Raw genomic sequence first — 54586 nt, 5'->3', positions numbered from 1 at the left:
ACGGCGGCCCTCTACCTGGCGGGGCGGTTCCCACTCGTGGTGTTCACGGGTGCGACCGCGCCCACGACGGTGGACCACTTCCCGCGTGGGGAGGCCGTGCACTACCGGGAGCGGGCGCTCGCGCTGGGTGTCCCCGCCGACGCCGTGCTGGTGGAGCCGCGCGCCCGCAACACCGGAGAGAACGTCACCCTCACCCGGCGACTGCTCGCCGAGCGGGATGTCCCGGTGCGCACGGCGACACTGGTGTGCAAGCCGTACCAGCAGCGCAGGGCGTACGCGACCTGCCGGAAGCTGTGGCCGGAGCTGGCCGTGCGCTGTTCGGCGTCACACACGTCGCTGGACGACTACCTGGCCGCGATCGGCGATCCCGACCGCGTGGTGCACATGCTCGTTGGCGAGACCCAGCGCGTCACCGCCTACGCCGAGCGCGGGTTCACGATCGCCCAGGACGTGCCGGGCGAGGTCGACGCCGCCTACCGCCGCCTGGTCGCCGCCGGGTACACGGCGCGGCTGCTGCGTCCGGCGTGAAGCCCGCGTACGGGCGCGCACAAGGCGCGGACACGAGTGCACAGGGTGCGGACACGGTGGTCAGGCAAGGCTGTCGTACGCACACAGCGGTCGTCCCGTCACGTCGTCGCGCCACACCCGGCCACGGACACCGAACACGCTGTGGAGCAGGTCCGCGTCGACCACCTCGGCGGCGAGCCCGTCCGCGTGCACGCGGCCGTCCTTCAGCGCCACCACGCGGTCGGCGTAGCGAGCGGCCTGAGCGAGGTCGTGCAGCACGGTCACCACGGTGAGGCCGCGTTCGACGCGCAGCCGGGCCACGAGTTCGAGGACCTCGATCTGGTGGCGGACGTCGAGGTAGGTCGTCGGTTCGTCGAGGAGCAGCAACGGTGCGTCCTGGGCCAGCGCGAGAGCGAGCCGGGCCCGCTGGCGTTCGCCACCGGAGAGCCGGTCCACGGCGGTGTCGGCGAACGCCTCGACGCCGGTGTCGGCCATCGCCTTGAGAACGTGGTCGTCGTCGCCCGCGGCGAGCATCCCGAGCGGTCCGCGCGTGGCGTACCGGCCCTGGCGCACGAGCTGGCGCACGGTGAGGGCGGGCACCGTGGCCGTCGCCTGCGGCAGCATCGCCAGGGACCGGGCGACATGCCTACGCGAGCAGGACGTCAGGGGTCTGCCGTGCAACGTCACCGTGCCGGTGTCGGGCCGCAGCAGGCCCGCGAACATCCGCAGGAGGGTCGACTTGCCGCAGCCGTTGCGGCCCACCAGTGCCAGCCATTCCCCCTGCCTGACGGTCAGGTCGACGCCCCGGAGCACGGCGCGATCGCCGAAGGAGTGCGCGAGCCCGCGCGCCCGGAGCGGTTCGACGGGTGAAGTCGACGGCATCGAGGATCACTGTCCTTTCGAGGTCGTGGGCCTGCGGGCGACGCGGATCAGCACCAGCGCGCCGAGCACAGCGGTGATCGCTCCGGCGGGGAGCCCGAACTGCTGCTCGGAGGCCGAGACCCACGCCGTGACCCGCGTCGCCACCGCATCGGCCGCCGACACGGTGACCGCCCCCAGCAGTGCGCTCGCCGGGATGGTCGCGCGGTGCGCGGTGCCGACGAGGCGCCGCGCCGCGTGGGGGGCCAGCAGCCCGACGAAGGCGAGGGCGCCGACCGTCGCGATGGCCACCGAGGCGGCGAGCACCGCCACGAGCAGCGCCCCGCCCTGCCACGTACGCACCTCCACTCCGACCACGGCAGCGTGGTCGGAGCCCACCGCGAGGACGTCGAGCACGCCCGCGATCGCGACCGCCGCCACCGACACCGCGAGCAGCCACGGCCAGAGCAGGTGCCAGTGCACCCAGCCCCGGCCGGTCAGCGACCCGATCAACCACTGGGTGAGGGCGCCCGCGAGCTGCGGTCGCGCGGTGAGCAGCACGAGCGTGGCCCCGGAGAGCACGGCCGACACCAGCACGCCGACGACCACCAACCGGTGTTCGTCCCGCGCGGCACGGGCGGCGACGAGCCACAACAGGCCGCCACCGACGACGCCGCCCACGATCGCCCACACCGCGAGCCCGGCAGGTCCCCGCTCCGCCCCCGCGGCTCCGAGCACGGTGGCCGCGACGGCGCCGAGCACCGCGCCGGAGCCGATGCCCGTCACCTCGGGCGAGGCCAGCGGGTTACGCAGCACGGCCTGGAGCACGCACCCCGCGACACCGAGGCACGCGCCGGCTGCCAGGGCCACCAACACGCGCGGGAGGCGCAGTTCCGTCACGATGCGCCGGGTCAGGTCGTCGCCGCCACCGACGAGCGCGGCGAGGCTGTCGGCGCCGGAAGTCCCCGTGGTGAGGTGCAGCAGCACCACGAGCGGCAGCAGACCCAGCAGGGCGGCCCACACCGCGAACGAGCGGGCCGTCACGTCCTGGTCCTCCCCGGGGTCCGGCGGTGTCCCGCCGCCAGCACCGCTCCGCCTCCCACGCCCACCACCGCGGTGAGCCCGCCGACGGGCAGTTCGACGGGATACAGCACGGTCCGGGCCACGAGGTCCGCCACCACGACCACGAACGCGCCCGCCACCACCGACCAGCCCAACCACACTCGCGGGTCCGCCTCCGGACGCAACCCGCGGGCGAGGTGCGGCGCGAGGAAACCCACCCACGCCACCGGCCCGCACACCGACACGACCGCAGCCACCAGCGCGCACGCGACCGCGAGCACGGCGCCGCGGGCCCGCCCGGTCGACAGTCCGAGGACCGTGGCGGTGTCGTCACCGAGCCGCAGCACCCCGAGCGCGGGCAGCACCAGCACCGCCAACGGCAGGGCCAGCACCACACCGGGCAGCGCCGTCGCCACGGTCTCCCAGGTCGTGCCTGTCAACGAGCCCAGCAGGTAGCGCACGAGAACTCCCTGCTCGCGCGAGTCCGACAGCGCCACTCCGGACAGCAGCACAGCCGTGAGGGCGGCGCTGACGGCCGCGCCGACGAGCAACACGGCAGCGGGCCCCACCGCACCACGAGCCGCGAGCAGCGTGAGCCCGCCGCCCACCAGAGCACCCCCGAGCGCGGGCACCAGCGGCGCGCCGGGAACGGCGACCGAGAACACGACGGTCAACGCCACGGAGGCCGCGGCGCCGGTCGACACCCCGAGCAGCTCGGGCACGGCCAGCGGGTTGCGCAGCGATTCCTGGAGCAGCAGACCCGCCGCCCCGAGCACCGCACCGGCGAACAGCCCCAGCAACACGCGAGGCGCGCGCAGTTCCACGACCACGACCCGCTCCAGCGAGTCGGCGCCGACGAGGACGTCGAGCAGCCGGGTCGGCGCGACGACCGGTTCACCGAGACACATCGCGGCCACGAGCACGCCGAGGGCCCCGCCGACACCGACGACCAGTGCGAGAGAGCGCGGGAGTCGCGCCGTCACGCGGCCGGCACCGCGTCGAGGGCCTGCTCGACGACGGCCGCGAGTCCGCGAGTGCCCCTGGCCTTGCCCCACAGCGCCGCGTCCATCTCGTGGACGGCACCCGCCTCGACGGCCGGGATCCGCCGCCACACGGGGTTGTCCGCGAGCTGCGTGGACAGCGGCTCGTCGTGGTCGGAGAACAGCAGGGAGTAGACGAACACCACCTCGGGAGCCCGCGCGAGCAGCTCCTCCACGCTGTAGTTCGACGCCGTCTCCGCGTCGGAGCCGCGCGCGGGGAACGGGTAGTGGAACAGATGGTCCAGAAGGTCACCCTTCAGCGACGCGGTCGTGTCCACGCCGATGGCGTCCACGCTGCCGTACACCAGCACCGCGGTGCGTTCCGAACGGCCGTCGCGGTGCGTGGTCGTGGCGGCGTCGGCCAGCATCCCGCGGAACCGCTCCTCCTCCGCCACGGCCTGCTCCACCCGTCCGGTGAGCGCGCCCAGCGCGCGCAGGTACCCCACGGACTCCTGCCAGGTGGCCGGTTCGGTGAGCCACAGCGGGGCGAACTCCTCCACCGTCTGCGCGAGGCCGTCGTGCACACCGGACAGTCCGATGACAAGATCCGGCTCCAGCGCGGCGATGCTCTCGACGTCCTCGTTGCCGAACGTTCCCGCGACCACGGGCACCGCCTCACCCTCCGCGCCCAGCAACGCCGGGCTGGTGAGCACGTCCGGGTTGCTCGTGCCGGCCGGGGTCATCCCCAACGCCACCACGATGTCGTCACAGAGTCCGCTGAGGCAGACGATGCGTTCCGGAGGCTCCTCCAAGGTCACCGTCCGGCCACGCGGGTCCGTGACCGTCAGCGACGGTGCGAGCGGCGCCACAGTGCGCTCGACGTGCGGAGGGGGGCGATGCCGCCCACCCTCGTCCGCCGGAGTCGGCGCGCAGGCGGCGGCAGCGAGGGGAAGTACGGTCAGCGCGACGACGCCGCGACGTCCGAGCACGGATTGTCCTTTCGACGGTGGGACGAACGATGGGTTCGTGAGCGCAGCGCGGGACTGCACCACGCGATCACGACGCCGACCGCGAGCAACACCGACCCCGCGACCAGTCCGCCGCGCACGCCCGCACCCGTGACGGCCACGGACCCGGCGAGGGCGGCCCCGACGGGGTGGCCGACGCCCCACGCGAGCATGCGTCCGGTGGTGTTCACCCTGGCCTGCATGGCGTCGGGACTGAGCTGCGCCCGGTAGGTGACGGCGTTGACGACCACCACGCTGTGCGAGAGTCCCCAGCACGTCACCGACACCACGGCCACGATCCAGTGCGGGGACAGCGCTGTCACCAGCGAGCACGCCAGGGAGCACGGCAGCACGGCGAGCGCGACTCGCGCGTGTCCGTACCTCCCTGTGAGCCGCGGCGTCACCTGCCCGGCGACCACGCCGCCGAGACCCCAGCACGTGAACAGCGCCGCGAGCCGGACATCACCCGACGGTGCGATGCCGAGCGCGTGGTCGGCGAACGGGACGAGCAGGGCCACCCACGCCCCGCCCGCAGCGGAATGTGTGGCTCCCACGAGGGTCAGCACGCGCACGACCGGATGCCGGAAGACGAATCGGAGCCCCGCGCGGACATCGGCCGCCACGTCACCGACCCAGGGTCTCCATCGACGCCCCGTCGACTCCGCCGAGGGCGGGCCGCTCGCCGGCTCCGCCGACAGTGGCTCGATCGTCGGCTCCGCCGACAGTGGCTCGGTCGTCGGCTCCGCCGACAGTGGCCGCACGACAGCCCGCAACAACAGCGCCGAGGCGACCGCGAACACGGCGTTCAGTGCCAGCAGGGGCGCGGGCGCCAGCACCGCGACGGCCAGTCCCACGAGCGGCGGCACGGTGATCTCGGTGATCGCCGTGGCGGAGAAGACGGTGGAGTACGCGGTGGTCAGTCTCCTCCGGCCGACCAAAGTGGCCAGTGCGCCGAACCCGGCGGCGTCACCGAAGACGAACAGCGACTGCACGGCGAAGCCCACGACGAGTACGTGAACCGCAGTCAACCCGCCCAGCCACCAGGCGAGCGCGAGACTGGCCAGCAGAGCCGCCGCCGCCAGATCGACACCGATGAGCACGGCGCGACGGGGCGCCCGGTCGGCGACGGCGCCCGCCACCAGCCCGAAGACCAGGTACGGCAGCGCCTCCGCCACCGCGACCGCCGAGGTCCACCCCGCCGATCCGGTCAGCCGGTAGGTGAGGACGGGCAGGACGACGACGCAGACCAGCCCGCCCGCCACCGTGACGACCCTGGCCGCGACGTACCGGCGGAAGTCGGCACACAGGCCGGGGTCCGACCACGCCGGTGAGGATGCCGCGGTGCCGACCGCCGTGTTAAGCACATGAAAATCATTACCATTTCAAGGCTCGCGGACAACCCCGCGATCTGTGGCGTGGGCCACTTGAATGAAAACGATTCTCGTTGCCGACCTCAGTACACGATGTCGAACCGCACCATCAGGTTCTCGATGGCGTGCTTGGTCTGCTCCACCGTCTGAGCGGACAGCTCCAACTGGGTCAGCACGCTCTCGCTGTAGCCGCCCACCTCGTCGTACGCGCCCGTGCCGCCGAGGCTGTTCTGCAGCAGCTCCGAAAGGCCCGACGCCATCGACAGCGCGTGCTGGATGGCGTTGTGGATGTTCGTGCAGTTCTCCACGCCCTGATAGAGCTGCGCCAACGTCTCCTCGTGCGTCGCCATGTCGTCACCCTGTTCGTCACGTTGTCCGCTCATCCCACCCGGCACCTCAGCACACCCGAGCGTCGCCGGGGCCGGGATGAGCGCGCACCGTTATCGGATCACGACTTCAGACCCGCCACCTTGGCCAGGAGTTCCACCGACCGGAGCCGCTGGGTCACGGAGGGCGACTGGTGTGCGGTGATGAGTTCGTCGGCGTCGGCGTGCGCGGCGAAGTCGTCCAGGAACTCCTTGACCTTCTCCGGCGTGCCAACGGCCGTGTACCTGACCATGTTGAGCAGCTGCGCACCTTGCGGGGAGGCCAGCACCATGTCCGCCTCCTCGTCGGTGAACGTGCGGCCCCGGCCCAGCAGCATGCTCACGCGCTGACGCTTCATGGTGAGGAACTGCTCCTGCGCGGACTCCTCGTCGTCGGCCGCGATCACGTTGACGCCCGCGATGACGTACGGCTCGGCGAGCTGTTCGGAGGGCTGGAACTGCTCCCGGTACACCGCCACGGCCTGCCGCAGGGCGTCGGGCGCGAAGTGCGACGCGAACGCGTAGGGCAGCCCGAGCGCGGCGGCGAGCTGCGCCCCGAACAGCGAGGAACCGAGGATGTAGAGCGGCACGTTCGTGCCCTTGCCCGGTATGGCGTCGACGCCGGGGATCAGCGACTCGCCACGCAGGTAACCCGCGAGCTCCTGCACGTCCTGCGGGAACGAGTCGGCCGACGTCGGGTCGCGGCGCAGCGCGCGCAGGGTCTTCTGGTCGGTGCCCGGTGCGCGACCGAGGCCGAGGTCGATGCGGCCCGGGTGCAACGTCTCCAGCGTCCCGAACTGCTCGGCGATCGTGAGCGGTGAGTGGTTGGGCAGCATGACACCGCCCGCACCGAGCCGGATGCTGTCCGTGTGCGCGGCGACGTGGGCGATCACCACGCTGGTGGCCGACGACGCGATCGAGGGGAAGTTGTGGTGTTCGGCGTACCAGACGCGGCGGTACCCGGTCTCCTCGGCGCGGCGCGCCAGCGCCACACTCGCCTCGAGGGCCTGCCTCGGCGTCTCTTCCCCGCCGAACGTGGCGAGGTCGAGGATCGAGTAGTTGACGGTCACGGGAAATCCCTTTCGACACGGCGAGGCGGAGCACTTGCTCCGCTCCACTCTACTGACGCCGGAGCGCCCGCTCCTCTTCCCGCGGCGACCTACGATGAGAGCCATGACTCAGCAGGTCGGCACGCCACGGCGCCGCGACGCCCTCAGCAACCGCGCGGCGATCCTGCGAGCCGCCGCCGCCGCGTTCTCGAAACGCGGTCGGGCCGTCGACGTCAGGGAAATCGCCCGCTGCGCCGGTGTCGGCATGGGCACCCTGTACCGGCACTTCCCCTCCAAGGACGCGCTCATCGAGACCCTGGTCGCCGAGAGTTACGCGCACTGGGTGGAGGCGGCGCGGCGCTCGGCCCGCACCCGCCCGAACGCGTGGGAGGCGCTGGCCGCGTTCATCGCCGACGCCCTCACCTATCAGCGGCGTGACCGCGCGCTGCTGGAGAACCTCGCCGCCACCACCGACTCCGCCGGCCTTTCCGGGTGCCGGAAGTACCTGGGCCCCCTGGTGGCGGAGCTCGTCGCCGCCGCCCACGCCGAGGGGGCCCTCCGCGCGGGTGTCGGCCCCGACGACGTACTCGGCCTGCTCGCCGCGCTCGGCAGGCTGGTGGAACTCGACCTTCCGGCCGACACCGTGTCCCGCTGCCTCGACATCGCGCTCGCCGGGCTGCGGCACGGCCCCGCCCTGGACGCGTGATCAGCCGACCGGCGGGGTACACCGGCAGCAGCACCGGCAACGAGGACAGGTGAGAACCATCTCCGGCATCGTCGCCGCACACGGCCCCTTCGACCCGCTCGAAGGCATGCGCATGCTCGACCGGCTCGCCCATCGCGGCCCCGACGGGCAGGGCAGCCGCGCACTCGACCATGCCTGGCTCGGTCACCGCAGGCTCGCCGTCGTGGACCTGGAAGGCGGTGCGCAGCCACTCCACGACCCGGCGGGCAGGTACTGGCTCGTCGGGGACGGGGAGATCTACAACCACGAGCGGCTGCGCACCGAACTCGAAGGCCGCGGCCACGTCTTCCGCACCCGCGCCGACCAGGAGAGCGCCCTGCACCTCATCGAGGCGGACGGGCCCGCGGCGCTGTCCCGGCTGTGGGGCATGTTCGCGTTCGCCGGTGCCGAGGTCGACGGGCGCTTCTTCGCCGCCCGCGACACGATGGGCATCGCGCCGCTGTACTGGGCCAGGCACGACGGCACGGCGATCTTCGCCAGCGAACTCAAGGCCTTCGACCCGCACCGCCGTCCCGACGTCGAGCCGTTCCCGCCCGGCCACGTCTGGACCCCCGAGGACGGGTTGACACCGTTTCGGGTGCTCACCGACACCACCCCTACCGCCGCGCCCGGCGACTCCGGTGCCGACCCACCGGAGGAGGTGCTCGCCGCCGTCCGCGACACGTTGATCAGGGCGGTGGAGCGGTTCCTCGCCGCCGACGTGGGCGTCGGCGCCCTGCTCTCCGGTGGGCTCGACTCCAGCATCGTCACCGCCATCGCCGCGAGGCACGCCCACCGCACGGGGCGGCGCTTTCCCACGTTCTCCGTGGGCCTTGCGGGCAGCGCCGACCTCGTGGCCGCCCGCGAGGTCGCCGACGCCCTGGGCACCGACCACCACGAGCGCGTCTACACCGACGACGAACTCATCGACTGGGTGCCCGAAGTGATCAGAGTGATCGAGTCGTTCGACCCCTCGCTCGTCCACAGCTCCGTGCCCAACCTGCTGGTGTCGAAGCTCGCGGCCCGCACGGTGAAGGTCGTCCTCATCGGTGAGGGCGCCGACGAACTCTTCGCGGGCTACGGCTACTACAGCGAGATCGACAGCGACACCGAGCTGCACGAGGAACTGCTCTCCACCCTCCAGGGCCTCCACATCGGTGGCCTGCAACGGGTCGACCGTGTCGCGGGCGCCACGGGCCTCGAACCGAGGACCCCGTTCCTCGACCTCGACGTGGTCGAACTCGCTCTGAGCCTGCCCGCCCGCTGGAAGCTCAGCGGTGACCGCGCCGAGAAGTGGTTGCTGCGCAAGGCGTTCGAGGGCTGGTTGCCCGAGCACCTGCTGTGGCGGCCGAAACAGCAGTTCGGTCAGGGCACCGGCGCGAGAGACGTCCTCGGCGAGTACTACGCGTCCACTGTGTCCGCCGACGAGTTCGAGGCGGAACGCGGCGAGCTCGATCCGCCGCTGCGCTCCCGCGAGGAACTCGCCTACTACCGCCTGTTCCAGCGCGAGCTCACGGGTGTCGACCCCAAGCACCTCATCGGCCGCTTCGCCGGCTGGTGAGGTGCCGCGCACGACTCCGACGCTTCGAACGGCCCGCTCGTCGCGTGGGGAACTGTCACGGCACCGCCGACGTAGAATTCCGAGCGGCGGCTTTCTCCCAGGAAGGAACGTCGATGGCTCCGGGACTCGCGGTGGCGACCGCGGCGGTGTTCGTGTGGCTGGGCATGGTGCTGGCGATCTCGTTTCTGGAAGCACCCTTGAAGTTCCGTGCCCCCGGAGTGACGGTCCCCATCGGTCTCGGCATCGGCAGGCTCGTCTTCCGTGCGCTCAACACCGCCGAGGCGGTCCTCGCGCTCACGGCGGTGATCGCGCTGGCCGTCGATCCGCCCGGGACCTCCGCGCTGGTGTCCGGTGCGGTGGTGTTCGCGGCCCTCGCCGTGCAGCTCGCGGCGGTGCGACCGCGGTTGACCCGCCGCTCGAACCGCGTGCTGACGGGCGAGAACGTCCCGCGCTCCCGCGCCCACTACGTCTACGTGGCGCTGGAAGCGGTCAAGACCATCGCCCTCCTCGTGACCGGCGTCCTGCTCCTGGCGTCCTGACCTCCGCGAAAGAGCCAGGGGTTTCCCGTCAACCCGGCAGCCGGCCCACCGCGGCACGCAGCGCCCGCACTCCCTCGGCGAGGGCGGGATGCGACCCGCTACCCCGGCGCACGCAGCAGAGGAACTTCCGCACCGGCCGGGGGTTCCCGCGCACCGGCACGCGCACCACAGGGTGTTCGCCCGGCACCGGAACCAACCTCGGCAACAGGCACACCCCGAAGCCCTCGGCCACGAGCGCCGACACGGCGAACCACTCCTTCACGTGGTGCGTGACGCGGGGCGTGAACCCCGCCGCCGAGCACGCGGCCAGCAGCAGGTCGTAGGTGTCGTTGTGCCGAGGTTTGACGATCCAGTTCTCGGCGGCGGCGTCGGACAGGCGGACCCCGTCAACGTCACCGCCGCCACCACCGCCACCGCCCTCGGCGAACGGGTGCCCGCGCCACACGAGCAGATCCTGCGGGTCCTCGTGCAGCACGTGCTGGTCGAACCGCGCGTCGTCCACCGGTGGGGTGCCCGCGGTGGGCAGCACCACGGCGATGTCGGCCTGCCCCGCCAGTAGCAGCGTGAAGCAGTCCTCGCTCTCCTCCTCCGCGACGTGCACGTCGAGTTCGGGAAAGTCGCGGCGCAGCCGCGCCACGGCCGGGGCCATCAGGGCGGCGACGGCCGAGGACACCCCGCACAAGCGCAGGGTTCCGGTCACCCGGCTGCCGACCGCGAGTTCGGCGCGAGCCCGCTCCCACTGCTCGTGCAGGGCGTCGGCGTGGCGGAGCAGCGCGTGCGCGGCCACGGTGAGCCGCACGTTCCGGCCCGTCCGTTCGAGTAGCTCGACCCCGAGGTCGTCGGCGAGCAGCCGGATCTGCTGCGACACGGCCGACGGCGTGAGGTGCAGCGCCTCCGCGGTGGCCGTCACGGTGCCGCGATCGGCCAGTACACGCAGCACCTGCACCCGCCTCAGGTCAATCATGTAGCCGAGGCTAAACGAATCCTCGCCTGATTTTTTGATGGACGCGCACGATCCGGTGGCGCGACCCTGGAGTCGTGGCTGTTCCCCCACACCTTCTCGTCCTCGGCGCCGCGGTGTCGGTGCAGACCGGCCAGGCGTGGGGCAAGCTCCTGTTCACCGAGGCAGGACCGCTCGGCGTCGTGGCGTTGCGACTCGCCTCGGCCGCGTTGATCCTGCTGGCCCTGCACCGTCCCGCTCTGCCGAGGGGCCGGGACCTCGCGTTCGTCTGCGCGCTGGGCGCCGCGATCGCGGGCATGAACCTGGTCTATCCCGCCCTGCGGTGGCTGCCGGTCGGTGTGGCGAGCACGATCCAACTGCTGGGCCCCTTGGCCGTCGCCGTCTGCACGTCCCGCCGAGCCGCCGACCTGGTGTTCGCAGGTGTGGCGGTACTCGGTGTGCTGCTCGTGCGCGACTCGTCGGCGGGCGCGCTGCCGTGGCAGGGTCTGGTACTCGCCGTGGCCTCGGCCGCCTCGATGGCCGCGTACCTGTTGCTGTCGCGGCGGGTGGGGCGGGACACGGCCGGTCTGGGAGGGCTGGCGTGGGCGGTGACCGTGGCCGCGGTCCTCGGGGTACCAGCGGGTCTGGTCCACAGTGGTGATGCCGTGCTGGCACCCGACCTCCTCGCGGTGGGTGTCGCGCTCGGCCTGACGTCGGCGGTGATCCCGTACTCGCTGGAGATGGCGGCGCTGCGCCGCCTCGCACCGCGCATCGTGGCCGTGTTGCAGTGCGGCGAGCCGGTGGTCGCCGCACTCGCCGGACTCGTGCTGCTGGACGAACTGCTCACCCCAACCCAGCTCGTCGGCGTCGGGTGTGTGATCATCGCCGCCACCGCCGTGACGCTCCGCTCGCGCGAGCAGGACGTCCCACCTGAGGGGGAGACCGTTCCCCGCCAGGAGGGAGGACGACCACGACACAGCCGGTGAGACTCGCACCATGACGTCTCGCGACGAAAGCGCACCTTCCCGGGCCGGCGTGTGGGGGCTTCTGCTGGCCGTGTTCTACGCGGTGTTCGTGCGGTTCTACCAGGCCGCCGGGGGCACGATCGGCCTCGGAGGTTCGGTGCCCCGTGACCTCCCCACGTTCCAGTTCACTTCCTTCGTGGCCGGGGTCGTGATCCTTCTCGGCGGGGTGGCCTGCCTGGTTCTCACCACTCCTCGGCTGCGGCGCGCACCCGCATGGCTGCCGATGTCCGGCGGGCGGGAGGTCCCCGCCGCGCTGCTCGTTCCACTGTGCGCGGTGCCGGTGCTGGTGGGCGGCCTGTACGCCGTCGTCCACGGACTCGGGGGCGGGGTCACGAAGCTGCTCGCGTTGCTCGGCGTCGCCCAGGTGCCGTTGCCCACCGAGGCATGGGTGAACCTCGACCCGGCCGCGCTGTTCCTGTGGGACCTGTTGCTCTACGAACCGTGGTTTTTGGCGATGGGTGTGTGCCTGCTCCTCAGTCTCCGTCGATACGCCACCGACGAAGGCGTGTCCCGCACTGCCATCCAGCGTGCCGGGCGGGTGTGCGCCGCGCTGGTGGCCGTCGGAACCACCGCGTTCGTCTGGATGATCGTGACGGACAACCTTTTGGTGCTGTGACACCACGGGGCGCCCACCGGAACACGAGGATCCCCCGGCCCGGGGCGGACACATGCTCGGCGCCTGGAGAACATCGTTTCCGGTCAATGGTTCTCAGTGATCGCGGCTGCCGCACCACACGGCTCGCTGCCGGGCGCGAACGCGATATCTCTCGCCGAGTTCATCGCTCGCTCCCGCCGGGAGAGGACCGATGCGGGTCGGCGTGGATGTGGGTACGCATCCCTTGCGGGTCGAACAGGATGAGTAGCTCGACCACCCCGCCGTCGGCGCTTCCCAGCCAGTGCGGCGAGGACGTGTCGAATTCGGCTGCCTCCCCGGGTGGCAATGTCAGGTCACGCTCGCCGAGCACCAGCCGCAGGTGTCCGTTGAGCACGTACAGCCATTCGAAGCCGTCGTGGGTCTGCGGGGTCGGTTCGAGCGGTTCGGACCACGCCGGGATGATCATTTTGAACGCGTGCACCCCGCCGGGTCGCCGGGACAGGGGCACGAAGGTCATCCCGAACCGGCGAATGGGCGTGAGGTGGACGCGGGGGTCGCCGGTGCGCGGGGCGCCGACGAGGTCGTCCAGTGGAACGTCGTAGGTGCGGGCGAGCGGGAGCAGCAACTCCAGGGTTGCCCGGCGCTGCCCGTTCTCCAGTCGGGACAGGGTGCTCTCCGAAACGCCGGTCGTCGTCGCGAGGTCGGCGAGGGTGATACCGCGGTGACGGCGCAACGCGCGGAGTCGCGGCCCTACCGCGTCGAGCACTTCGTTCGTGTCGCGGTCCATGAGGCCATCTTGCCGGAACCGCAAGATTCCGTGCCAGATCGGTGTGCACCTGGCGAAACTGAGCCCCATGCCGAAGGAAAAAACACCGATGAACGCCGCCGCTGCGGTCACGTTCTGGGACGGCGTCCACGCGTCTCGACCGGCGACCACCGTCCCGCAGCCGAACGCCCGACTCACCGAGACCGTCACCGGCCTGTCGCCTGGCGACGCGTTGGACCTCGGATGCGGCGACGGCGGCGACGCACTGTGGCTCGCCGGTCAGGGGTGGCACGTCACCGCCGTCGACATCTCGGCCGTGGCAGTCGAACGGCTCGCCGCCTTCGCCGGCTCTCACGGCCTCGACGACCGGGTCACCGCCGTGCGGCACGACCTGAGTGAGACCTTCCCGCGCGGCGAGTTCGACCTGGTCTGCGCCCACTACCTGCACACCCCCTCCGACCTGGACCGGGCGGCCGTCCTGCGCTCGGCCGCGCACGCGTTGCGCGCGGGCGGGCGGCTGCTGGTCGTCGACCACGGCTCGACCGCGCCGTGGTCGTGGAACCAGGACCCCGGCGTCCGGTACCCGAGCCCGCAGGAGGTCGCCGAGGGCATCGACCTGGACCCGGCGACGTGGACGGTCGAGCGGGCAGACACGCCCCGCAGGATCGCGACGGGACCAGGTGGGCGCACCGCCGAGGTCACCGACCACGTCCTGCTCGTCCGCCGCACCACCTGACCCAACGGCCAAAGCCGCCCGGACCGGCGACGGCTTTGGCCGAGGTCCTGTGCGGATGCCTCGGCCACCCCACGAGCTCATCGACGGCACGACCGGACGCCGACTCCATCACCCCACAAGGACAGGAACCATGACCACCACAGCCCGGCCGCCGAAAGGCCGCATCCGCCCGACCACGCGCACAGCGGCCCTCGTGCTCACCATCCTGCTCACGATCGGCACCGCGGCCTGCTCCACACCGACCGCCGACGACATCCCTCCCCACGCCGTCGCCACCCAGAACGACCCGGCTTTCCGGGGCACCTTCCGGCACGAGTTCGCCGAGGTCGACGGCGTTCGCATGCACTACGTCACCGGCGGCAGCGGCACACCGGTAGTGCTGATACACGGCTGGCCACAGACCTGGTACGGCTGGTGGCCGATCATGCCCGCACTCGCCGAACACCACACCGTCTACGCGGTCGACCTCCCCGGACTGGGCGACAGCACCGGCCGACCGACCGGCTACGACAAAGCCACCCTGGCCCGGTACGTGCACACCCTGATCGCAGACCGGCTAGGCGTCCGGGACGCCGCCGTCGTCGGGCACGACTTGGGCGCCGCGGTGGCGTTCCAGTACGCCAGCCAGTTCCCCGACGACACCGCCCGCCTCGCCTACTTCGACCTGCCGCTACCGGGGCCTGGGATCGACGCGGCCACCTACCGCACTCTGAGCTGGCACATCGCCTTCCACTCCCAGCGGCAGGTCCCCGAGGCGGTCGTGAGCGACGACGTCCGCGACTACCTGGCACTGTTCTATCCCCAGGTCTCGTTCGACGGAACGGCGTTCGGCGGCACCTCGGACCGATCCCCTTTCACCGACACCGAGATCGACGAGTACGCACGGACCTACAGCAGGCCTGCGGCCCTGTCGGGTGGCTTCGAGCTCTACCGCGCCCTCGACAAGGACGTCCGCGACACCGTGGCAGCGGCACCGGTCCAGGCCCCGACCCTGCTCCTGACCGCCCAGGGGCAACTCGACGCGGTCCAGGCCACAGTGACCCCGCGAATGACCAACATCGTGCGAGCGGTGGACGTACCACACGCGGGACACTGGCTCGTCGAGGAGAACCCCGAGTTCGTCACCACAGAGCTGATGCGCTTCCTCGAAGGCTGACCACGCCACCGAAGCCGGTGCGGCGTTCAGCCGACCAGGAAATCGTCACATGCCGCAAACGGGCGGACCGGCGTCCCACCGACCTGTGGACAACCCTCCCGGCGAGGGGCCCGTCTACGGGCGGTGCGACGGCCGTGACACCCCCGTCCCCGGCCGCTGGTCGGCATCGGCTTGGCCGAGGCTGTCGCCATCTGAGGTGGCCCGATCAACCTCCTACCGGGCATCGGATCCGGGCTCACCGTGAACACCACGGTCCTGGCCTGCGTACCCCTTGCTCGACTCGGATTGGCGAGCGGTCTGGCGCCACTGGTGAACCGAGACGCCACGTCCGGCGAAGCAGTCCAAGCTGGGACGCCGGGGCGTGAGGCTGTCCCGTAACTGAGTGAGGTGGCCGATCTGGCTGCAGGTGTTCGAATGGCGGCGGGCTTGGCGGTGCCGCGGAGTTCGCTTCAGCGGGAGGTGTCACCGCGCGGCGGTATGGTCCTCGGACCCTTGAACTTTAGTGGAATTCCAGACCCATGACCCTCACGACGCCTCCGCGCCCCTATGACATCCTCAAGCACTTCCCCGGGCTCGCCCCCTACGCCAAGTCGGCGGTGCGGCTGCACCCGAGAAAGGGTGCCCCCGGCATCGACCAGTCGTCGATCGGTGGTCCCCTGCTCTGGCCGGCCGACGAACCGTGGCCGGTGTGCGGACTGTCGCACGAGCCGGGGATGGAAGAACCATTCGACGGGATTCTTCGCCATCGCGTCGCCGAGGGATCACATCGCTGGTGCGAACCGGAGCTCCAGACCACCCGAGAGGCACCTCCAAGCCACGACCGGAATGCCCCGGTACCGCTCATCCCGGTCGCTCAGCTGTACTACCGCGACGTGCCGGGCCTGCCGTGGGCCGACCGATACGACCTGCTCCAGATCCTGTGGTGTCCGCTCGACCACACCGGGACCAGAACCGACACCCCCTACTGCCCGGCGTTCCAGATCCGCTGGCGCCGAACCGAAGAGGTCCACGAGAAGCTCGCCGTCCAGCCGCGACCGGTGATGTGCGTCGACGAATACGTCCCGAACCCGTGCGTGGTGTGTCCCGAGGTCGTGACCGAGTATCCGAACATCTCCACCTTGCCCGAGGCTCTGCGGCGAGCAATCGGCGACTGGGAGGACCAAACCGGCAACAGCACCGCTTACAGCCAGGACATCGCCACCGCACCCGGCTGGAAGGTCATGGGGCACGGCGGGTACTGGGGCATCATCGACCCGTACCCCATGATGTGCGAGTGCGGTGAGGAACAGTTACCGCTGTTCACCGCTGCTTCCGGAGAATTCGACGGCGGAACCAGGAGCTGGCGGCCGAGCGAGGAAGCCGAGTCGGGACGGGACCTCTCGGACCCGGTCGGGGTCACGATCGGTCGAGGCTACGCTCTCCAGCTGTACTACTGCCCCACATCGGAACACCACGCCAATCGCACCGAAATGTCCTAGCCTCCGCAGCGTCAAATCGACGCGATGCTCGACTCAAGCGGTGGGAACCAAGCCCGAAAGCACTTACGATCACACCTGGTGAAGCTCCCGGTAGGTCTGGACGATCTTTTTGACCGCGTCCGTCACCGGGGGCTGTTCGTCGAGCGAGGCCCACAGATACGAGTCGTGTTCGGTCAGGCGAACCGGCTCGGACTTCTTCACGTGGGCGGCGAAGTTGAACTGGCGGCTCTTCTTCCCGCTGCCCGAGGTGTAGTCGAAATGCCCAGGTAGGCGACGATGCCAGTCACCGTCAGACCGGTCTCCTCGCCGACCTCCCGGACCAGCGCGGCGTCGAGCGTCTCCTCCCCTTCGACCTTGCCGCTCGGCAACTCGTAGATACCACCCATGAAGTCGTCCGCCGGACGCTTGAGCAACAGCACCTTGCCGTCCATCTGCACGACAGCCCCGACGACGAGTTGCCGCACCCGTCGCTGAAGGCCTGAGTGGTGAGTGCTGCGAGCACGGAAGAACCGATCATGCCGACTCGCCCTAGAGCGGGTTGAGACGAGCCTTGAGCAGGCAGAACGCGTTGCCCTCGGGGTCGGCGAGGACGTGCCACTGCTCCTCACCGGTCTGGCCGATGTCGGCCGGCCGTGCCCCGAGCTTCAGGAGGCGTTCGAGTTCGGCGTCCTGGTCGCGGTCGGTGGGGTTGACGTCGATGTGCAGCAGGGACTTCCTCTGCTCCGGCACGTCCCCGGCTCTGAGGATGATCGTCGGCTGCGGTCCGCCGAGCCCTTCGCGCGGCCCGATCTCGATGGCGTAACCCCCTTCGCCCTCTTCGCGACCGAGCTCCACGAAGTCCAGGACCTCGCACCAGAACCGCGCCAGCACCTCGGGGTCACGGCAATCGAGCACGAGCTCACCGATACGACATGCCATTGACGAAACCTGCTCTCAACGGGGAACGGACAGGGCGGCCGCGCGTGACTCTCTCGGGCTCTTCGCAGTGGAACAGCTGGCGACCGTACCGGACGAGACGAGCGAGCACGAGGGTTTTCGGTGCTCGCCCGGCCGGTGCGCCCACGCGGCCGTAACGCCTCAGAAACTCCTGCTGTTTGGGGTGAGCTTCCATCTCCTCGGAATCCCAGCCTCAGACAGGATGTGAGCGAGCCCGTGCTGTGCGACCATCACGAGCGCTCTGCCCGCAGCGTTTCGTATTTGCCGGATCACGTGACAACAAGCGGCTCCCCACTGCGCTGCCGTCGTTCAGGCGCCAATTCCCGGCAGATCGCGACACGCGTTACGCCGGCGCTGGCCTCGTCGGTGTCGCCGATCGATCCTCCGCTGGTCGGTGAAAGATCGCCAGGAGGGCGAACCAGACCAGAATCAAGATGCCGGCCGGACGCAGGAATGACTCTGGAAGCACGTGTCCCACGAAGGAGTACGCGGCAAGCCAGAGACCCGTGATCACGCCGACCGCGCTGACCGGCCAGGCCCGGCTGACCAGGGAGCTCGACACGATCCAGACACCGGCAAGGACGTGCCCGCCGAGCCGAACCGCCCAAGCAGTGTCGTACGCGATCTCGTTGATCATCAAAATGCCGGCGAGCACGTCCAGTGTCACCCATCCGTAGCCGGCCGCCCTGGCCCACGGTGCCGCTTCCAGGCGAGAGACGAGGAAAAGGATGGAAAGGTGGAAGAAGACTCCCAAGTATTCCCCCCACGCCACGTCTGGGTCCACGAAGAAGGCGATCACGGCCGGAAAGAACAGCACGAGAGGAAGAAGCGCCAACGAGCGCAGGCTGACGTAGTGCCGTCGAGCATCGAGCATCGCAGAGTCCTTACGTGTGGGAGGCCTTGTATGGTCGAACACTAGAAGGGCGGTGTTGACATGTCAACACAGGGTCAGGCGACCGAACTGTGGCTGTTGTGGAAGCGCGCGTACGAGACGACTCGCGCCGCGATCATCGCCGACATGACTACGGCATCCGGCCTCTCGGAATCAGAGCTGAGTGTCTTGGTGTGCCTGCACGAATCCGGCGGTGTTCTGCGTCAGAACGCCATCGCCACAGCCCTGGGCTGGGACCGGACGAGGCTCTCGCACCTACTGACCAGGATGGAGAAACGCGACTACGTCGCGCGCGGCAAGGTCGCGAACGGTGTCGAGGTCACTCTGCGACCAGCGGGCCGACGCACGATCGACGCGTCGGTGCCAGCCCTGGAGGCCTCGACCCGTCGTCACCTGCTGGACCGGCTCGACCCTGACGACGCGACAGTGCTCAAGGAGATCGTCGAGCGATTGCTGTCCGGTGACAGTCGCTGAACGCCCGCTACCGACCGACGTGCAGAGACCACCAACCCACCGCCGATACGCGACGCACGAAACACAGGACTGATTACTGTCAGGTACTGATGCGGCGGGACAGACCGACTAGGGCCTGTCCTGATAAGCAGGAAGCGGACCTGTCTGACAAAACTTCACTACCCGTGTCCAAGCGCTACCCCCGCTGGCCCCGCGTCCCGCAGGTTCGAAAGGCCTCAGTATCAGTCACACCTGGTGCAGCCCCCGGTAGGTCTGGACGATCTCTTTGACCGCGTCCGTCACCGGGGGCTGTTCGTCGAGCGAGGCCCACAGGTGTGAGTCGTGTTCGGTCAGGCGAACCGGCTCGGACTTCTTCACGTGGGCGGCGAAGTTGAACTGGCGGCTCTTCTTCCCGCCGCCCGAGGTGTAGTCGAAACTGCCCAGGTAGGCGACGATGCCAGTCACCGTCAGACCGGTCTCCTCGCCGACCTCCCGGACCAGCGCGGCGTCGAGCGTCTCCTCCCCTTCGACCTTGCCGCTCGGCAACTCGTAGATACCACCCATGAAGTCGTCCGCCGGACGCTTGAGCAACAGCACCTTGCCGTCCATCTGCACGACAGCCCCGACGACGAGTTGCCGCACCCCGTCGTTCTCGGCTTGAGCGGTGAGTTCGTCGAGCACGGAAGCATCGATCATGTCGGCCTACCCCAGTAGCTCTTCGTGGTCGTCTATTACCTCGCGGATTCCGACGAATGTAACCCCGGACCGCTCGAGTCGGGACTGCTCCGCAACCCGTGCCGACTGGGCCTCACAACGTCTGCCGTGGAGGACGGTTCTCGCCTTCGCTCGAAGCGGTGGCGGCTGAGCAGGCTGCGAAGGTCGTAGCGCGGCACGGTGGGACCACACTTGCATTACACCAACCGGAAAATGACTCAGCGGGCTTGCCCGAGAGGACAAGCCCGCTGATAAACCCTTGCGCGCCCGTAGGGATTCGAACCCCAAACCTTCTGATCCGTAGTCGCGAAGGAATCTTCCCTCGACGTCCGTCGAGCGCGTTTCCGCAGGCCAGCTTCCTGTGGGCAGTCCGGGTCAAGGCCTCCCATCCAGCCCCGTCCAGCCAGTCCGTGAGACAGGTGTGAGACGGGATGTTTGAACGGAGGCGCCGATGACCGAGCCCATCCGCAGCCCGCACGACCTCTTCAACCAGCCGTTGCACGTCCTCTTCGAGGCGGTGGCCTGGTGAGCATCGAAGCCATCAACTGGGCACTCAACACCGCTCCGATCCCCACCCACCGCCGAGACGCATCCAGCCTGGCGATAGTCCTGGTCGGGCTCGCCAACCACGCGGACCCGGACGGCCGCAACGCCTTCCCCTCACTGAACCGGCTGATGCGCTACACCCGGCTCTCCGAGCGCTCGGTGCGCTACGCCCTGCGCGCGCTGGAAGAACTCGGCCTCATCCGGCGCTCAGCCGACCAGGAGATCGTCGCCGCATACCGCAAGCGGGCGGACCGGCGTCCGAACAACTACGACCTGGTCATTCGGCAACCTGTGGACAACCCTCCCGGCGAGGGGCAGAACTTGCCCCCTGGTGACCAGCACGAGGGGCAAACACAGCAGGCACGAGGGGCAAAGAGCCGCACGACGAGGGGCAGAGATTGCCCCCGAACCGTCCTTAACCGTGACAAGAACCGTCCTGCGGGCAAGCGCGCCGCGCCGGGCACCGTCGGCCCCGTCTGCGGGCAGTGCGACGGCCGCGACTCCGACCCGGTGAGCGCCCGTGTCGTCTGGCTGGATGTTGACCGAACCAGGTCGGTCCGCTGTCCTCGATGCCATCCGGCCAAGAGCGTCGACACGGACGACCCCACCAGTAGCGAGGATTTCACCAGCGGAGGCGAGAAGACCGCTGATCCACGACACGAGTCGCCGGTAGGCAAGCCACAGGGAGGCCGCCGGTGACCACGACAGAGGATGCGCTGGTCGTTCAGGTGCGCCAAGCGCTCGAAACAGCACATCGAGCTGGTCGACCACGGCCGGGACGCCCTGCGTTGGTGCGGTTGACCGGCGCCACCGATTACGCCGTCCGGAAGGCGCTGGCGACGCTGGCAGCCAGCGAGAACAACACCGCCGCCAGCCTGTCGCCAGCCGAACCAACCACTGGCGGACACCCGGAAAACACCGGTCGACCGGCCTCACGGCGCGAGACTGCACCCGCTGTCCGAGGCGCTCGTCTCCCCCGTCCCTGGCCGCTGGCCGTCATCGGCTTGGCCGCGGCTGTCGCCATCTGGGGTGGCTGGGTCCGGCTCGGCGAACTGACCGGCTTCGGCCCGATCAACCTCCTACCAGGCATCGGGTCCGGTCTCACCGTGAACACCGCGGTCGTGCTACCGCTGTCCGTGGAGTTCTACTCCGCCTACGCACTCAGAGTGCTACTCGTCTCCGACCAACTCACCACACGTACCCGCACATTCGCTCGCCGCACCTTCACAGCGAGCCTGGTCGTCGGGGGTGGCGCACAAGTCGCCAGCCACGTCATGGAGGCTGCGGGCACCGCCACCGCACCGTGGCCGGTCACCACGGTCGTGGCGTGCGTACCCCTGCTCGTACTCGGATTGGCGAGCGGCCTGGCGTCACTGGTGAAACGAGACGCCACGTCTGGCGAAGCGGTCCAGGTTGAGACATCAGGGCGTGAGGCTGTCCCGTAATTGAGTGAGGTGGCCGCAGAGTTCGCTTAGACCGTGTCTCATTTAGCTTGTTTGATCTTTTTGAAGCAGGAACGAGCTGCTGCGCTCACCCTTGATAAGGCCACCACGGCGCAAAGCAGCGACAAGGGAGAAGGGGGCGAGGACGCTAATCGACTTCCTGCTCCGGCGGGTAGAATTCCAGCACCATTTCTTGGACAGCGCTCGCTAGACGGTCGAGCTTTTCACCCAGTAACCACACATCCGAGGTTATTAATTTGCAATCCGGTGCGATCTTCCAATTGCGGCCTCTGTGGCAATACCAGAGAGAATCGTCCTCTACCTGGCACAGGCCGGGTTCAGGGAAGACGTCGAGTTGCACCTCCCCCACCTCGGGCCACGTGGACGGGCGCGAATGTCGCTCTCTTCTTGAGCTGCGTGGTTGTTCCACTCGCCATGAATCACAGTGTTTCTTAAGTCCTGTAGCCGACGCGCTTGCTCGAGGAGGTCGCATAGTCGCACGTGCGCCTTTTCTGGCCACGTCCGGAAGTATGGGTCTATCTCATGCAGTACCAACTTGATGGAATCGCGTAGCCACTCCGTTGAACGCCCCTCCAAGAGGAGGTACGAGGGGATAAAGTTGCCATCTCCCAACAGACTGGCAAGTAACCACCGAAGCTTACTGTCGAGCCGAGCACTGGCCATTGCGGCATAGCCGATGCCACAGGCAAGCGCCTGTGCGTTATCCATGTTCCCCGCTAGGTGCTGGCCGAATCATCTCTAGAACTTCTCATAAATCTAGGTAGGCGTCGCCACTATGGAGTAGAAGATTGTGCAGGGGTGGGGCCATGTCGGCGATGACGTCGAACACGTTTCCGGCAATGGTGTCGCGCGTCTTCCCAAGCATCGCCAACGGGCCAGCCGGGGCGGTGCGCACGTACATGAGCTGGTGACGATGGAACCGATGGGCCTTCCCGCTGCGGATGGCCCCGCAGTAGAGGTTCACGCGTCGTGTGGCGTCGAGGATGCTGTTCTGCTGCTCGACGGACAGCTCCGCCCTATTCGAGCGGGACGAGCTCCCATCACGGGTTCGCCTGTACTGACTCTGGCGCTGGCCGCACTGCCACCACCTGCCCTGCGGGTCTTGGTCGATCGGCATCCACGCCACCTCGCCGAGTGAAGACAACAGGTTTACGTGACCACGTTGGTCACACGGCTTCTGTTCCGCTCTCTTCTTTGTGGAACTGCTGGATGTCGCTCAGTAGTTCCAGTGCATGGGACGTCAGTGCCAGCGCGTGAGGACGCGTAAGAGTGATCTTGCGATGAGCATGCGGGTTCCGGGTGAACTTGAAGAACGTGCGGAGCCGTAAGCGATAGATCTTGAGGAGGGTGTTGTAAGCGAAGAGCTTTTCATCCAGGTGCTTGATGAACCCACCAACGAGCCGTTGTCCGAAGTCGTCATCGTTGCCTACCACAAGCCGCAGCTCCTCTTCGATAGCGATGCCGACCTCACGCACTGCATGGTCGTACAGCTCGCTGTCCAGGAGCTTCTTCAGGTCAGGCATGCTGCCCGGAAGTTCGAGGTGCTCGGCGAGTTGTTCTGTGACCAATTCCCAGCCAGCGGGGGTGATCGTGATGGCGCCCTCGCTCTCGTTGTCGTCGAAGGCCGGAAATATGTAAGGGCTCCCGTACAAGAAGTCTTCTTCTGGCGCTGGTGGCAATGGCGGAAGAACCATCTCTTCTAAAGTGCCATCCTCGAGCTTCATGAATAGCCGTCTTTTCGGCCAGCCCCACTCGGCCCGCCGGCGGATCTCGAACTCTCGCTCGCTGACCAACGTGATCCCCCTGATCAGGCCCTGTTCCTGGAGAGGCACAAGGTCCTCATGCCAGATCGCGACCTGGAACGCGTCAGGCGACATCGGATCCTTGGTACGCTCAGGCTTCTTCGGGTCGTAGTTGTAGGCGCAGAAGAGCACGCAGCGGTCGATGTCGTCGATCGGAAAGAAGCGAGTACCGACTGGAAACTGTGCCAGGTCGAATAGACCGTGCCCACCGCCTGGCGCGCACGGGTATGCTGGCCAGTTCGCGTGGATGCCGAGGATCATCTCACCACCGCTGCGGCTGTAGCCCGACCCGAACCACCCCGGATTCTCAGTGATGTCACCGGACTTTGGCTTCTTCTCACTCATCTGTTCAGCATCCCATCGCTTCCGTCACATCCCACAATGATTTCGTTCGGAGCTCAGCAGGCGCCGCGGGTTGGAATCAACCGTCCGCCGGGGCACCGTCATGGAGGGCGGACTACTCCGACGGCAGCTCTTCCAGCGAGAGTGGCACCTCAGTCGGCACGCTGAATTAGGACGCTTTTAGTGCGTGTCTTACTTGGTGAGTTTCTTGTAGAAGTACGTGAGTTCACCGTGACTGAAGCTTCTTCAGCGGGAACCCACCGCAAAACACGCTGCCGGTGCCGGAACAGCGGCCGGTTCCAGCGCAAGCGGCGGCCGTGATGACCGTTGTTGAGGGACAGCGGGGGTAACTTCTGGGCCAGACCCGTGAAGGCCACAACGGGGAGTAGCGAAGGGATGCGGTTGCCACTGGTGCGGAGGTCTATACGAGTCGGCCGGTCAGGATGGGCACGTGGATATGCTCGGTGAACGGGGCGTGGGGCTCTAGCGCACGGCGAACCTGTTCGGCGAAGTGCGGCCGGTCATCGGGCGCGGGTAGGTGGTCTGCGTGCAGTGCTGAGAAGATCCCACCCACGATCTGCGGGAGATCCAGCGTGTCCGTGTAGTCGATGCTCTCCATGTGGACTTGGAATCCGGCGGCGGCCATGCTGTCGCGATACTGCTGCTGCGTTGTCTCGTCAGCGCCGCAGGTGCGGGTGAGAGGGGTGCCCAGCCAGTTCTCCAGGTAGTCGCGTAGTGCGTGTGACCAGCCACTGTCCTGTAACCACAGTGGTGCTCCGTTGGTCACGATGGCCACGCCTCCGCCCGGCCGAACGAGGGGTACCAGGGCTGGGAACAGTTCGTGGTGGTTCATCCAGTGCAGGGCTTGACCGATGGTGACCGCGCCGACCGATCGGTTGCCGAGCAGGGCCGGCAGAGCGGGTATGTCGGTGTCCGCTCCGAGCATCCAGCTCAGGTTGGGGATTGCCTGCTCGGCTGCGGCACGACGACCTCGCGCCAGCATGTCCGGTTCCGGGTCGACGGCGACCACGGCGCGGACCCGCCTGGCGAGGGGCACGGCGAGCTGACCGGTTCCGCAACCGAGATCAACCACGACGTCATCGGCGGTCAGCTCGAACCTGGCCGCCAAGGCGTTGATGACCTGGGGCGGATAGCCACGTCGGTACTGGTGGTAGAAGTCGACAACCTCACCTCGGAAACCCAGATTCATGGTGACAGACTGCCGATTGACAACGATGGGTGACAGTCGGTTTCGCTCATAGCGCAAGGCCTGTGACGGCCGTCTGTTCGATCACTGGTTCTTATGGTCCACGTCCTCGATCGGTCGTGCGGCGAGTTGGTGGGCGATCTCGGAGTAGTCGATCGCAGTCTGGGTGCTCAGGCCGAATGCCATGGCCAGGTGTAGTGGATCGGCGTTGATCGCGAGGGCTTCCTGAAGCACCCGGTCGGCGCGGATGTGTTCCAGTTGGACGCCGCGTAGCAAAAGGTTCCAGGTCAGGTAGTAGTCATTGATTGGCGCCTCGCCGAGCGCGGACTCGGTCGTTACCAGGACGTGGCGGTTCAAGGTGTACGGCCATCGGCGGTGCCGGTACTCCAGCCACGCCGCCACGATGTCACGCGCGAACTCGGTCAACTGGTGGCGGACGCCGCCGATCGTGATTGCCCGGCCCGGAAGGTCGATGTCGTCCACTGTGAGTTCGCGGATTGCCTTGGCTCGGGCGGCGTAGACGGCCACCAGGCCGACGACCAGCCGCTGTGCCGGGCTCTTCACGGCCTCCTTTACCGTCGCGATCTGCTCATCGGTCATCGGCAGTACCGTGCGCTTGGGTGCTTGACCGACGCTGAGTAGACGGCTCGGGTCGGCGAAGATCAAACGGTGGCGCTTGGCGAACTGGAACAGCGACCGCAGCGAGGTGAACGTCCCAACCCGTTGGTGACCGCGAAGGCTGTCCAGCACGGCAGCGACGTCATCATGGGTCACCTCCCGCAGGTGCGCTCGAGTTTGTGACCAGGTCAGCAGGTGCGGCCGAACCCGCCCGAAGTAGGCGTACAACGTCTGCGGGGACCGCGGCCTGGCTCGTTCCTCGCCGTCCAGCAGCGCTAACAACCACGCTCGCACGTCCGCCTGGAAGTTCTCCGGCAGCGTCGCGGCCTGTCGGTCGACCCAGATCCGGATGCCAGGCACGGTGTCCTCGATCAAGAGTCCACAGCTAGCGAGGATGCTGGCCGCAACGCGGGCTCGCCCGGCCCCGAGTGCGGCGTCGAGCAGGCTGCGCCGAACCCGCTGGCCTTCGGGATGGTCAGCCAGCACACGCAAGAGTCCAGCGGCCTGGCGGCGCAGGGTGATCGCCGTCCAGTTCCCGACCTGCGCGAGGTTGAGCAATTGTCCCAGCACCGCGAACTGCACGGGCGAGGCGTCCGAGCCGCTGACCAGTTCCTCCAGTTGGACATCGGAGGCGCGGAGCTGCTCCCGGGTTGGTCTACAACCGTGGCAGTACAGCCGGTAGCGCCCGCGCCCGCTGACAGGCCTGGTTCGGTTCACTGGCCCGCCACAACCTCGGCAGGGCGCAGTCACGACCGGCGAAACCTGTCCAGTTCGCCGCGCAGCTGTCTTTGACGGCCTGCATTCCAGGCAGTGTTGGCGCGGACGTCCACCGCGTGAGCCGGTGTGCGACTGAATCGGGCGCGCGCAGGTCCGGCAGGACGCCGGGCGGCCTTCGTGAACGGTCACCGCGGTGGCAGGGAGCGTCCCGTCCTCGGCTTCGGCGTAACCCGCCGGACCGGGCCAACAGCGGTGTCTCGGTCCTGGCCAACCGCCTGGCCGTGCTCCTCGGCGTCGGCCGCCGGCGCCGGAACGGTGTCCGGCTCGGCCTCGATCAGGTCGCTGATCGTGCAACCGAGCACCGCGCAGAAGGCATCCAGCTCGTCTGGGCGCAGGACGCTCGGAGTGCCCGACCAGAGACCAGAAAGCTTGCCAACGCTCATCTCGATCCCGCGTTCGGCGAGCAACCGACGGAATTCACTGGCCTTCCAGATACCGCGCTGAGCGGCGGCCATCCGCAGGTTCCACTTCATGGGTTCAACCCTTCCCACCGCTGGGCGGCACGCTGGTGACCACGCTCGATGGCGGTCTCGATGCGGGTTCCGTGCACGTGGACGTAGCGCATCGTCGTGGCGATCCACGAGTGCCCGAGCAGTTCCTGGATGGCCAGGATGTCGACCCCGGCCTGGTAGAGCTGGCTGGCGCAGTAGTGCCTCAGCACATGCGGTGTCAGCTGGCCACGCCAGCTCGGCAGGTGCTGCTCGACGGCCCGCGCCAACGCCCGTCGCAGCACATCGGCGGTCACTCGCGTCCCGGGACCGTCGGCGCAGTGGCGTTCGGACGGAAACAGCGGTGCGCCCGGCAGGGAGTCGTCGACGTCGAACTGACTCCAGACGTCCTCGACAAACCAAGTTAGCGCCCGGTCCGCGCCGTTGATCAGCGGCACCAAGCGCTGCCTCGGCCCCTTCCGGCGCGATCCTTTGCCGTGACGGACGTTGAGTTTGCCGAATCGGCCAAGCTCCCACCGGACGTCGCCGAGGTTGAGCATGCGGGCCTCATTGATCCGCAGCCCAACGTCGGCTAGCAGCCGGGCCACCATGTAGTTGCGGGCGGCCGGCGTGAACTTACGGCAGATCAGTAGGTCCTCGCGCCAACCATCGAACAACTGCTCGATCTCCACCTCGGTCGGCGGAACTCGGACCTGAGCCTGAACCGACATCCGGGGCCGATTCATCTCGTCGATTGGACACTCGACGACTCGGCCTGTGAGCTCACACAACTCGACCTTGTGCCGCAACTCCAGGAACTCGAAGTAAGTCACCAAGGCCTGCGCCCGTGCGGCCCGCGTCGACCGGGCCACCTTGCGCAGCACCGTGCCGAAGTAGCGGTCAGCGTCACGCGGCTCCATCTCCCACAGCGGGCGCTCAAACCAGTCCCGCACCAGCCGCAGGTGGGTCGTGTCCCCTTGGATGGTGCTGTCAGTCAGCCCAGCGGCGTGCCGCGCGAGAACGAACTCGGCCAGTACGTCCAACTCGAAGTCGGCCAGCTCCTCCTCGGTCGCCGGGATGCGCCGCTCCCGCAGCGGCTGAACAACTGCCAGCACCAACCCGCTCCCTCATTGTTCATCCACAGTGAAACTCCATCATCTTGAGCGTGATCTTGCCATCTAGGATGAACGAACTTCAGTTGCCCCCTGAAGCAGGTGGTATGGCGGGCTTCACCTGGTCAGCAGGTCAGCGCGGAACGGCGTCCGGAGCGAAAGCCAGCTCGAACGCGCTGGTTGTTGCGTAGAACCGGACGAGTTCAGCCTCCGTGAAACCTTGTCTGTGGGAACCCAGCGGGTTTCTGGTCGTCAACGTGCAAAACGCAGTGGGTGCCGCACGATCCCGGTGTCCCGAACGCAGGGCAAGGACGGGCGGCGTCTTGGAGCTGGCCAGCGACCGGCGGCTCGGGACCTGATCTTCGACGGGCCGTTCAAGGAGGTTGCGAGTGATCTCGGAATAGTCGATCGCGATCTGGACGCTCAAGTCGCCGCTCGGTGCCTGCCTCTCAGGCTTCGGTGAGCTGGAGGGTGGTGAGGCAGGTGGCTCCCTCGTCCGTGGTGGAGAAGGCACTTCGGCCGGTGCGCCCCTGGTAACCGGCCTCGATGGTGCCGTTGACGCCCTGAGGAAGCCAGAAGCCGACGAAACCGTTGTCGAAGGTGGTGACCTGCTCCTCGACGAGAGTCTCACCGGTGGCGTCGTCGACGATGCGAATCCGGAGCTCTTCGCCGGCCAGCTCGCCACGACAGGTGGTCAGGGAGTGGTAGTAGCACTCGTGGGTGTGGTCGACGTAGGGAGCGACGGCGAGATAGAACCGGTCCTCGGGGAGCGGGATCGTGAACTCCCGCTCGGCGTCGGCGAGGAGGAGGTGGTCGGCGCGCACGGAAGCCATGAGGTCGGTCGAGCGCTGGGCCAGGGGTACCTGGTCGAGATGGTCGATGATCTGCGCCCCGTCCATGCCTTCCAGGCCGTGTTCGGCGAGGAAGGCCGCCTTGTCGGTGGTGACGGTCGGTGCGCCGGGCGACGCCTGGTCGGTCTCGGGCGCGGTGGTGGAGCAGCCGGCGAGCGCCAGGAGAAGCGCGCCCGCCGCGATCAGGTGCCGTTTCACCCTCCTTACCTTGCCTTATCGGGTGGATCACACTCCGACCCCTGCCCACCCCGATGGCCGAGGACGAGGTGCCGCCGGCTCCGGCGCTCAGTCACCGCTGGACCACCGGCTCCCCCTCCGGGCGCGCCGGCACCGAGGTCGGCGCCGGAGGTTCCGGCAGCCGCAGCCACTTGAGCAGCAGCGCGTTCACCGCCACGATCAGGCTCGACCCCGACATCGACAACGCGGCGATCTCCGGGCGCAGCACCAGCCCTAACGCGGGCGCGAACACGCCCGCCGCGATGGGCAGGGCCACCGCGTTGTAGCCGATCGCCCAGCCCAGGTTCTGCCGCATCTTGCGCAGCGTCCCCTTGCCGATGCGTAGCGCGATCGGCACGTCCAGCGGGTCCGAGCGCATCAGCACCACGTCGGCGGTCTCGATGGCCACGTCGGTGCCCGCGCCGATGGCCACCCCCAGGTCGGCTTGCGCCAGCGCCGGTGCGTCGTTCACCCCGTCACCGACCATCGCCACCCGCTTGCCGGCCCGCTGCAACTCAGCGATCTTCGCGGCCTTGTCCCCCGGGAGCACCTCGGCGATCACCGTGTCGATGCCCAACCGACCGGCGATCCGGCGTGCGGTCGCCTCGTTGTCCCCGCTGAGCATGACCACCTCGACAGCCAGCGAGTGCAGCTCCGCCACCGCCGCGGCCGACGTCTCCCGGGGCGCGTCGGCCAGCGCGATCACCCCGACCGCGCGCCCGTCGACCGCGACGAGCACCGCGGTCCGTCCCGCCTCGGCCAACTCGTCCCGCCGCGCGACCAGGGATCCGACCTCGACGCCCTCGGCCACCATCAGCTTGCGGTTGCCCACCAGCACCCGCCGCCCCGCGACCCGCGCGTCGGCACCGTGGCCCGGCACGTTACGGAAGTCAGCCACGTCGAGCGAGGGAACACCCCGCTCCTCGGCGTACCGGACGATCGCCGCGGCCAGCGGGTGTTCCGACTCCCGCTCCACCGCCGCGGTCAGCGCCAGCAGGTCCGCATCGGGAATCCCGTCCGCCACCACGTCGGTGACCTCTGGCTCACCCTTGGTCAGCGTGCCGGTCTTGTCCATCACCACCGTGTCGATCCGCGCCACGGTCTCCAGCGCGGTGGCGTTCTTGAACAGCACACCGCGCCTGGCGCCCAGCCCGGCACCCACCATGATCGCGGTCGGGGTGGCCAGCCCGAGTGCGTCCGGACAGGTGATCACCACGACGGTGATGGCGAACAGCAGCGCCGTCGTCAGCGGCCGGGTGGAGAACAGCGCCCAGGCCGCGAACGTGGCACCGCCACCGATCAACGCGACGAACACCAGCCAGAACGCCGCCCGGTCCGCCAGCCGCTGCCCCGGCGCCTTGGAGTTCTGCGCCTCCTGCACCATCGCGACGATCTGTGCGAGCGCGGTGTCCGAGCCGACCTTGGTCGCCCGCACCCGCAGCGTGCCGGTCACGTTGATCGACGCGCCGATCACCTCGGTCCCCGGAGCCTTGCTCACCGGCAGGCTCTCGCCGGTCACCATCGACTCGTCGACATCGGACCGGCCGTCCTCCACCACACCGTCCACCGGGGTCTTCGCGCCCGGCCGAACCAACAACAAATCGCCCACCCGCACCTCGGTGGTGGGCACCTCGACCTCGCGACCGTCACGCAACACGACCGCCTTCGGCGGCGCCAGCTCCAGCAGCGTGCGGATGGCGTCGTTGGCCCCGCCACGGGCGCGCATCTCGAACCAGTGCCCCAGGAGTACGAACGCGGCCAGCACCGTAGCCGCCTCGTAGAACACCTCGCCACCACCGGTGAGGGTCACCCACAGGCTGTACGACCAGCCCGCACCGATCGCCACCGCGACCAGCACCATCATGTCCAACGTCCGCGCCCGCAACGCCCGGTACGCGCCGTCGAAGAAGATCCACGCCGAGTAGAAGACCACCGGCAGGCTCAGCAACAGTGAGAACACGTCGTCGCGCAACCCCAACGGCGCCGGGGCGGTGAACCCAAGCACCTCCCGGCCGATCGGGGACCACAGCACGATCGGCACAGACAACACCGCCGCCACCAGGAACCGATTGCGCATGTCGCGGACCATGGCGTCCATCGACATCCCCGCGTGGGCACCGCCGTGCCCCATCACCTCCTGCGGCGAGCGGTCCTCGGGCGCTTCGTGCCCCGCGTGTTCCTGGTCGGCCCCCCCGCACCGGAGGTGCGCCACCGGCCGCGAACGCCTCCCGGTGGGCGTCGCGCACAGCCGTGGGGGCCGCCTTCCCATCGGGGTCGGGCAGCGGCTCCTCCATCGGATGGCACACATGCTCCGGCACCGACCGGCCCTCGCAGTGATAACCGCACTCCCGGACCCACTCCGCAAGCTCGGCCACCGACGTCCGAGCCGGGTCGTAGGTCACCGTGGCGGTCTGGGCTACCGGGTTCATCTCCACCGCCGCCACCCCCGGTCGGCGGGACAACGCGGCTTCGACGACCGCCTTGGAGGAGGCCCGGTGCAGCCGCGAAACCTCCAGCACCGCGGTCGCGGACTTCGCCCCCATCACACTCTCCCGTCAGCCGGAACCATGCCGAAGAGGGTTCCCGATCCCGCACGTCCGTAACGACCGCGGCGGGCCGGGCCGCGTCTCGGGAGCGAATCAGGGCGGTCGCAGGAGGGGCTTCGACCAGTGGTGGCCGGGAGGTCGTTCGGTTCCCGGGCTCTCGGAGCGTCGAACGCCTGCCCGGTGCTCGCTCGGAGCTTTCGGTGCGTCCGGGGTCGGCGACCACGACGAGCTGTGCGTGGTGCCCCGCGCGTCGGCAGGTTTTGCCGGGACCCGCGCCGGGCCGCTGCTTCACACTCTCGTGAAGGCGGCCCGGCGTCGTCCGGTGGAGGTGTCAGCGAGTCGCGGGGTCGAGCCCTGCCGGGGCCGGTTCGATGCCGGCGACGAGGTTGAACGATCCGGTCAACTGGTTGAGGGCGACGACACCCACGACCTCGGCGATCGCCCTGTCGTTCCAACCGTGGTGCCGCAGGGCGTCGACGTCGGCCGGGATGATGGCCGACGGCTCGGCGAGCACCTGCAGCGCGAACTGGACGAGAGCGGCTTCCCTGGCGTCGGTGGCCGTGCCCTGCCGTGCGAGCTCGATGTCGGCGTCGCTCAGTCCGAGACCGCGGGCGGCTTCGCCGTGTGCCTGGAGGCACGCGGCGCACCCTATCCACTGCTGGACGGCGAGGGATATCTTCTCGCTGGTCGTGCGGGGTAGTTTGCTGCGCTTCATCGACCGCGACAGGGCCAGGAACCCTTCGAGCAACGCGGGTGAGTGGGCCATCGTGCTGATCATCTCGCCGACCGAGCCTCGGCGGGCGGCGATGTCCTCCAGCAACTGCCGGGACTTGGCGGGGGCCTCGCCGGGTTCGAGCGCTTCGAGGTTTCTCATGTCGTTCTCTCCTGCTCGTCTGGCTCGGGATCACGCGCTCGTGGTGCTCGGGGCCGGGGCGGCTGCCCGCCCATCCTGCTGGGGGCGTCGGTTCCGCAACGTGGCCATGGCGATCAGGCCGCCTGCGAGTGCGATGCCGCCGGCGCCGACGAAGGCGGCGGACAGGCCGTCCGTCACCGCGTGAGCGTCACCGACCTGCCCGGAGCCCAGCGACGTCGCCAGCGCGGTCATCGCGGCCAGCCCCAGTGCCGAACCGACCTGGTAGCTGGTGTTGACGATGCCGGAGGCCAGGCCGCCTTCCTCGGGACGGGCGCTGGAGATGGCGGTGCCCAGCGAGGGGACGAAGGCCAGCGCCATACCGGCGGCGGCGACGAGCGACGCGGGCAGCACGTCCACCCAGAAGGTTCCGTCCGGCCGCACCAACGACAGCCAGCCCAGGCCCGCGGCCAGCACGAGCAGTCCGGTGACGACCATCGGCCTCGCGCCGAACCTGGCGGTCAGGCGCGGTCCCACCGCGATCATGCCGAGCATGATGACGGTGGTCATCGGCACCAGTGCCGAGCCGCTGGCGAACGCTCCGAGCCCCAGCACCTGCTGCAGGTAGAGGTTCAGGAAGAACCACATGGGAATCCAGGCTCCGGCGAGCAGCAGTTGTGCCACGTTGGCCGCTCCCAGCCCCGGTGTCCGGAAGATACCGAGTCGCACCAGCGGCACGCGGCGCTTGGACTGGACGACCAGGAAACCGGCGAGCAGGACGACGGCCGCGGCCAGCGTGCCGAGGATCTCCGCCGAGCCCCAGCCCGCTTCGGGGGCGCGGACGATCGCGTAGACCGCCAGCGCCAGGCCCGCGGTGACCGTCACCGCGCCGAGCACGTCGACGGAACCACGCTGTGCCGAACCCGCAGGCATCAGCACGGGGGCGGCGAACAGTGCCACGAGGGCGATCGGGATGTTGAGGTAGAACACCCACGGCCAGCTCAGGTACTCGGTGATCACGCCGCCGAGGAAGACGCCCGCCGTGCCGCCTGCCGGTGCCGCGGCACCGTAGAGCGACAGTGCCTTCGTCAGCTCGCGCGGTTCACCGCCGAAGAGCGTCATCAACAGCGTGAGAGCCGAGGGCGCGATCAGCGCGGCGCCCGCTCCCTGTACCGCCCGTCCGGCGAGCTCGACCCAGGCCTCTCCGGCGGCACCGGCAACCGCCGAGCCAGCCAGCAGGACCAGCCAGCCGGTCATGAAGACGCGCCGTGCCCCGAGCAGATCCGACAGACGGCCACCCAACAGCAGCAACCCACCGAAGGCGACCACGTAGGCGTTGAACACCCAGGACAACCCCTCCTGAGTGAAGCCGAGGTCGACCTGAATCCGTGGCAGTGCGACACCGATGATCGAGGTGTCCATGATGACGATGAACTGCGCTGTGGCGATCAGCGCGAGCGCCCACCACCTGCGAGAGGCACCCGCTGCCATGCTTCTCATGACGTTCACTCCTATACCTATAGGGGGTATGAGAGAGCAACGTAGCACGCCAATCGAAGATACACCAGGGGGGTATATAGGAGAATGTTGATCAGAGGCTATACGCCGAGCCACAGAGCCGCGTAAGCAACCGCTGGGAAATACTTGTGAAGTACCCCTACCCCGTAGCAGGATGTGGAGCCGAGTAGAGGGAGGTCCACGTGTCCGAAGCGCACCCCAAGGTGCACCAGCACGCAACTCACGATCACGAAGACCACGGCGCCGACCATGACCACCATGCGTCACACGAGGACCACAGTCACCACCATGGTCACCACGTGGGGCATGCGGGGCACGGCAGTCACCCGGCGACCTGGCGCATGGCGGCATCAGCCACCTTGCACTGCCTCACCGGCTGCGCCATTGGCGAGGTTCTCGGGATGGTCATTGGCACGGCACTCGGCTGGGGCAACGTCGCCACGATCGTGCTGGCCGTCGCCCTCGCCTTCGTCTTCGGCTATGCGCTCAGCATGCGCGGGATCCTGCGTGCCGGTGTGGGCTTCAAGCAGGCGCTGAAGGTGGCCCTCGCCGCCGACACCGTCTCCATCGCGGTCATGGAAGTTGTCGACAACGGCGTGATGGTCGTGGTTCCTGGTGCGATGGACGCGCCCTTGAGCTCGCTACTGTTCTGGGGAGCGCTTGCCTTCGCGTTCATCGTCGCATTCCTGGTCACCACGCCGGTGAACAAGTGGCTGATCGGCCGGGGTAAGGGGCACGCCATTGCCCATGCATACCACCACTGAGGTGTGGAGGCGGCCCATTCACATACTCGCCCGGTACGCATGATCTGGCTGCCTCTAGAGCTGTCGCGCCGCTACATCTCGATTCTCGGCTGCGGCGGAACGGACGGTTGTCCGATGTAGCCCGCGGCGGGGACCGGTGGCTTCGCCACTGATCCCCGCCGCTCGCATCATGTTTCAGTATCCGACGTAGAGCGTTCGGACGCTTGAAATCCGGCTCTGACATGCGAGCCGTCGCAGAACGGTTTCCGCGCCGACCTGCCGCAGCGACAGAGCAGCTGAGTGCGGCCGGGGCCGAGGTCGAAGGCGTTGTTGTCGTGATCGACCACTCGGACAGGTCCCTTGACCTGGTACGGCCCGTTGTCCACGACTTTGATCACCACAGCGGGACCCGGTTGCTGATCCTGGGGCATATCAGCTGGCCACCTCGTAGCCTGCCTGGTTGATCGCGGCGCGGACCAGGCGGTCGTCGACCGGTGCGTCGCTGAGGACGGTGACCTCTCCCGTGGTGATGTCGACGTCGACGTCATCGACGCCAGCCACAGACGTCACGGCGTTGGTCACCTTGGCCATACACCCGGAGCAGGTCATTCCCTTCACGACGTACACATTGTTGTCCACTGTTTCGTCCTTTCCTTGGTTGACACCAATACTTTTACCCTACCCCCGGAGGGTATAACAGACAAGGCTCCCACCGCCGCCGCAGCGCAACGGAGTTACTTCTCGGCGGAGCTGTTCGGTCTGCGCGGCTGACGACAGCGGCTCGGTCCCGCGACCTCCACGGCGGCCTTGAAACTGCCGAGACGACCGCTTCGGCGGGCGGTGGCGGCCAAGGTCGGGACCAGAAATCGACAGCAGAGTCGCACCGCCACGTCCACCGACAGTCGCCAGCTGCGGGCCCGGGTAGCGCGATGTTTTCGCCACAGCTCGCTCATGCTGTCAGCGCCGCTTGTGCGACCCGGCGACTCAACACTGGGAGTAGCTGTGGCCAATTGACAACCACGGCGCCGGTCAGTGTGCCATCGCCGCCCTCGTATCGGAGGCAGAAGCCACGCGGTCCCGGCTCCGGCTCGGACTCCACTCCGCTCGGATGTCCGACCACTTGTACGCGGTGCTCGTAGACGTCGGTCCAGAACACGGGCGGCAGCTCAACCGGTGGCTGCCGTCCGGTCAGCGTCGCGGCTGCGCGTTGTGCGCTGGTGGTCGCCACTGCCCAGTGTTCGTGGCGAACCGCGCGGCCATCCGGTGTCCGTGACGGCGTTCTCGCGACGTCCCCGACAGCGACCACACCGTCGACCACCGTGCCCGTCACGGTGATGGCTCTCCCCGCAGGGTCGGTAAGCACGCCGTCAGTGATGTCCACGCCACTGCCGCGTAGCCATTCGGTGTTCGGCACGGCTCCCAGGCTGGCCACCACGGCATCGGCCTGGATGACGGAGTCGTGGGCGAACGTCACATGATAGCCCGCGCCCGAGCGTTGAATCGATTGGACCGGTTGGCCGAAGCGGGTGCGGACTCCCCGGACCCGGTGCTGCTCCCACAGCCAGCGCGCCGGGCCGGGTCCGAGAGCCCGGGCCAGTGGGGTGGGATCCGAATCCACGATGGTCACCGCCCATCCCAGCGAGTGTGCCGTGACGGCGACCTCCGAGCCGATGAAACCCGCGCCGACGATCACCAGATGTCCGCGATCCCCGTGAAGGATGCCGTGCAGGACTTCCGCGTCGTCAGCCGTCCGCAGTGTCAACCCAGCTTCGGTACCGCGTAGCACCCTGGCTCGGACCCCGGTGGCCACTACCGCCGCGTCGAACGCGACGGTAGAGCCGTCATCGAGTTCGACACGACGCTGCTCGAGGTCCAAGCCGGACGCCGCTACACCGATCTGCCATCGCACGCCGGCTGTGGTCTCGAGGGGCACGCACTCCCAGTCAGATCGGAACAGCGCATCCTTCGACAGTGATGGGCGGGCGTACGGGAGTCGATTCTCCGCGTTGATCCCGACCAGCTCGCCGGAGAAACCGTTGCGACGGAGCGCTTCTGCCGTGCGAAGCCCCGCAACGCCTCCGCCGACGATGACGATGCGTCGCAGCAGCGGGCTCACGGCTGGTTCTCCGACGAAACCCGAATGGCCTGAACAGGGCAGTCCTGGATGGCCTGCATGACGTTGTCCCGCTCGCTGTCGGCGGGCTTGGCGACGTACCGGGTAAGACCCTGGTCGTCCAGCTGGAAAACCCCTGGAGCTGTCAGGGCACACAAGCCGTGCCCCTCGCAGCGCTCGTAGTCGATCGTGATCCGCATCCTCAACCTCCTCTTGATTGGGGTACGGGGGTAGGGTATACTTGTTCCAAGCGCGGCGTCCAGGGATCATCCGGTGGTACCCCACGGGGGTAAGCTGGCCCGGACTAGTACGACACAGAGGAGGAGTGAGATGCCGGGATACCACGGAGACAAGGACGCCTACCTCAAGCGGCTGCGCCGCATCGAGGGGCAGATTCGCGGGCTGCAGCGAATGGTGGAGGGCGATCAGTACTGCATCGACATCCTCACCCAGATCGCCGCCGCCACGAAGGCGCTGCAGTCGGTGTCCCTCGGGCTGATGGACGAGCACCTGCGGCACTGCGTGGCCGAGGCCATCAACCAAGGCGGCGACACGGCAGAGGAGAAGGTGCGGGAGGCCAGCGACGCCATCGCCCGGCTCGTCCGCTCCTGACCACCACAGTCCTACAGAACGAGGAGGAGAAGAGATGGCTCAGCAGACGTACACGGTGACCGGCATGACCTGCCAGCACTGCGTGCTCTCGGTGACCGAGGAGGTCAGCGAGATCAACGGTGTGACCGACGTGGCGGTCGACCTGCCCACCGGCAAGGTCACCGTCACCAGCGACCGGGACCTCGGCATGGACGAGGTGCGTGCCGCTGTGGAAGAAGCCGGATACAGCCTGACCGCCTGAGCGGGCGGCCCTCCACGTAAGGATCGAGATGAACACTGCAGGGAAGCTCTCCGCCTACGGTGTGGCGCTCGCCCTGGTCGCCGGTGGCGGCTGGGTGATCGGCAACGCTGTCGGTCCCTTCGCCGGTTCGGCCGGCGCGCACGGCGATGAGGACGCCGCGCACGGGGACGCCCACAGCGGCACCGTCGCGGAGACCGCGCACCCCGACCAGCCCGGCGGGCTGGCGTCGTCCAGGGGCGGCTACACCCTCACGCCCACCAGCACGACGCTGACCCCCGGGGCCGACGAGGAGTTCTCCTTCCGGATCGTCGGACCGGACGGCGAGCCGGTGACCCGCTTCGAAGTCGAGCATGAGAAGCGGATGCACCTGATCGTCGTGCGGCGCGACACCGCCGGTTTCCAGCACCTCCATCCGGAGATGACAGCCGACGGGACGTGGAACGTTGCCGTCGACGTCAACCGGCCGGGAAGCTACCGGGCTTTCGCCGACTTCGTCCCCGCCGGCGGCGAGGCCACCACGCTCGGTGTCGATCTGGCCGTGCCGGGCGACTTCCGGCCCGCCACCTACGCACCCTCCCGCGTCGTGGCCGTCGGCGACTACGAGGTCCGCCTCGACGGCGACCTCGCACCAGGCCGGACCTCCACGGTGACACTCACTGTCACCCGCAACGGCGAGGAGGTCACCGACCTGCAGCCCTACCTCGGCGCCTACGGCCACCTCGTGGCACTGCGCGGCGGCGACCTCGCCTACCTCCACGTCCACCCCGACGGCGGGCCGGGCGACGGCGGCACGAAACCGGGGCCCACCATCACTTTCCACGCCGATGTGCCCTCCGCCGGCATTTACCGGCTGTTCTTCGAGTTCCAGCACGAGGGCGAGGTCCGCACCGCGGAGTTCACCCTGCGAGCCGAACCGGCCGGCCGGGCATCCGGCTCGGCACCTACCTCCGCCACCGACGACGGCCACGGCGGCCACGGCTGACCGGGAAGGAGCAGCACAGTGACATCCGAGACATCCCAGGTCGAGACCCCACAGTCGACCGCGGCCCAGGAGATCGAACTTGCGATCGGCGGCATGACCTGCGCGTCCTGCGCGAACCGGATCGAGCGCAAGCTCAACAAGCTCGACGGGGTGAGCGCCACCGTCAACTACGCCACCGAGAAGGCGAAGGTCGTCTACGCCGATGGTGTCGAACCCCACCAGCTCGTGGCGCAGGTGGAAGCCGCTGGCTACACCGCGACCCTGCCACAACCCAAAGCGGTGACCGAACCGGCCGCTGCGACGGACAGCGAGGACGAGGATCCGACACGGTCGCTGCGGCACCGGCTGATCGGGTCATTGGTCCTGTCGGTGCCCGTGATCGTGCTGGCGATGGTGCCGGCGCTGCAGTTCATCTACTGGCAGTGGATCTCGCTGACACTGGCCGCGCCGGTGATCGTGTGGGCGGCGTGGCCGTTCCACAAGGCGGCCTGGACCAACCTGCGGCACGGCGCGGCCACCATGGACACCCTGATCTCCATGGGCACGATCGCGGCGTTCCTGTGGTCGCTGTACGCGCTGCTGTTTGGCAGCGCGGGCGAGCCGGGGATGACGCACCCCTTCGAACTCACCATCGAGCGCATCAGCGGTGACGGCAACATCTACCTCGAGGTCGCGGCTGGGGTGACCACGTTCATCCTGGCCGGGCGGTATTTCGAGGCGCGCTCCAAGCGCCGGGCCGGTGCCGCCCTGCGGGCGTTGCTGGAACTCGGGGCCAAGGACGTGGCGGTCCTGCGTGACGGCCGGGAAGAACGCATTCCTGTCGAGCAGCTGGCGGTGGGCGACCTGTTCGTGGTCCGACCGGGGGAGAAGATCGCCACCGACGGTGTGATCGAGGAGGGCAGTTCGGCGGTCGACGCCAGCATGCTCACCGGCGAGTCGGTTCCCGTCGAGGTCGGCCCCGGCGACAGCGTGGTCGGAGCCACGGTGAACTCCGGTGGACGCCTGGTCGTGCGGGCCACCCGCATCGGCTCGGACACCCAGCTGGCGCAGATGGCCAAGCTGGTGGAGGAGGCGCAGACGGGCAAGGCGCAGGTACAGCGCCTTGCCGACCGGATCTCGGGTGTGTTCGTCCCGATCGTGATCGCGCTGTCCATCGGAACGCTCGCGTTCTGGCTGGGTGCCGGTGGTACGGTGTCGGCCGCGTTCACCGCCGCGGTGGCGGTGCTCATCATCGCCTGCCCGTGCGCGCTCGGCCTGGCCACACCCACGGCGTTGCTGGTCGGGACCGGGCGAGGTGCCCAGCTCGGCATCCTGATCAAGGGACCGGAGGTGCTGGAGTCGACGCGGCGCATCGACACCGTCGTCCTCGACAAGACCGGCACGGTCACCACCGGCCGGATGGCCCTGGCCGAGGTCCACACCGTCGACGGGGTGGACGCCGACGAGATGCTGCGGCTGGCGGGCGCGCTGGAGAACGCCTCCGAGCACCCGATCGCGCAGGCCATCGCCCGGGGCGCGGCTGAGCGGGTCGGTGCGCTGCCCGCTGTCGAGGGCTTCACCAACATCGAGGGTCTGGGTGTTCAAGGGATCGTCGACGGGCACGCGGTGCTCGTCGGGCGGACCGCGTTGCTGGAGGACTGGAGCCAGCGCCTCACACCCGAACTGGCCAAGACCAAGGCCGCCGCGGAGGCACGGGGCAAGACCGCCGTCGCCGTCGCCTGGGACGGGCAGGCCCGTGGTGTGCTGGTGGTCGCCGACACCGTGAAACCGACCTCCGCCGAAGCGATCGCGCAGCTGCGGAAGCTCGGGCTGACACCGGTGCTGCTCACCGGCGACAACGAAGCCGTCGCCAAGGCGGTCGCGGCCGAGGTCAGCATCGACGAGGTGATCGCGGAGGTGCTGCCGCAGGACAAGGTCGACGTGGTCAAGCGGCTGCAGGCCCAGGGGCGGGTCGTGGCGATGGTCGGCGACGGTGTCAACGACGCCGCCGCGCTCGCCCAGGCTGACCTCGGCCTGGCCATGGGCACCGGCACCGACGTCGCCATCGAGGCCAGCGACCTCACCTTGGTGCGTGGTGACCTCCGGGTGGCGGCCGACGCGATTCGGCTTTCCCGGCGCACGCTGCGCACGATCAAGGGCAACCTGTTCTGGGCGTTCGCATACAACGTGGCGGCCCTGCCGCTGGCCGCGGCCGGACTGCTCAACCCGATGATCGCTGGCGCGGCCATGGCGTTCAGCTCGGTCTTCGTCGTCAGCAACAGCCTCCGGCTGAAGGCTTTCCGCAGCGGCATCACCAACACCCCACCCTCGGTGAAGTCGGAGGACCAGGAGGAACCGGTGAAGGAGCGAGTCACAGCAGCCTGACTACGGACACACCAAAACCGCGACAGCCGACGTTGACCGCGCGAAACCGGCGGACCAACGTCGGCTGTGGCGTGTTTCCTCCTCGACCGAACTCGTGTTGCGGGGTACGGGCACGATGACCCGGAACCGCCGCAGCCGAAATGAGCCCTGTCGGCAATGGCTGTGTCGCTTGACGACGAGTGTGGCAGGAGTCCCGGTCCTGTTCTTCGGGAGCTTTTTCGCGTCGACGGGCAGGAGGTCAGCGACCGCGCGGTCGGCACGGACGTTCCTCAAGCCTCAACCCGCAGCGGAACCACACGCTACAGCTCCGGAGCTGTAGCGTGTGAGCGAAGGGCCCGTGCCGTGCTCAACCCAGGTCATCGGGGCGAGCCCGCGACGATGGACGTCCTGCTCCACGGCAGCGCGGGCTGCTCCGCGCTGCGATAAACCTGCGTCCAATCCGAGTGGAGCTGGCGGATTCGGGCCGCAGGCCGTCTTCCACGAGATACACCATCTTCACGTCACACGAGGCTGCAACACGACACCGAGCCACTGATAGCCACGTCCTACCAAACGAGACATCCGTTGCTGAAATGCTCAGCCGATACCGGCGTGTTAAAGAGCCGTGTGCTGGCATGCCCCTCGCCCGCGGTGCTGTGAGACCAAAGGAGAAGTAGCCGCTGTGGATCCACACATCCTCGTTGGCAAGGCTTGCCGACGGTCGCGCCTGGTAAGCCGCGATGTTCGGCCCCTACAGCGCGTCTTCGCAAGTCAAAGCGCATCGGCGCAGTATTTGTAAATCAGACCACAGGCATGCTGGGCGGCTGGCCTCGGCTTTGGTCCCATCAGCTCAGCCACACTCAAGGTACTCACGTCGTTGTGCCCTGCCGTTCAAGCCATGAGGTCCACAGATCATCGATCACCCATGTGCGGAACCACCGGTGAATGCTTCAGACACCAGGCGGCGAGGGTGCGGGAGCAGTCCGATGGAAAGCCAGACACCAACTGCGTGACCAGGTATGCCGGTCGCCGGTCTGCTCCGCTTCGCTGCTATGCCGAGAGGACACCGATCACTGACGCGGTGATCACTCGATATCGGCCACCGACCTTGATGACCCTTGCGGGAAACTCACCCCTCGCCACCAGCTCGTAGGCGTGGCTTCGGGAGATCCCGAACGCGGTCGCCGCCTTGGCCACATCCACGCTGGCCGGCCAGTTGTCCCTGATCTCCGCCAGTGTTGGCGCGCTGGATGCTCCCTGAATCCTGGTCTCCACGGTTCCCCCTGTATTCGCCTCGTCCCCCAACGGGCACCAATTACGATACAGTCAATGACATTGCCGTGTCATCCATGCACGAGGGGAGGTGTCCAGGGTGTCTCGCGCTTTGGTCCGAGAGAGTCGCCAGCCGTATCGTCCCGGCATGCCGCGCCAGCCGAAGAACTTCAGCATCGCCTGGGTCTCCGTAGAGCCACTGAGCCCGACCGGCTATCTGCCCACTGGTCCAGACACTGCCGTACCGACGAACTTCCTCGCATCGTTCGCGTTGGAGCAGCCACCGGCGAGTGTCACGATCGAGGTGTGCGTCGGCGCTGACCTACGGCCGGTCGTCGTCGATCTGGCCATTCGCGCGAACGCGAAGGAACCGATCACCACATCTGTGTTGCGGCGCGTACTCGTAGACCAGCTACTGAGCAGAGCGCTCGCGGAAGCCACCGTGCCAAGGGAACCGACCGACCAACCCCGGCACCGCCGGAAGGTCGATGAGGAGGCCGAACTGGCGGCACGCATCTACCTCGAGGCGGTAGCGACAGGCAGCAGGGCGCCGACGATGGCCGTCGCTCACACCATGAACCGCTCCCGCGCACAGGCGTCCCGGTACGTGCGCCGTGCACGCGAACTGGGATTACTGCCCACACCGGATCCGCAGCAGGAAGGATGAGGAGCAGCAACGAATGGCAGATCCGATCAAGAAGATCACGCTCAAGGACGGGACCGTCCGCTATCGGTTCGTCGTCGACATCGGTCGCGACCCGGAAACCGGACGCCGCCAGCAGAAGACGTTCACCTTCGACACCAAACGCGAGGCACGCGCCGAGTACGACAAGATCCGGCACCAGCTGAACGAGGGCACCTACATCCGGCCCACGAACATCACGGTGTCCGAGTACCTGGACGGCTGGCTGGAAGGTGCGGCACGGGACCTGCGGGACTCCAGCAAGCGGAGCTACCAGGACGCACTACGGCCAGTCCACGAGCGGCTCGGCTCCATGCCGATCCAGAAGGTCGGCAAAGCCGACATCGAGCGAATGGTCACGTGGATGGAGACCTCCGGCCGCCGTCGTGGAGGCAAGCCCGGTACCGGACTCGGCCCCCGGAGCGTGCGGCTGACCCTCGGGCGGCTCACAGCGGCCTTCGAGATGGCGGTCCTGGAAGGGCTGCTCCCCCGCAACGTGGCCAAGCTCGTCAAGCCGCCGAAGTACGCCCCGACTCCGCGAAACACGTGGACGGCCGAGGAAGTCCGGAAGTTCCTCGACAAGGCCAAGACCGACCGGCTCCACGCCGGATGGCGGCTGTCCCTCTACGGGCTGCGGAGAGGCGAAGTCCTCGGACTCCGCTGGCGGGAAGACATCGACTTCGGTTCCTTCGCAGAACCATGCCGAACCCACAAGAAACCATGGTGCGGTGACTGCTACGGCACGGGGTCGACGTACAAACCCGCGACGATCCGCGTGCAGCAGGCCCGTGTGCTCGTCGAGGGCACGACCCAGGTCGTGCCGCCCAAGTCGCGCAACGGCTTCCGGACCCTGCCTCTCGATGCCACAGCCGCATCGGCGCTGCACCAGCTCAAGGTCGCTCAGAACGCTGAAAGGCTCGCCGCGGGAAAGGCGTACACCAACAGTGGCTACGTCGTGGTCGACGAACTGGGTGAGCCAGTTCACCCCGAGTGGTACTCCGACGAATTCGGTCGCCTCGCCAAGCGAGCGGGAGTCAAGCGGATCGTGCTGCACGAGGGCCGCCACACGGCACTGAGCCTGATGGAGAAGGCCGGAGTCCCGATCTCCATCGTCAGCAAGTGGGCCGGGCACTACGACACCGCGTTCACATACTCGACCTACGTACACGCCACCGAGGAGGATCTCCAGACCGGAACCGACGCCCTCGGCAGGATCTACAAGAGCACCTGAGCAAGCAGTACGAACGTACGTGAGAAGCTGTGAGACGATCGGCCGCCGAAAAGCAGTCAAGGCCTCGTCTCATTACTGAGAACAAGGCCTTGACCTGGACTTTCCTTGCGCGCCCGTAGGGATTCGAACCCCAAACCTTCTGATCCGTAGTCAGATGCTCTATCCGTTGAGCTACGGGCGCATCATCTTCAGTTATACCCGACCGGGGTCGGGGTGGTGCTCGGTGGGTACCGAGCCCCGGCGGAGGCTCCGGGATTTGAACCCGGGAGGGGGGGTTACCCCCAACCGCATTAGCAGTGCGGCGCCATAGACCAGACTAGGCGAAGCCTCCCAGGTCGCGACCACTGCCTCCATAGGTTACACACCTCCACCGGGGCCGTTTCACCCACCCCCCGTCATGGGGGTGACCAGGTCATTTCCCGCCCGCGAACGCCACGAAGGGCTGCAACGCCTCCGGGTTCACCAGTGCGTCGCGGCTCACTGCGCGGTCGGGGTCGACGCCCTTCAGGATCTTCTTCACCGGCACCTCGCACTTCTTGCCGTTCAGGGTCCTCGGCACCGCCTCCACTGGCACGAACCGGTCGGGCACGTGGCGCGGCGACAGGGCCTTGCGCAGCTCCTTGCGCAGCCGCTGTTCGAGTTCGTCCAGCGACGCCCCCTCGGCCAGCACGAGGAAGCACAGCAGCTCCCCCTCCTCGCCCGCCGACGTGTCGATCACGAGCGAGTCGAGCACCTCGTCGAACCCCTCGACGACGCGGTAGAACTCGGCCGTACCCATGCGCACGCCGCCGCGGTTGAGGGTCGAGTCACTGCGGCCGTAGATGATCGCCGAACCGCGGCCGGTGATCTTGATCCAGTCGCCGTGCCGCCACACGCCGGGGAAGTCCTCGAAGTACGCCTCCCGCAGCCTCGTGCCGTCGGGGTCGTTCCAGAAGAACACCGGCATCGACGGCATCGGCTTGGTGATCACCAGCTCGCCCACCTGGTCGGTCACCGGCCTGCCCGCGTCGTCGTACGCCTCCACCGCCGCGCCGAGCGCGCGGCACGACAGCTCGCCCAGCCACACCGGCACGTCGGGCGCCGAGCCCACGAACGCCGTGCACAGGTCCGTCCCACCGGAAACCGAGCAGATCTGCACGTGGTGGCCCACCTCGTCGGCGATCCAACGGAACCCCTCTACCGACAGCGGCGCGCCCGTGGAACCCAGCGCCCTCAGGGCGGACAGGTCGAACTCCGCCGCGGGCCGCAGCCGCTCCTTCAGACAGCTCTGCACGAACGGCGCGGAGGTGCCGAAGTAGGTCACGCCGTGCCGCTCCGCCAACCGCCAGAGCGTCCGCAGGTCCGGATGCCCCGGGCTGCCGTCGTACAGCACCACGGTGGTTCCCACGAGCAGGCCGGAGACGAGGAAGTTCCACATCATCCAGCCCGTGGTGGTGAACCAGAAGAACCGCTCACCCGGACCGAGGTCGCAGTGCAGGGCCAGCGCCTTCAGGTGCTCCACGGTGATCCCGCCGTGCCCCTGCACGATGCCCTTCGGCAGCCCCGTGGTGCCCGACGAGTACAGCACCCACAGCGGGTGGTCGAACTCCACCGGCTCGAACTGAAGCTCCGCACCGGCGTGCTCGGCCAGCAGCGTGTCCCAGTCGAGAGTGCCCTGGACCCGGCCGCCGCCCTCGTAGTCCACCACCACGGTGGCCGCCAGGCTGGGAAGCTGCGACCGCAGCTGCTCGATGGTCGGCCGCACGTCGAACGCCCGCCCGTTGTAGACGTAGCCGTTGACGGCGATCAGAACCTTCGGCTCGATCTGGGTGAAGCGGTCGGCCACGGCCCGCACACCGAAGTCGGGAGAGCACGACGACCACGTCGCGCCCAGGCTCGCCGCGGCGAGGAACGCCACCAGCGTCTGCGGGGAGTTCGGGGCGAGCGCCACCACCCGGTCGCCCTTGCCGACGCCGAGCTCGCGCAACGCCGCCCGCGCCGCCGCCACCTCGGCGCGCAGCGTGCCGTAGGTGAGCTGCCGCTCGACACCGTCCTCCCGGCTGAAGACCACGGCGAGGTCGTCGTCGCCCTTCTCGGCGCCCGCGACGCCGCGCAGAGCGTGCTCGGCGTAGTTGAGCGTGCCGCCGGTGAACCACCGCGCTCCCGGCATGCGCTCGTCCGACAGCACCTCGCGCGGGGTGTCGTGCCACCGCACGCCGAAGTACTCCGTCATCGCCGACCAGAACTCCGGCATCGAGTCCACCGAGTACGACCACAGCTCGCCGTAGTCGGCGGCGTCCACACCGCGGTTCTCGCGCAGCCAGCGCCGGAAGTCGGCGATACGGGTGCCCTCCGTCTGCTCCGAGGTGGGCTGCCACAACACCTCGGGAGCGTCCGCGCCGTCAACTGCGTCGTTGCCAGTACTGTCAGCACTCATGGCCGCAGCCTAAGACAAAAAAGCACCCGATCGCGTCGTCGTTTGGTCACACATTCGGCCGGGCGGAAGTGTGTCCCACACGGCGTGTCACTGCCCGGGAGCGACGAGGTCACCGGTCCGCGCTTCCCCTTGCGGTCAGTGCCTTTCCCGGCCGTTCCCCGGCCTCCTCAGCCTTCCCCGGCGGTCAGCGCAGGTGGGCGTCGAACCAGGACAGCGTGCGCTGCCACGCCTCCGCCGCGGCCTCGGGATCGGTGTCGAAGCGATGGCTCGCACCGGCGTAACACACCACGTTGGTGGCGACCTTCGACTTGCCCGCCTCCTCCTTCAGCTTGTCGATCTCGGCCTGTCCGACCTCGTCACCGTTGTCGCCGTAGAGCCCCAGCCACGGGCTCACGAGTCCGCCCGCGATGTCCATGAGCGCGGGCAGCCCGCCGGTGGCCGGCTCGCTGATGCCACGACCGCCGACGCTCACGGCGGCGCCCAGCTCCCGGTTGGCGGCCACGACCAGCGCCGCCGTGCCGCCGAGGTCGAACCCGACGACTCCCACCTGATCCCCGCGCACCCCGTGGTCGACGAGCCACGCGAGCGTGGTGTCGGTGGCGGCGAGCAACGAGGGGCCCGTCCCCTGCCCTTCGTCGGTGTCGACATCGACGATGTGGGGCGCCGCCGCGAGCCAACCCTCCGCCGCGAGCGAGGCGACGAGCAGGCGTGTCCCGTCGGTCACGCCGCCCACCTCGTGAAGGACCACGAGACCGCCACGCACGGCGCCGTCCGGTTCGGCGTAGGTCAACCTCAGCCGGCGTCCGTCTGCTCGCTCGTAGTCCTGCGTGTGCGTCTGCGTCATGTACCTACTCAACCACCGTCGGTATACCCCCGGTCAACGTGAGTTCGCAGATACCGGAGCACGGTAGGTTTGTCGCGACCCGTTCTCGATGCCGAGGAGCCGTCATGTCCGCGATCCCGACACGTGCCGACCTCGCCGCCCTCCCCGCCTACGTACCGGGACGGACCGTCCCGGGGGCCGTCAAACTCGCCAGCAACGAGGTGCCCGGCGGTCCACTGCCGAGCGTCGCCGACGCCATCGCCAGGGCCAGCCGGGAGATCAACCGTTACCCCGACATGGGCGCCTGGGCCCTCGTCGACCGCCTGTCGCGCGAGCTCGACGTCCCGACGTCCCAGGTGGCCGTGGGCTGCGGTTCCGTGTCGCTGTGCCAGCAGTTCGTGCAGGCACTCTGCGCCCCGGGTGACGAGGTGCTGTTCGCCTGGCGCTCGTTCGAGGCGTATCCGATCGTCACGCAGGTCGGCAACGCGACGCCGGTGCGCGTGCCGCTGACGCCCTCCCACACCCACGACCTCGACGCGATGCTGGCGGCCATCACGCCGAAGACCCGGCTGGTGTTCGTGTGCAACCCGAACAACCCCACGGGCACGGCCGTGCGCAGGGCCGAACTCACGCGGTTCCTCGACAACGTGCCCTCCGACGTCGTCGTGGTGCTCGACGAGGCGTACCGGGAGTTCGTCACCGACGCGGACGTGCCCGACGGCCTGGAGTTCGCGCGCACCCGGCCCAACGTGGCCGTGCTGCGCACGTTCTCGAAGGCGTACGGGCTGGCCGGTCTCCGTGTGGGGTACGCGGTCGCTGCCGACGAGGTGATCGAGGCCGTCCGCAAGGTGTACGTGGCGTTCAGCGTCAACGCGCTCGCCCAGACGGCCGCGCTGGCCTCCCTCGACGCGAAGGACGAGCTGCTGGCCCGCTGCGCCGACATCGTGGCCGAGCGCACCCGCGTGCACGAGACCCTGCGGGACCTGGGTTACGAGGTGCCCGAGACGCTAGCCAACTTCGTGTGGCTCCCGCTCGGTGAGCGCACGACCGCGTTCGCCGAACACTCGCTGGAGCACAAGGTGGTGGTGCGCCCGTTCGCGGGCGAGGGTGTGCGCGTCACCATCGGGACGCGGGAGGAGAACGACACCTTCCTGGAAGCGGCGCGAGCCTTCCTGGCGTGAGTCGCCACCGCGAGGACGCCGGGGCGGCGTGTGCCCGCCCCGGCGGCGCGACCGTCAGAGCTGCCTGACGACGAGCTGCACCATCGCGGCGACACCGACGACCACGATCACCGTCCGCAGCGCCGTGGGCGAGAGTCTGCGCCCGATCCTGGCGCCGAGCAGGCCGCCCGCGACCGAGCCCACGGCAAGCAACGCGACGACCACCCAGTTCACCGGCGCCACGAACGCGTAGAAGGTGCCCGCGACGACGTTGACCACGGCCGACAGCACGTTCTTCACGGCGTTGAGGCGCTGCATCGTCTCGTTGATCAGCATGCCCATCACGGCCATCAACATCACGCCCTGCGCGGCGGTGAAGTACCCGCCGTACACGCCGATCAGGAAGATCAGCACGAGTACGAGCAGCGAGCCACCGAGCCCGGACCCCGAAGCGTCCGCCTCGCTGCGCTCCTCCCGGCGACGCAGGACCCAGCTCGACACCTTCGGCTGCACGATGACCAGCACCACCGCGAGGCCGACGAGCGCGGGCACCACGGTCTCGAAGGCGTCGGCAGGCAGCGACAGCAGCAGGATCGCCCCGACGATGGCGCCGACCAGGGAAGCCGGAGCGAAGCTCAGCAGCCGCTTACGCTGCCCGCGCAGTTCGTGCCGGTAGCCGATGGCGCCGCTGATGCTGCCCGGCGCCAGCCCGATCGCGTTCGACGTCGTCGCCGTCACCGGCGGGTAGCCGAGTGCCACGAGTACGGGGAACGTCACGAGCGTCCCCGAGCCGACGACCGTATTGATCATTCCCGCCCAGACACCCGCCATGGCGATCAGGACGGCATGCCACCAGATCATGCTGCACTCACGCGGGCTGACGATAGGCAGCGAAGGGGTGCGCAGTCTTCTCAGGCCCGGAAAGGGTGGGCAGAGTCACCACACACGTCCCCGTTGTGGATCTCCGATCGCGTTTCGCCTCACCCGTATCGGGTAGTCAACGACCAACAGGTCGGCGCACGAGGAGGCACGAGTGGACACGACGAGGTTGCGCGAGCTGACCACGTCCGACGGCCCGTTCGTCTCGATCTACTTCGACGACACCCACAACACCGAGGACGCGGCCAAACAGCGCGAACTGACGTGGCGGGAGCTGCGCGGCGAACTCGCCGAGCAGGGCGCGGGAGAACAGACGCTCGCCACGCTCGAGGGCGCGGTCCTCGGCGGTGAGCCGCCCGCGGGGCCCGCCGGGCGCGCGGTGGTGGCCACCGACCAGAAGGTGCTGCTCGACCAGTGGCTTCCCGAGCCTCCCGCCAGACCGGTGGCCCGCGTCTCCCGGATGCCCTACCTGTTGCCGCTCGCCGAACACGGCGAACTCCCTCCCCCGCACGTCGTCGCCGTGGTCGACAGCGTGGGAGCGGACGTCACGGCCGTCGACGAGCACGGCACGGTCGTCGACTCCCGGACGGTCGAGGGTTCGGACTCGCAGGTGCACAAGGTGCCCGGTGGGGGCTGGGCACACCGCAACATCCAGGCCCACACCGAGGAACTCGTCAGGAGCAACATCGAGAAGGCCGCCGAACACGTCGGCACCGTCGCCCGCCGGATCGGCGCCACACTCGTCGTCGTCGCAGGCGACTCCCAGGCCCGCAAGACCCTCGTCGAAGCCCTGCCGCAGGCGGTGCGTGACCACGCCGAGGAGGTCGAACCCGGCGGGCGCAAGGAGGGCTCGGGCAACGCCGAACTCGACGCGCGCATCGACGAGCTGCTCGCCGAGGCCACTCGCAGGCGCAGGGCCGAGGTGACGAAGCGGTTCGAAGCGGCGCTGGCCAAACCGACCGGACTCGCCGTGCAGGGCCTCGAAGCCGTCACCACCGCGTTGCGGGAACACAACGTCGAGACACTCCTCGTCGGCGATCCCGGCGAGGCGGAAGTGCTCACGGGTCCCGACCCCTCGTTGCTCGCCGTGCAGGAGGAAGAGCTCACGGCGGCCCACGGGGTCGACGAGATCGGACACGCGCGAGCCGACGAGGCCCTCGTGGTGGCGGCGGCGACCGTGAGCGCCGACGTGGTCCACGTGGGCGGGGAAACGGAACTCACCGATGGATTCGGCGCGATTTTGCGCCACGACTAGGAAAGAAGAACAAGGATGGCCACAACCGTCGCTACTGTGGGCGGGGAACTTTGAACGGTCGGCAGAACACCGAGGTGACAGTGACCGAGACGAAGCCGCCGACGAGCAGCATCGGCGCGCAGGACGACATCGAACTCCGGCTCGGCGCGAGCCTGGTGCACCTACCCATCATCCGGTCGGTCGCGGCGAGTATCGCGATGCGGGTGGACTTCGACCTCGACTCCATCGCCGATCTCCGGCTCGCGGTGGACGAGGCGTGTTCCACTCTCATCACCCGCGCCGTACCCGGCAGCACGATGATCTGCCGCTTCACGATCAGCGAGGACCAACTGCTGTTCCGCGGCGCCGTCTCATCGGGTGAGACGGAAGCACCCAGCACCACGTCGTTCGGCTGGAAGGTGTTGACCACGCTCGCGGACTCGGCATCGGCCTGGGCGGAGGAGAACAGCCAGAACGGGCAGGGCACCTGGATTCACATCGAGCTCGCGAAACGGAAGCCGGCTTTTACGTGACCGAATCGACCACACACGGATCGCGGACCGCGTCGGACGACTACCAGCACCTGACGCCGCTGTTCCACGAATTCGCCTCGCTCGCCGGGGACGACCCGCGCAGAAGCGAACTGCGCGACAAGCTCGTCACGGGCCACCTCCCGCTGGCCGAGCACATCGCGCAGCGGTTCTCCGGCCGGGGCGTGGCCAAGGAAGACCTGGTACAGGTGGCCCGGGTGGGTCTGATCAACGCGGTGGACCGCTTCGACCCCGCACGAGGGTCCGATTTCCTGTCTTTCGCCGTACCCACGGTGATGGGCGAGGTACGCAGGCACTTCAGGGACACCGGTTGGGTCATCCGGGTGCCCCGGCGGTTGAAGGAACTGCACCTTTCGATCAACAGCGCCAGCACCCAGCTGTCCCAGCGTCTCGGCAGGGCGCCGACGCCCAGCGAGATCGCCGAGCACCTCGGACTCACCCCCGAAGAGGTCTACGAGGGCTTGGAAGCGGGCAACGCCTACCACTCGATGTCACTGGACGAGGTTCTCTCCGCCGACACCGAGAACCTCGCTCTCGGCGACACCCTGGGGGAAGAGGACGCGGCACTGGCGGGCGTGGAGAACCACGAAACGCTCCAACCGCTGGTCAGGCAGCTGCCCGAACGCGAACGCACCATCCTCGCGCTGCGGTTCGTCCACAACATGACGCAGACCCAGATCGCCGAGCGCGTCGGGATCTCCCAGATGCACGTCTCACGGCTGCTCGCCCGCACGCTGAAGAAGCTGCGTGACGGCCTCGCCGAGGAGGACAACATCGGCTGACCGCTCCGGGCCCGGTTTCCGGTGCCCGGAGCGTCCCGGTGTCTTCACGCCTTCGGCGTAATGCGGCTCCAGCGCTCGGTCACCCAACAGGATTGTCACTCACAGTGATAATCCGTCGTCTTGATGCACTGAACGGCGCACTTACCGAGGCTTGCCGGAATCGCTCGTCGGCCGTGGCCGTCCCCCCGTCGGGTCGCGTGGAAGTCCGGTTCGCGACACCCCGGCGAGCCTCAGTGTTTTCGCAGTTCCGCGCGGGTATCTTCGCGGACATGGCGAACCGGGACGTGCATGGCACCACGCCCCCGAAACTCCACCCACGACGGGCGGTGGAAGTCGGTGGACGGGTCGAAGCGCGCCCAAATCAGTCACTCTTCGTAGTCGAAGAGCACGAATGCGGCCTTCACTACGACTTCCGGCTACAACTCGATGGCGTGGCCGTGTGCTGGGCGATCCCCGAGCACCCGTCGCAGACCCCGGGCGACAAGCGGCTCGCCATCCGCGACGCGGAGCCCGGGTCCGGCCGCGGTGCCGTGTGGGACACGGGCACCGTCGAGAACCTCGGCGACCTGGCGTGGCAGCACGCGCTCGCGGAGGGGCGGCTGGCGTTGCGCCTGACCGGCGGGCGGCTCCACGGCGTCTTCGTCATGGTGCGCGCCCACCGCAGCCCCGACCAGGAACAGTGGCTGCTCATCACGAAGGAGGCCGGCCACGGTCACGCCCCGGGTGTGCGCGCCGTGACCGCCTCCGCCGAGGAACAGCGATGAAGTACTCCGTCCGAGTGGCCGGCATCGGTGACCTGCGGCATGCTCGGATGACACGACGGACGTCAGTCCAGGAGGAGCCGTGGCACGAGCGATCTGGAGCGGAGCTCTCAACTTCGGCCTGGTGACGGTGCCCGTCGAGCTCTACAGCGCCACCCAGGACCACACCATCCACTTCAGGCAGTTCCAACGCGGTACGCCCGACCGCATCCGCTATCGCAGGGTGAACGAGCGAACGGGTGAGGAAGTCCCGTACGACGAGATCGTCAAGGGCTACGACCTCGGCGGCGAGGAGTACGTGATCCTCGAACCGCAGGAGCTGGACGAGATCGCACCCGGCCGGTCGCGGACCATCGACATCGACGCCTTCGTCGGCCTGGAGGAGATCGACCCGATCTACTTCCAGAAGACCTACTGGCTCGCCCCGACCAAGGAGGAGTTCGGCCGGTCCTACTCCCTGCTCCTCGAAGCCCTGACCAAGACCAACAGGGTCGGGCTCGCGAGGCTCGTGATGCGGGGCAAGGAGTACATCGCCGCGGTACGCGCGGGCGACGGCGTGCTCATGCTCAACACGCTGCTCTTCCCCGAGGACATCAAGGAACCCCACGAGGTCACCGAACTCCCCGAGACGGGCCAGGCCGGGGAGAGGGAGATCGACATGGCCGTGAGCCTGATCGAGTCGATGGCGGAGAAGTGGGAGCCCGAGGACTACCACGACACCTACACCGAGCGCGTCATGCAGCTCATCGAGGACAAGCGCGCGGGCCGGACCATCACCCCCGCAGAGGAACCGCGTGCGGCCACGAAGATCGTGGATCTGTTCGAAGCGCTGTCCCGCAGCATCGAGGGCCGCAGGCAGGAAGCCGGGAAACCCTCGAAGCGCGCCGGAAGCCGCACGAAGGAGACCGAGGAGAAGCCCCGCCGGGGTCGTGCGGCGGGTCGCGACAAGCAGGTCCGCCGCACGACGGCGTCCCGGGGCAAGCGGTCCGAGGTCGCCCTGTCGGAGCTCACCAAGGGTGACCTCGACCGGATGGCCCGTGACCTCGACATCAAGGGCCGGTCCAAGATGAACCGCGCCGAGCTGGAGAAGGCCGTCAGGAACGCGAACCGGCGGCAGGAACGGCGGCGCCGCGCCTCCTGAAGCAGCGGCGTCACTGCCGATCGCCGTCCGGACATACCATCCGGGCACGTAGAACCCTACGATCCTGAGGTGGCCAAAGGGCGAGTCTCCGCGCGGGTGGGCATCGTGCTCCGTACCAGCCTCGGTTTCGCCACGATCGGACTGGGCACCAGTGTCTGCGGCGCAGGGCTGGTGTTGCTGCTGTTGACGTTGCAGGGACTCCCCGACGATCTCGGGCCGGGACGCTGGGCCATCCTCGCGAGCGCGCTCGCCTACGTGGTGCTCGCGTTGGTCGTCGGCACGGTGTGGGCGGGCTACCTGCAACGGCGGACGGTGCTGTGGTTCCTCGCGGGGCGCGCCCCCACGGCGCAGGAGGCGGCGAGAGCCCTGCGCATCCCCGTGGACCTCGCCGTGGTCAGCGGCACCCTGTGGGCGGCGGGGTCCGTGCTCTTCGGCGTGCTCAGCGCCGTGTTCAGCACCTGGCTCTCAGGGCTGGGAGTCCTGCTGACGATCGTCCTCGGCGGCCTGGCCACCGTCGGCCTGACGTACCTGGCGGCCGAACGGGTCGCCCGCCCCCTTCTGTCGGCGTCGCTGAAGGTGGCGGGTCCGCGCGGCGCGACCACCGTGCTCACCCGACTCGTCGTGACCTGGG

At 68.5% G+C, this 54586-nt stretch carries 58 protein-coding genes, 3 tRNA genes and 1 pseudogene (2 of these 62 only partly in view); 26 read left to right on the top strand and 36 right to left on the bottom strand.

Annotated elements, in window-relative coordinates; all coding sequences use genetic code 11:
• A protein-coding gene (locus SACCYDRAFT_RS01395) for a YdcF family protein (protein WP_043536046.1) crosses the window boundary here: on the top strand, nucleotides 1–528 show its 3' portion. 147 nt of this gene lie to the left of the window's left edge; the window shows 528 of its 675 coding nt (coding positions 148–675); its start codon lies beyond the left edge, outside the window; it ends in the stop codon at nucleotides 526–528.
• 60 nt (nucleotides 529–588) lie between these two features.
• On the opposite strand, the gene SACCYDRAFT_RS01390 is transcribed toward SACCYDRAFT_RS01395, so the two are convergent.
• The 7 genes from SACCYDRAFT_RS01390 to SACCYDRAFT_RS01360 all read right to left on the bottom strand — a co-directional run bounded on the left by SACCYDRAFT_RS01390 (nucleotide 589) and on the right by SACCYDRAFT_RS01360 (nucleotide 7219).
• On the bottom strand, nucleotides 589–1389 hold the full coding sequence (locus tag SACCYDRAFT_RS01390; RefSeq protein ID WP_005452909.1) for an ABC transporter ATP-binding protein: 801 nt from the start codon (nucleotides 1387–1389) through the stop codon (nucleotides 589–591).
• A 6-nt stretch (nucleotides 1390–1395) separates the two neighbouring features.
• Nucleotides 1396–2409 carry a FecCD family ABC transporter permease gene (locus tag SACCYDRAFT_RS01385; RefSeq protein WP_005452907.1) on the bottom strand — a complete coding sequence of 338 codons (1014 nt, stop codon included), beginning with the start codon at nucleotides 2407–2409 and terminating at the stop codon, nucleotides 1396–1398.
• On the bottom strand, nucleotides 2406–3410 hold the full coding sequence (locus tag SACCYDRAFT_RS01380; RefSeq protein ID WP_005452905.1) for a FecCD family ABC transporter permease: 1005 nt from the start codon (nucleotides 3408–3410) through the stop codon (nucleotides 2406–2408). The genes SACCYDRAFT_RS01385 and SACCYDRAFT_RS01380 overlap by 4 nt, the downstream gene beginning before the upstream one ends.
• Nucleotides 3407–4396 (bottom strand): ABC transporter substrate-binding protein, encoded by a 990-nt coding sequence (locus SACCYDRAFT_RS01375; RefSeq protein ID WP_005452903.1) that lies wholly within the window; start codon nucleotides 4394–4396, stop codon nucleotides 3407–3409. The genes SACCYDRAFT_RS01380 and SACCYDRAFT_RS01375 overlap by 4 nt, the downstream gene beginning before the upstream one ends.
• Complete coding sequence (locus SACCYDRAFT_RS01370; protein ID WP_005452901.1) at nucleotides 4366–5778, bottom strand: MFS transporter; 1413 nt, start codon at nucleotides 5776–5778, stop codon at nucleotides 4366–4368. The genes SACCYDRAFT_RS01375 and SACCYDRAFT_RS01370 overlap by 31 nt, the downstream gene beginning before the upstream one ends.
• Before the next feature lie 89 nt (nucleotides 5779–5867).
• Nucleotides 5868–6167 carry a hypothetical protein gene (locus SACCYDRAFT_RS01365; protein WP_232283761.1) on the bottom strand — a complete coding sequence of 100 codons (300 nt, stop codon included), beginning with the start codon at nucleotides 6165–6167 and terminating at the stop codon, nucleotides 5868–5870.
• A 65-nt stretch (nucleotides 6168–6232) separates the two neighbouring features.
• A complete protein-coding gene (locus SACCYDRAFT_RS01360; protein ID WP_005452894.1) occupies nucleotides 6233–7219 on the bottom strand; it encodes an LLM class flavin-dependent oxidoreductase in 987 nt (328 codons plus the stop codon).
• 103 nt (nucleotides 7220–7322) lie between these two features.
• On the opposite strand from SACCYDRAFT_RS01360, the gene SACCYDRAFT_RS01355 reads away from it, so the two are divergent.
• From SACCYDRAFT_RS01355 to SACCYDRAFT_RS01345, 3 genes are all read left to right on the top strand, one after another.
• Complete coding sequence (locus tag SACCYDRAFT_RS01355; RefSeq protein ID WP_043536044.1) at nucleotides 7323–7904, top strand: TetR/AcrR family transcriptional regulator; 582 nt, start codon at nucleotides 7323–7325, stop codon at nucleotides 7902–7904.
• A gap of 49 nt (nucleotides 7905–7953) precedes the next feature.
• On the top strand, nucleotides 7954–9483 hold the full coding sequence (gene asnB, locus SACCYDRAFT_RS01350; RefSeq protein WP_005452881.1) for an asparagine synthase (glutamine-hydrolyzing): 1530 nt from the start codon (nucleotides 7954–7956) through the stop codon (nucleotides 9481–9483).
• A gap of 113 nt (nucleotides 9484–9596) precedes the next feature.
• The gene (locus tag SACCYDRAFT_RS01345; protein WP_005452879.1) at nucleotides 9597–10022 is read left to right on the top strand and encodes a hypothetical protein; all 426 of its coding nucleotides are present in this window, start codon (nucleotides 9597–9599) and stop codon (nucleotides 10020–10022) included.
• 28 nt (nucleotides 10023–10050) lie between these two features.
• Here the strand turns inward: SACCYDRAFT_RS01345 and SACCYDRAFT_RS01340 are convergent, their stop codons facing one another.
• Complete coding sequence (locus tag SACCYDRAFT_RS01340; protein WP_005452877.1) at nucleotides 10051–10986, bottom strand: LysR family transcriptional regulator; 936 nt, start codon at nucleotides 10984–10986, stop codon at nucleotides 10051–10053.
• 74 nt (nucleotides 10987–11060) lie between these two features.
• Between SACCYDRAFT_RS01340 and SACCYDRAFT_RS01335 the strand changes: the two genes are divergently transcribed.
• The gene (locus SACCYDRAFT_RS01335) at nucleotides 11061–11948 is read left to right on the top strand and encodes an EamA family transporter (protein ID WP_232283760.1); all 888 of its coding nucleotides are present in this window, start codon (nucleotides 11061–11063) and stop codon (nucleotides 11946–11948) included.
• A 10-nt stretch (nucleotides 11949–11958) separates the two neighbouring features.
• Nucleotides 11959–12603 (top strand): hypothetical protein, encoded by a 645-nt coding sequence (locus tag SACCYDRAFT_RS01330; protein ID WP_005452873.1) that lies wholly within the window; start codon nucleotides 11959–11961, stop codon nucleotides 12601–12603.
• Between the two features lie 160 nt (nucleotides 12604–12763).
• Here the strand turns inward: SACCYDRAFT_RS01330 and SACCYDRAFT_RS01325 are convergent, their stop codons facing one another.
• A complete protein-coding gene (locus tag SACCYDRAFT_RS01325; RefSeq protein WP_043536972.1) occupies nucleotides 12764–13369 on the bottom strand; it encodes a helix-turn-helix domain-containing protein in 606 nt (201 codons plus the stop codon).
• Between the two features lie 88 nt (nucleotides 13370–13457).
• On the opposite strand from SACCYDRAFT_RS01325, the gene SACCYDRAFT_RS01320 reads away from it, so the two are divergent.
• From SACCYDRAFT_RS01320 to SACCYDRAFT_RS01310, 3 genes are all read left to right on the top strand, one after another.
• Nucleotides 13458–14084 (top strand): SAM-dependent methyltransferase, encoded by a 627-nt coding sequence (locus tag SACCYDRAFT_RS01320; RefSeq protein WP_005452871.1) that lies wholly within the window; start codon nucleotides 13458–13460, stop codon nucleotides 14082–14084.
• 130 nt (nucleotides 14085–14214) lie between these two features.
• Nucleotides 14215–15240 (top strand): alpha/beta fold hydrolase, encoded by a 1026-nt coding sequence (locus SACCYDRAFT_RS01315; RefSeq protein WP_005452870.1) that lies wholly within the window; start codon nucleotides 14215–14217, stop codon nucleotides 15238–15240.
• Between the two features lie 518 nt (nucleotides 15241–15758).
• Nucleotides 15759–16718 (top strand): hypothetical protein, encoded by a 960-nt coding sequence (locus SACCYDRAFT_RS01310; RefSeq protein ID WP_005452869.1) that lies wholly within the window; start codon nucleotides 15759–15761, stop codon nucleotides 16716–16718.
• Nucleotides 16719–16787: 69 nt separating this feature from the next.
• Here the strand turns inward: SACCYDRAFT_RS01310 and SACCYDRAFT_RS27130 are convergent, their stop codons facing one another.
• The 4 genes from SACCYDRAFT_RS27130 to SACCYDRAFT_RS01295 form a co-directional block, all read right to left on the bottom strand.
• Entirely contained in the window at nucleotides 16788–16919 is a 132-nt protein-coding gene (locus SACCYDRAFT_RS27130) for a hypothetical protein (RefSeq protein WP_269744639.1), read from the bottom strand.
• On the bottom strand, nucleotides 16916–17149 hold the full coding sequence (locus tag SACCYDRAFT_RS26725; RefSeq protein WP_232283759.1) for an NUDIX domain-containing protein: 234 nt from the start codon (nucleotides 17147–17149) through the stop codon (nucleotides 16916–16918). The genes SACCYDRAFT_RS27130 and SACCYDRAFT_RS26725 overlap by 4 nt, the downstream gene beginning before the upstream one ends.
• A 97-nt stretch (nucleotides 17150–17246) precedes the next feature.
• Complete coding sequence (locus SACCYDRAFT_RS01300; protein WP_005452868.1) at nucleotides 17247–17636, bottom strand: VOC family protein; 390 nt, start codon at nucleotides 17634–17636, stop codon at nucleotides 17247–17249.
• Nucleotides 17637–17997: 361 nt separating this feature from the next.
• Nucleotides 17998–18528 (bottom strand): hypothetical protein, encoded by a 531-nt coding sequence (locus SACCYDRAFT_RS01295; RefSeq protein WP_005452861.1) that lies wholly within the window; start codon nucleotides 18526–18528, stop codon nucleotides 17998–18000.
• A gap of 60 nt (nucleotides 18529–18588) precedes the next feature.
• Between SACCYDRAFT_RS01295 and SACCYDRAFT_RS01290 the strand changes: the two genes are divergently transcribed.
• The gene (locus SACCYDRAFT_RS01290) at nucleotides 18589–19020 is read left to right on the top strand and encodes a MarR family winged helix-turn-helix transcriptional regulator (protein ID WP_005452859.1); all 432 of its coding nucleotides are present in this window, start codon (nucleotides 18589–18591) and stop codon (nucleotides 19018–19020) included.
• A 225-nt stretch (nucleotides 19021–19245) separates the two neighbouring features.
• Here SACCYDRAFT_RS01290 and SACCYDRAFT_RS01285 read toward each other — a convergent pair whose 3' ends face one another.
• Entirely contained in the window at nucleotides 19246–19695 is a 450-nt protein-coding gene (locus SACCYDRAFT_RS01285) for an NUDIX hydrolase (RefSeq protein ID WP_005452856.1), read from the bottom strand.
• Between the two features lie 280 nt (nucleotides 19696–19975).
• Nucleotides 19976–20053, bottom strand: a tRNA-Arg gene (locus tag SACCYDRAFT_RS26235).
• 185 nt (nucleotides 20054–20238) lie between these two features.
• Between SACCYDRAFT_RS26235 and SACCYDRAFT_RS01280 the strand changes: the two genes are divergently transcribed.
• Both SACCYDRAFT_RS01280 and SACCYDRAFT_RS26720 read left to right on the top strand, forming a co-directional pair.
• Nucleotides 20239–20958 carry a helix-turn-helix domain-containing protein gene (locus SACCYDRAFT_RS01280; RefSeq protein WP_005452854.1) on the top strand — a complete coding sequence of 240 codons (720 nt, stop codon included), beginning with the start codon at nucleotides 20239–20241 and terminating at the stop codon, nucleotides 20956–20958.
• 305 nt (nucleotides 20959–21263) lie between these two features.
• Nucleotides 21264–21704, top strand: coding sequence for a hypothetical protein (locus SACCYDRAFT_RS26720; protein ID WP_232283758.1), 441 nt, complete (start codon nucleotides 21264–21266; stop codon nucleotides 21702–21704).
• Nucleotides 21705–22470: 766 nt separating this feature from the next.
• On the opposite strand, the gene SACCYDRAFT_RS01270 is transcribed toward SACCYDRAFT_RS26720, so the two are convergent.
• The 11 genes and pseudogenes from SACCYDRAFT_RS01270 to SACCYDRAFT_RS01225 form a co-directional block, all read right to left on the bottom strand.
• Nucleotides 22471–22839 (bottom strand): hypothetical protein, encoded by a 369-nt coding sequence (locus SACCYDRAFT_RS01270; protein WP_005452850.1) that lies wholly within the window; start codon nucleotides 22837–22839, stop codon nucleotides 22471–22473.
• Nucleotides 22840–22888: 49 nt separating this feature from the next.
• Nucleotides 22889–23869 (bottom strand): hypothetical protein, encoded by a 981-nt coding sequence (locus SACCYDRAFT_RS01265; protein WP_005452847.1) that lies wholly within the window; start codon nucleotides 23867–23869, stop codon nucleotides 22889–22891.
• A gap of 418 nt (nucleotides 23870–24287) precedes the next feature.
• The gene (locus SACCYDRAFT_RS01260; RefSeq protein ID WP_005452845.1) at nucleotides 24288–25076 is read right to left on the bottom strand and encodes a class I SAM-dependent methyltransferase; all 789 of its coding nucleotides are present in this window, start codon (nucleotides 25074–25076) and stop codon (nucleotides 24288–24290) included.
• An 81-nt stretch (nucleotides 25077–25157) separates the two neighbouring features.
• Complete coding sequence (locus SACCYDRAFT_RS01255) at nucleotides 25158–26408, bottom strand: site-specific integrase (protein ID WP_005452843.1); 1251 nt, start codon at nucleotides 26406–26408, stop codon at nucleotides 25158–25160.
• Nucleotides 26409–26593: 185 nt separating this feature from the next.
• Nucleotides 26594–26941 (bottom strand): helix-turn-helix domain-containing protein, encoded by a 348-nt coding sequence (locus tag SACCYDRAFT_RS01250; RefSeq protein ID WP_005452841.1) that lies wholly within the window; start codon nucleotides 26939–26941, stop codon nucleotides 26594–26596.
• Nucleotides 26938–28011 (bottom strand): tyrosine-type recombinase/integrase, encoded by a 1074-nt coding sequence (locus tag SACCYDRAFT_RS01245; protein ID WP_005452839.1) that lies wholly within the window; start codon nucleotides 28009–28011, stop codon nucleotides 26938–26940. The genes SACCYDRAFT_RS01250 and SACCYDRAFT_RS01245 overlap by 4 nt, the downstream gene beginning before the upstream one ends.
• A 446-nt stretch (nucleotides 28012–28457) precedes the next feature.
• Nucleotides 28458–29057 (bottom strand): CueP family metal-binding protein, encoded by a 600-nt coding sequence (locus tag SACCYDRAFT_RS01240; protein WP_005452838.1) that lies wholly within the window; start codon nucleotides 29055–29057, stop codon nucleotides 28458–28460.
• 91 nt (nucleotides 29058–29148) lie between these two features.
• Nucleotides 29149–31287, bottom strand: a complete 2139-nt coding sequence (locus SACCYDRAFT_RS01235; protein WP_232283757.1) for a heavy metal translocating P-type ATPase — start codon at nucleotides 31285–31287, stop codon at nucleotides 29149–29151.
• 181 nt (nucleotides 31288–31468) lie between these two features.
• Nucleotides 31469–31618, bottom strand: a pseudogene (locus tag SACCYDRAFT_RS26715) (heavy-metal-associated domain-containing protein); the annotation flags it as partial.
• A gap of 334 nt (nucleotides 31619–31952) precedes the next feature.
• Nucleotides 31953–32495 (bottom strand): carboxymuconolactone decarboxylase family protein, encoded by a 543-nt coding sequence (locus SACCYDRAFT_RS01230; RefSeq protein WP_005452836.1) that lies wholly within the window; start codon nucleotides 32493–32495, stop codon nucleotides 31953–31955.
• 30 nt (nucleotides 32496–32525) lie between these two features.
• Nucleotides 32526–33971 carry an MFS transporter gene (locus SACCYDRAFT_RS01225; RefSeq protein WP_005452835.1) on the bottom strand — a complete coding sequence of 482 codons (1446 nt, stop codon included), beginning with the start codon at nucleotides 33969–33971 and terminating at the stop codon, nucleotides 32526–32528.
• A 200-nt stretch (nucleotides 33972–34171) separates the two neighbouring features.
• Between SACCYDRAFT_RS01225 and SACCYDRAFT_RS01215 the strand changes: the two genes are divergently transcribed.
• Nucleotides 34172–34753 (top strand): DUF4396 domain-containing protein, encoded by a 582-nt coding sequence (locus SACCYDRAFT_RS01215; RefSeq protein WP_408640296.1) that lies wholly within the window; start codon nucleotides 34172–34174, stop codon nucleotides 34751–34753.
• 167 nt (nucleotides 34754–34920) lie between these two features.
• Here the strand turns inward: SACCYDRAFT_RS01215 and SACCYDRAFT_RS25590 are convergent, their stop codons facing one another.
• The 4 genes from SACCYDRAFT_RS25590 to SACCYDRAFT_RS01200 form a co-directional block, all read right to left on the bottom strand.
• Nucleotides 34921–35163 carry a CDGSH iron-sulfur domain-containing protein gene (locus SACCYDRAFT_RS25590; protein ID WP_005452833.1) on the bottom strand — a complete coding sequence of 81 codons (243 nt, stop codon included), beginning with the start codon at nucleotides 35161–35163 and terminating at the stop codon, nucleotides 34921–34923.
• A gap of 1 nt (nucleotide 35164) precedes the next feature.
• Nucleotides 35165–35371, bottom strand: a complete 207-nt coding sequence (locus SACCYDRAFT_RS01210) for a heavy-metal-associated domain-containing protein (protein WP_005452831.1) — start codon at nucleotides 35369–35371, stop codon at nucleotides 35165–35167.
• A 310-nt stretch (nucleotides 35372–35681) separates the two neighbouring features.
• On the bottom strand, nucleotides 35682–36848 hold the full coding sequence (locus tag SACCYDRAFT_RS01205; RefSeq protein WP_005452829.1) for an NAD(P)/FAD-dependent oxidoreductase: 1167 nt from the start codon (nucleotides 36846–36848) through the stop codon (nucleotides 35682–35684).
• Nucleotides 36845–37045: a ferredoxin gene (locus SACCYDRAFT_RS01200; RefSeq protein WP_005452828.1), complete on the bottom strand. Its 201-nt coding sequence runs from the start codon at nucleotides 37043–37045 to the stop codon at nucleotides 36845–36847. Before SACCYDRAFT_RS01200 ends, SACCYDRAFT_RS01205 begins: the two co-directional genes overlap by 4 nt.
• 130 nt (nucleotides 37046–37175) lie before the next feature.
• On the opposite strand from SACCYDRAFT_RS01200, the gene SACCYDRAFT_RS01195 reads away from it, so the two are divergent.
• The 4 genes from SACCYDRAFT_RS01195 (at nucleotide 37176) to SACCYDRAFT_RS01180 (ending at nucleotide 41044) form a co-directional block, all read left to right on the top strand.
• On the top strand, nucleotides 37176–37457 hold the full coding sequence (locus SACCYDRAFT_RS01195) for a metal-sensitive transcriptional regulator (RefSeq protein WP_005452826.1): 282 nt from the start codon (nucleotides 37176–37178) through the stop codon (nucleotides 37455–37457).
• A gap of 34 nt (nucleotides 37458–37491) precedes the next feature.
• The gene (locus tag SACCYDRAFT_RS01190) at nucleotides 37492–37698 is read left to right on the top strand and encodes a heavy-metal-associated domain-containing protein (RefSeq protein WP_005452824.1); all 207 of its coding nucleotides are present in this window, start codon (nucleotides 37492–37494) and stop codon (nucleotides 37696–37698) included.
• A 28-nt stretch (nucleotides 37699–37726) separates the two neighbouring features.
• The gene (locus SACCYDRAFT_RS01185; protein ID WP_005452822.1) at nucleotides 37727–38680 is read left to right on the top strand and encodes a hypothetical protein; all 954 of its coding nucleotides are present in this window, start codon (nucleotides 37727–37729) and stop codon (nucleotides 38678–38680) included.
• A 93-nt stretch (nucleotides 38681–38773) separates the two neighbouring features.
• On the top strand, nucleotides 38774–41044 hold the full coding sequence (locus SACCYDRAFT_RS01180) for a heavy metal translocating P-type ATPase (RefSeq protein WP_232283882.1): 2271 nt from the start codon (nucleotides 38774–38776) through the stop codon (nucleotides 41042–41044).
• A gap of 1029 nt (nucleotides 41045–42073) precedes the next feature.
• On the opposite strand, the gene SACCYDRAFT_RS01175 is transcribed toward SACCYDRAFT_RS01180, so the two are convergent.
• Nucleotides 42074–42220: a helix-turn-helix transcriptional regulator gene (locus SACCYDRAFT_RS01175; RefSeq protein WP_232283881.1), complete on the bottom strand. Its 147-nt coding sequence runs from the start codon at nucleotides 42218–42220 to the stop codon at nucleotides 42074–42076.
• A 223-nt stretch (nucleotides 42221–42443) separates the two neighbouring features.
• Here SACCYDRAFT_RS01175 and SACCYDRAFT_RS01170 point away from each other — a divergent pair, with 223 nt between their 5' ends.
• The gene (locus SACCYDRAFT_RS01170) at nucleotides 42444–42962 is read left to right on the top strand and encodes a hypothetical protein (protein ID WP_232283756.1); all 519 of its coding nucleotides are present in this window, start codon (nucleotides 42444–42446) and stop codon (nucleotides 42960–42962) included.
• A 13-nt stretch (nucleotides 42963–42975) separates the two neighbouring features.
• Nucleotides 42976–44208, top strand: coding sequence for a tyrosine-type recombinase/integrase (locus SACCYDRAFT_RS01165; protein WP_005452814.1), 1233 nt, complete (start codon nucleotides 42976–42978; stop codon nucleotides 44206–44208).
• A gap of 108 nt (nucleotides 44209–44316) precedes the next feature.
• Here the strand turns inward: SACCYDRAFT_RS01165 and SACCYDRAFT_RS01160 are convergent.
• The 4 genes from SACCYDRAFT_RS01160 to SACCYDRAFT_RS01145 form a co-directional block, all read right to left on the bottom strand.
• A tRNA-Arg gene (locus tag SACCYDRAFT_RS01160) sits at nucleotides 44317–44389 on the bottom strand.
• A 60-nt stretch (nucleotides 44390–44449) separates the two neighbouring features.
• Nucleotides 44450–44539: transfer RNA gene (locus tag SACCYDRAFT_RS01155), tRNA-Ser, on the bottom strand.
• Between the two features lie 81 nt (nucleotides 44540–44620).
• On the bottom strand, nucleotides 44621–46624 hold the full coding sequence (locus tag SACCYDRAFT_RS01150) for an acetoacetate--CoA ligase (protein WP_005452812.1): 2004 nt from the start codon (nucleotides 46622–46624) through the stop codon (nucleotides 44621–44623).
• Between the two features lie 184 nt (nucleotides 46625–46808).
• Nucleotides 46809–47468 (bottom strand): dienelactone hydrolase family protein, encoded by a 660-nt coding sequence (locus tag SACCYDRAFT_RS01145; RefSeq protein WP_005452810.1) that lies wholly within the window; start codon nucleotides 47466–47468, stop codon nucleotides 46809–46811.
• A gap of 104 nt (nucleotides 47469–47572) precedes the next feature.
• Between SACCYDRAFT_RS01145 and hisC the strand changes: the two genes are divergently transcribed.
• Nucleotides 47573–48628 (top strand): histidinol-phosphate transaminase, encoded by a 1056-nt coding sequence (gene hisC / locus SACCYDRAFT_RS01140; protein WP_005452808.1) that lies wholly within the window; start codon nucleotides 47573–47575, stop codon nucleotides 48626–48628.
• A 54-nt stretch (nucleotides 48629–48682) separates the two neighbouring features.
• Here the strand turns inward: hisC and SACCYDRAFT_RS01135 are convergent, their stop codons facing one another.
• Entirely contained in the window at nucleotides 48683–49468 is a 786-nt protein-coding gene (locus SACCYDRAFT_RS01135; RefSeq protein ID WP_005452807.1) for a sulfite exporter TauE/SafE family protein, read from the bottom strand.
• A 172-nt stretch (nucleotides 49469–49640) separates the two neighbouring features.
• On the opposite strand from SACCYDRAFT_RS01135, the gene SACCYDRAFT_RS01130 reads away from it, so the two are divergent.
• The 6 genes from SACCYDRAFT_RS01130 to SACCYDRAFT_RS01105 form a co-directional block, all read left to right on the top strand.
• Nucleotides 49641–50741 carry an Rv2629 family ribosome hibernation factor gene (locus SACCYDRAFT_RS01130; RefSeq protein WP_005452806.1) on the top strand — a complete coding sequence of 367 codons (1101 nt, stop codon included), beginning with the start codon at nucleotides 49641–49643 and terminating at the stop codon, nucleotides 50739–50741.
• A gap of 80 nt (nucleotides 50742–50821) precedes the next feature.
• Entirely contained in the window at nucleotides 50822–51253 is a 432-nt protein-coding gene (locus SACCYDRAFT_RS01125) for an ATP-binding protein (RefSeq protein WP_005452805.1), read from the top strand.
• Nucleotides 51250–52053 (top strand): SigB/SigF/SigG family RNA polymerase sigma factor, encoded by an 804-nt coding sequence (locus tag SACCYDRAFT_RS01120; RefSeq protein ID WP_005452804.1) that lies wholly within the window; start codon nucleotides 51250–51252, stop codon nucleotides 52051–52053. The genes SACCYDRAFT_RS01125 and SACCYDRAFT_RS01120 overlap by 4 nt, the downstream gene beginning before the upstream one ends.
• 269 nt (nucleotides 52054–52322) lie before the next feature.
• Nucleotides 52323–52817, top strand: coding sequence for a DNA polymerase ligase N-terminal domain-containing protein (locus tag SACCYDRAFT_RS01115; RefSeq protein WP_408640295.1), 495 nt, complete (start codon nucleotides 52323–52325; stop codon nucleotides 52815–52817).
• A gap of 79 nt (nucleotides 52818–52896) precedes the next feature.
• Nucleotides 52897–53955, top strand: a complete 1059-nt coding sequence (ku, locus tag SACCYDRAFT_RS01110) for a non-homologous end joining protein Ku (protein WP_005452802.1) — start codon at nucleotides 52897–52899, stop codon at nucleotides 53953–53955.
• A 105-nt stretch (nucleotides 53956–54060) separates the two neighbouring features.
• Nucleotides 54061–54586 carry the beginning of an adenylate/guanylate cyclase domain-containing protein gene (locus tag SACCYDRAFT_RS01105; protein WP_005452800.1) on the top strand. It continues 920 nt past the right edge of the window, so the window shows 526 of its 1446 coding nt (coding positions 1–526); it begins with the start codon at nucleotides 54061–54063; its stop codon lies beyond the right edge, outside the window.

The organism is Saccharomonospora cyanea NA-134, from assembly GCF_000244975.1.
GTDB classification, from domain to species: domain Bacteria; phylum Actinomycetota; class Actinomycetes; order Mycobacteriales; family Pseudonocardiaceae; genus Saccharomonospora; species Saccharomonospora cyanea.
Note: the sequence above shows the minus strand (reverse complement) of the source record. Positions and strands in the feature narration are given on the sequence as shown.

Excerpts from the sequence above, each read along its gene's own strand:
- SACCYDRAFT_RS01390 (WP_005452909.1), bottom strand. The coding sequence starts at position 1,389 with ATGCCGTCGACTTCACCCGTCGAACCGCTCCGGGCGCGCGGGCTCGCG.
- SACCYDRAFT_RS01365 (WP_232283761.1), bottom strand. The coding sequence starts at position 6,167 with ATGAGCGGACAACGTGACGAACAGGGTGACGACATGGCGACGCACGAG.
- SACCYDRAFT_RS01355 (WP_043536044.1), top strand. The coding sequence starts at position 7,323 with ATGACTCAGCAGGTCGGCACGCCACGGCGCCGCGACGCCCTCAGCAAC.
- SACCYDRAFT_RS01345 (WP_005452879.1), top strand. The coding sequence starts at position 9,597 with ATGGCTCCGGGACTCGCGGTGGCGACCGCGGCGGTGTTCGTGTGGCTG.
- SACCYDRAFT_RS01340 (WP_005452877.1), bottom strand. The coding sequence starts at position 10,986 with ATGATTGACCTGAGGCGGGTGCAGGTGCTGCGTGTACTGGCCGATCGC.
- SACCYDRAFT_RS01330 (WP_005452873.1), top strand. The coding sequence starts at position 11,959 with ATGACGTCTCGCGACGAAAGCGCACCTTCCCGGGCCGGCGTGTGGGGG.
- SACCYDRAFT_RS01325 (WP_043536972.1), bottom strand. The coding sequence starts at position 13,369 with ATGGACCGCGACACGAACGAAGTGCTCGACGCGGTAGGGCCGCGACTC.
- SACCYDRAFT_RS01320 (WP_005452871.1), top strand. The coding sequence starts at position 13,458 with ATGAACGCCGCCGCTGCGGTCACGTTCTGGGACGGCGTCCACGCGTCT.
- SACCYDRAFT_RS01315 (WP_005452870.1), top strand. The coding sequence starts at position 14,215 with ATGACCACCACAGCCCGGCCGCCGAAAGGCCGCATCCGCCCGACCACG.
- SACCYDRAFT_RS01310 (WP_005452869.1), top strand. The coding sequence starts at position 15,759 with ATGACCCTCACGACGCCTCCGCGCCCCTATGACATCCTCAAGCACTTC.
- SACCYDRAFT_RS26725 (WP_232283759.1), bottom strand. The coding sequence starts at position 17,149 with ATGGACGGCAAGGTGCTGTTGCTCAAGCGTCCGGCGGACGACTTCATG.
- SACCYDRAFT_RS01300 (WP_005452868.1), bottom strand. The coding sequence starts at position 17,636 with ATGGCATGTCGTATCGGTGAGCTCGTGCTCGATTGCCGTGACCCCGAG.
- SACCYDRAFT_RS01295 (WP_005452861.1), bottom strand. The coding sequence starts at position 18,528 with ATGCTCGATGCTCGACGGCACTACGTCAGCCTGCGCTCGTTGGCGCTT.
- SACCYDRAFT_RS01290 (WP_005452859.1), top strand. The coding sequence starts at position 18,589 with ATGTCAACACAGGGTCAGGCGACCGAACTGTGGCTGTTGTGGAAGCGC.
- SACCYDRAFT_RS01285 (WP_005452856.1), bottom strand. The coding sequence starts at position 19,695 with ATGATCGATGCTTCCGTGCTCGACGAACTCACCGCTCAAGCCGAGAAC.
- SACCYDRAFT_RS01270 (WP_005452850.1), bottom strand. The coding sequence starts at position 22,839 with ATGCCGATCGACCAAGACCCGCAGGGCAGGTGGTGGCAGTGCGGCCAG.
- SACCYDRAFT_RS01265 (WP_005452847.1), bottom strand. The coding sequence starts at position 23,869 with ATGAGTGAGAAGAAGCCAAAGTCCGGTGACATCACTGAGAATCCGGGG.
- SACCYDRAFT_RS01260 (WP_005452845.1), bottom strand. The coding sequence starts at position 25,076 with ATGAATCTGGGTTTCCGAGGTGAGGTTGTCGACTTCTACCACCAGTAC.
- SACCYDRAFT_RS01250 (WP_005452841.1), bottom strand. The coding sequence starts at position 26,941 with ATGAAGTGGAACCTGCGGATGGCCGCCGCTCAGCGCGGTATCTGGAAG.
- SACCYDRAFT_RS01230 (WP_005452836.1), bottom strand. The coding sequence starts at position 32,495 with ATGAGAAACCTCGAAGCGCTCGAACCCGGCGAGGCCCCCGCCAAGTCC.
- SACCYDRAFT_RS01225 (WP_005452835.1), bottom strand. The coding sequence starts at position 33,971 with ATGAGAAGCATGGCAGCGGGTGCCTCTCGCAGGTGGTGGGCGCTCGCG.
- SACCYDRAFT_RS25590 (WP_005452833.1), bottom strand. The coding sequence starts at position 35,163 with ATGCCCCAGGATCAGCAACCGGGTCCCGCTGTGGTGATCAAAGTCGTG.
- SACCYDRAFT_RS01200 (WP_005452828.1), bottom strand. The coding sequence starts at position 37,045 with ATGCGGATCACGATCGACTACGAGCGCTGCGAGGGGCACGGCTTGTGT.
- SACCYDRAFT_RS01195 (WP_005452826.1), top strand. The coding sequence starts at position 37,176 with ATGCCGGGATACCACGGAGACAAGGACGCCTACCTCAAGCGGCTGCGC.
- SACCYDRAFT_RS01190 (WP_005452824.1), top strand. The coding sequence starts at position 37,492 with ATGGCTCAGCAGACGTACACGGTGACCGGCATGACCTGCCAGCACTGC.
- SACCYDRAFT_RS01185 (WP_005452822.1), top strand. The coding sequence starts at position 37,727 with ATGAACACTGCAGGGAAGCTCTCCGCCTACGGTGTGGCGCTCGCCCTG.
- SACCYDRAFT_RS01180 (WP_232283882.1), top strand. The coding sequence starts at position 38,774 with ATGACCTGCGCGTCCTGCGCGAACCGGATCGAGCGCAAGCTCAACAAG.
- SACCYDRAFT_RS01170 (WP_232283756.1), top strand. The coding sequence starts at position 42,444 with ATGCCGCGCCAGCCGAAGAACTTCAGCATCGCCTGGGTCTCCGTAGAG.
- SACCYDRAFT_RS01165 (WP_005452814.1), top strand. The coding sequence starts at position 42,976 with ATGGCAGATCCGATCAAGAAGATCACGCTCAAGGACGGGACCGTCCGC.
- SACCYDRAFT_RS01150 (WP_005452812.1), bottom strand. The coding sequence starts at position 46,624 with ATGAGTGCTGACAGTACTGGCAACGACGCAGTTGACGGCGCGGACGCT.
- SACCYDRAFT_RS01145 (WP_005452810.1), bottom strand. The coding sequence starts at position 47,468 with ATGACGCAGACGCACACGCAGGACTACGAGCGAGCAGACGGACGCCGG.
- hisC (WP_005452808.1), top strand. The coding sequence starts at position 47,573 with ATGTCCGCGATCCCGACACGTGCCGACCTCGCCGCCCTCCCCGCCTAC.
- SACCYDRAFT_RS01135 (WP_005452807.1), bottom strand. The coding sequence starts at position 49,468 with ATGATCTGGTGGCATGCCGTCCTGATCGCCATGGCGGGTGTCTGGGCG.
- SACCYDRAFT_RS01115 (WP_408640295.1), top strand. The coding sequence starts at position 52,323 with ATGGCGAACCGGGACGTGCATGGCACCACGCCCCCGAAACTCCACCCA.